The 42,187-nt window shown below is 56.7% G+C and carries 41 protein-coding genes (1 of these 41 running past the window's edge); 20 read left to right on the top strand and 21 right to left on the bottom strand.

Going from position 1 to position 42,187, the window contains the following annotated elements; genetic code table 11:
* Positions 1–158: 158 nt before the first annotated feature.
* The 3 genes from ACVWYU_RS24320 to ppnN form a co-directional block, all read right to left on the bottom strand.
* On the bottom strand, positions 159–899 hold the full coding sequence (locus ACVWYU_RS24320) for a response regulator (protein WP_090319493.1): 741 nt from the start codon (positions 897–899) through the stop codon (positions 159–161).
* 777 nt (positions 900–1,676) lie between these two features.
* Complete coding sequence (locus ACVWYU_RS24315) at positions 1,677–2,117, bottom strand: NUDIX hydrolase (protein WP_457373855.1); 441 nt, start codon at positions 2,115–2,117, stop codon at positions 1,677–1,679.
* Between the two features lie 78 nt (positions 2,118–2,195).
* Positions 2,196–3,569 carry a nucleotide 5'-monophosphate nucleosidase PpnN gene (gene ppnN / locus ACVWYU_RS24310; RefSeq protein ID WP_090319497.1) on the bottom strand — a complete coding sequence of 458 codons (1,374 nt, stop codon included), beginning with the start codon at positions 3,567–3,569 and terminating at the stop codon, positions 2,196–2,198.
* A 215-nt stretch (positions 3,570–3,784) separates the two neighbouring features.
* Here ppnN and ACVWYU_RS24305 point away from each other — a divergent pair, with 215 nt between their 5' ends.
* Together ACVWYU_RS24305 and ACVWYU_RS24300 are read left to right on the top strand one after the other, a co-directional pair.
* A complete protein-coding gene (locus tag ACVWYU_RS24305) occupies positions 3,785–4,309 on the top strand; it encodes a DUF3087 domain-containing protein (RefSeq protein ID WP_247254344.1) in 525 nt (174 codons plus the stop codon).
* 38 nt (positions 4,310–4,347) lie between these two features.
* Entirely contained in the window at positions 4,348–5,901 is a 1,554-nt protein-coding gene (locus tag ACVWYU_RS24300) for a sensor domain-containing diguanylate cyclase (RefSeq protein ID WP_457373854.1), read from the top strand.
* A 3-nt stretch (positions 5,902–5,904) separates the two neighbouring features.
* Here the strand turns inward: ACVWYU_RS24300 and ACVWYU_RS24295 are convergent, their stop codons facing one another.
* The 4 genes from ACVWYU_RS24295 to ACVWYU_RS24280 form a co-directional block, all read right to left on the bottom strand.
* Entirely contained in the window at positions 5,905–6,822 is a 918-nt protein-coding gene (locus ACVWYU_RS24295; RefSeq protein ID WP_247254346.1) for a LysR family transcriptional regulator, read from the bottom strand.
* A gap of 206 nt (positions 6,823–7,028) precedes the next feature.
* Positions 7,029–9,575 carry a hypothetical protein gene (locus ACVWYU_RS24290; protein WP_457373853.1) on the bottom strand — a complete coding sequence of 849 codons (2,547 nt, stop codon included), beginning with the start codon at positions 9,573–9,575 and terminating at the stop codon, positions 7,029–7,031.
* Between the two features lie 55 nt (positions 9,576–9,630).
* Complete coding sequence (locus tag ACVWYU_RS24285) at positions 9,631–11,235, bottom strand: condensation domain-containing protein (protein ID WP_457373852.1); 1,605 nt, start codon at positions 11,233–11,235, stop codon at positions 9,631–9,633.
* Complete coding sequence (locus tag ACVWYU_RS24280) at positions 11,232–12,734, bottom strand: amino acid adenylation domain-containing protein (protein ID WP_457373851.1); 1,503 nt, start codon at positions 12,732–12,734, stop codon at positions 11,232–11,234. The genes ACVWYU_RS24285 and ACVWYU_RS24280 overlap by 4 nt, the downstream gene beginning before the upstream one ends.
* Positions 12,735–12,946: 212 nt before the next feature.
* On the opposite strand from ACVWYU_RS24280, the gene ACVWYU_RS24275 reads away from it, so the two are divergent.
* The 8 genes from ACVWYU_RS24275 to ACVWYU_RS24240 are packed head-to-tail and all read left to right on the top strand — an operon-like array spanning position 12,947 to position 22,247.
* On the top strand, positions 12,947–14,311 hold the full coding sequence (locus ACVWYU_RS24275; RefSeq protein ID WP_457373850.1) for an MATE family efflux transporter: 1,365 nt from the start codon (positions 12,947–12,949) through the stop codon (positions 14,309–14,311).
* A complete protein-coding gene (locus ACVWYU_RS24270) occupies positions 14,308–15,489 on the top strand; it encodes a 3-dehydroquinate synthase family protein (RefSeq protein ID WP_457373849.1) in 1,182 nt (393 codons plus the stop codon). Before ACVWYU_RS24275 ends, ACVWYU_RS24270 begins: the two co-directional genes overlap by 4 nt.
* Positions 15,482–16,282 (top strand): sugar phosphate isomerase/epimerase family protein, encoded by an 801-nt coding sequence (locus ACVWYU_RS24265; protein ID WP_457373848.1) that lies wholly within the window; start codon positions 15,482–15,484, stop codon positions 16,280–16,282. Before ACVWYU_RS24270 ends, ACVWYU_RS24265 begins: the two co-directional genes overlap by 8 nt.
* A 19-nt stretch (positions 16,283–16,301) precedes the next feature.
* Positions 16,302–17,654, top strand: a complete 1,353-nt coding sequence (locus tag ACVWYU_RS24260) for an amidase family protein (protein WP_457373847.1) — start codon at positions 16,302–16,304, stop codon at positions 17,652–17,654.
* Between the two features lie 57 nt (positions 17,655–17,711).
* Complete coding sequence (locus ACVWYU_RS24255) at positions 17,712–18,458, top strand: SPASM domain-containing protein (RefSeq protein WP_457373846.1); 747 nt, start codon at positions 17,712–17,714, stop codon at positions 18,456–18,458.
* A 45-nt stretch (positions 18,459–18,503) separates the two neighbouring features.
* Positions 18,504–19,826: a DegT/DnrJ/EryC1/StrS family aminotransferase gene (locus tag ACVWYU_RS24250; RefSeq protein WP_457373845.1), complete on the top strand. Its 1,323-nt coding sequence runs from the start codon at positions 18,504–18,506 to the stop codon at positions 19,824–19,826.
* 23 nt (positions 19,827–19,849) lie between these two features.
* Positions 19,850–21,538 carry an FAD/NAD(P)-binding protein gene (locus tag ACVWYU_RS24245; protein WP_457373844.1) on the top strand — a complete coding sequence of 563 codons (1,689 nt, stop codon included), beginning with the start codon at positions 19,850–19,852 and terminating at the stop codon, positions 21,536–21,538.
* Positions 21,519–22,247: an SDR family NAD(P)-dependent oxidoreductase gene (locus ACVWYU_RS24240; protein ID WP_247254356.1), complete on the top strand. Its 729-nt coding sequence runs from the start codon at positions 21,519–21,521 to the stop codon at positions 22,245–22,247. Before ACVWYU_RS24245 ends, ACVWYU_RS24240 begins: the two co-directional genes overlap by 20 nt.
* 69 nt (positions 22,248–22,316) lie before the next feature.
* On the opposite strand, the gene ACVWYU_RS24235 is transcribed toward ACVWYU_RS24240, so the two are convergent.
* From ACVWYU_RS24235 to ACVWYU_RS24220, 4 genes are all read right to left on the bottom strand, one after another.
* Complete coding sequence (locus tag ACVWYU_RS24235; RefSeq protein WP_457373843.1) at positions 22,317–23,018, bottom strand: LuxR C-terminal-related transcriptional regulator; 702 nt, start codon at positions 23,016–23,018, stop codon at positions 22,317–22,319.
* 191 nt (positions 23,019–23,209) lie between these two features.
* The gene (locus ACVWYU_RS24230) at positions 23,210–23,575 is read right to left on the bottom strand and encodes a DUF2784 domain-containing protein (RefSeq protein WP_457373842.1); all 366 of its coding nucleotides are present in this window, start codon (positions 23,573–23,575) and stop codon (positions 23,210–23,212) included.
* A gap of 60 nt (positions 23,576–23,635) precedes the next feature.
* The gene (dapA, locus tag ACVWYU_RS24225) at positions 23,636–24,511 is read right to left on the bottom strand and encodes a 4-hydroxy-tetrahydrodipicolinate synthase (protein ID WP_390955430.1); all 876 of its coding nucleotides are present in this window, start codon (positions 24,509–24,511) and stop codon (positions 23,636–23,638) included.
* Between the two features lie 285 nt (positions 24,512–24,796).
* Positions 24,797–25,732 carry a GGDEF domain-containing protein gene (locus ACVWYU_RS24220; protein WP_457373841.1) on the bottom strand — a complete coding sequence of 312 codons (936 nt, stop codon included), beginning with the start codon at positions 25,730–25,732 and terminating at the stop codon, positions 24,797–24,799.
* A gap of 162 nt (positions 25,733–25,894) precedes the next feature.
* Between ACVWYU_RS24220 and ACVWYU_RS24215 the strand changes: the two genes are divergently transcribed.
* The 3 genes from ACVWYU_RS24215 (at position 25,895) to ACVWYU_RS24205 (ending at position 27,126) form a co-directional block, all read left to right on the top strand.
* Entirely contained in the window at positions 25,895–26,593 is a 699-nt protein-coding gene (locus tag ACVWYU_RS24215) for an AzlC family ABC transporter permease (protein ID WP_457373840.1), read from the top strand.
* Entirely contained in the window at positions 26,593–26,904 is a 312-nt protein-coding gene (locus ACVWYU_RS24210; RefSeq protein WP_162842384.1) for an AzlD domain-containing protein, read from the top strand. Before ACVWYU_RS24215 ends, ACVWYU_RS24210 begins: the two co-directional genes overlap by 1 nt.
* Positions 26,905–26,970: 66 nt before the next feature.
* Positions 26,971–27,126, top strand: a complete 156-nt coding sequence (locus tag ACVWYU_RS24205; RefSeq protein ID WP_162842367.1) for a hypothetical protein — start codon at positions 26,971–26,973, stop codon at positions 27,124–27,126.
* A gap of 209 nt (positions 27,127–27,335) precedes the next feature.
* On the opposite strand, the gene ACVWYU_RS24200 is transcribed toward ACVWYU_RS24205, so the two are convergent.
* Both ACVWYU_RS24200 and ACVWYU_RS24195 read right to left on the bottom strand, forming a co-directional pair.
* Positions 27,336–27,605, bottom strand: a complete 270-nt coding sequence (locus ACVWYU_RS24200) for a hypothetical protein (RefSeq protein WP_090319527.1) — start codon at positions 27,603–27,605, stop codon at positions 27,336–27,338.
* 270 nt (positions 27,606–27,875) lie between these two features.
* Complete coding sequence (locus tag ACVWYU_RS24195) at positions 27,876–28,556, bottom strand: SOS response-associated peptidase family protein (protein ID WP_390955433.1); 681 nt, start codon at positions 28,554–28,556, stop codon at positions 27,876–27,878.
* Positions 28,557–28,842: 286 nt separating this feature from the next.
* Here ACVWYU_RS24195 and ACVWYU_RS24190 point away from each other — a divergent pair, with 286 nt between their 5' ends.
* The gene (locus tag ACVWYU_RS24190; RefSeq protein ID WP_457373839.1) at positions 28,843–29,742 is read left to right on the top strand and encodes a polysaccharide deacetylase family protein; all 900 of its coding nucleotides are present in this window, start codon (positions 28,843–28,845) and stop codon (positions 29,740–29,742) included.
* Between the two features lie 113 nt (positions 29,743–29,855).
* Positions 29,856–30,095, top strand: a complete 240-nt coding sequence (locus tag ACVWYU_RS24185; RefSeq protein WP_090319536.1) for a DUF1652 domain-containing protein — start codon at positions 29,856–29,858, stop codon at positions 30,093–30,095.
* 59 nt (positions 30,096–30,154) lie between these two features.
* Here the strand turns inward: ACVWYU_RS24185 and ACVWYU_RS24180 are convergent, their stop codons facing one another.
* Positions 30,155–31,042, bottom strand: a complete 888-nt coding sequence (locus tag ACVWYU_RS24180) for a LysR family transcriptional regulator (RefSeq protein WP_090319539.1) — start codon at positions 31,040–31,042, stop codon at positions 30,155–30,157.
* 127 nt (positions 31,043–31,169) lie between these two features.
* On the opposite strand from ACVWYU_RS24180, the gene ACVWYU_RS24175 reads away from it, so the two are divergent.
* The 4 genes from ACVWYU_RS24175 (at position 31,170) to ACVWYU_RS24160 (ending at position 34,731) form a co-directional block, all read left to right on the top strand.
* Entirely contained in the window at positions 31,170–32,318 is a 1,149-nt protein-coding gene (locus ACVWYU_RS24175; protein ID WP_457373838.1) for a muconate cycloisomerase family protein, read from the top strand.
* Positions 32,319–32,328: 10 nt separating this feature from the next.
* Positions 32,329–32,619: a muconolactone Delta-isomerase gene (gene catC, locus ACVWYU_RS24170; protein ID WP_007978984.1), complete on the top strand. Its 291-nt coding sequence runs from the start codon at positions 32,329–32,331 to the stop codon at positions 32,617–32,619.
* A 54-nt stretch (positions 32,620–32,673) separates the two neighbouring features.
* A complete protein-coding gene (catA, locus tag ACVWYU_RS24165) occupies positions 32,674–33,603 on the top strand; it encodes a catechol 1,2-dioxygenase (RefSeq protein ID WP_090319542.1) in 930 nt (309 codons plus the stop codon).
* Positions 33,604–33,771: 168 nt separating this feature from the next.
* Positions 33,772–34,731 carry an AraC family transcriptional regulator gene (locus ACVWYU_RS24160; RefSeq protein ID WP_090319545.1) on the top strand — a complete coding sequence of 320 codons (960 nt, stop codon included), beginning with the start codon at positions 33,772–33,774 and terminating at the stop codon, positions 34,729–34,731.
* Positions 34,732–34,864: 133 nt separating this feature from the next.
* Here the strand turns inward: ACVWYU_RS24160 and ACVWYU_RS24155 are convergent, their stop codons facing one another.
* The 5 genes from ACVWYU_RS24155 to ribBA form a co-directional block, all read right to left on the bottom strand.
* Positions 34,865–36,019, bottom strand: a complete 1,155-nt coding sequence (locus ACVWYU_RS24155) for an ABC transporter ATP-binding protein (RefSeq protein ID WP_090319548.1) — start codon at positions 36,017–36,019, stop codon at positions 34,865–34,867.
* Between the two features lie 17 nt (positions 36,020–36,036).
* Positions 36,037–36,846 carry an ABC transporter permease gene (locus tag ACVWYU_RS24150; RefSeq protein ID WP_218436750.1) on the bottom strand — a complete coding sequence of 270 codons (810 nt, stop codon included), beginning with the start codon at positions 36,844–36,846 and terminating at the stop codon, positions 36,037–36,039.
* Between the two features lie 6 nt (positions 36,847–36,852).
* Complete coding sequence (locus ACVWYU_RS24145) at positions 36,853–37,785, bottom strand: ABC transporter permease (protein ID WP_247254364.1); 933 nt, start codon at positions 37,783–37,785, stop codon at positions 36,853–36,855.
* Complete coding sequence (locus ACVWYU_RS24140) at positions 37,782–38,807, bottom strand: ABC transporter substrate-binding protein (protein WP_090319557.1); 1,026 nt, start codon at positions 38,805–38,807, stop codon at positions 37,782–37,784. The genes ACVWYU_RS24145 and ACVWYU_RS24140 overlap by 4 nt, the downstream gene beginning before the upstream one ends.
* Before the next feature lie 256 nt (positions 38,808–39,063).
* Positions 39,064–40,173: a bifunctional 3,4-dihydroxy-2-butanone-4-phosphate synthase/GTP cyclohydrolase II gene (gene ribBA / locus ACVWYU_RS24135; RefSeq protein WP_090319560.1), complete on the bottom strand. Its 1,110-nt coding sequence runs from the start codon at positions 40,171–40,173 to the stop codon at positions 39,064–39,066.
* Positions 40,174–40,244: 71 nt separating this feature from the next.
* Between ribBA and ACVWYU_RS24130 the strand changes: the two genes are divergently transcribed.
* On the top strand, positions 40,245–40,541 hold the full coding sequence (locus ACVWYU_RS24130) for a DUF1330 domain-containing protein (RefSeq protein ID WP_247254365.1): 297 nt from the start codon (positions 40,245–40,247) through the stop codon (positions 40,539–40,541).
* Between the two features lie 606 nt (positions 40,542–41,147).
* Here ACVWYU_RS24130 and ACVWYU_RS24125 read toward each other — a convergent pair.
* Together ACVWYU_RS24125 and ACVWYU_RS24120 are read right to left on the bottom strand one after the other, a co-directional pair.
* On the bottom strand, positions 41,148–41,711 hold the full coding sequence (locus ACVWYU_RS24125) for an NUDIX hydrolase (RefSeq protein WP_090319567.1): 564 nt from the start codon (positions 41,709–41,711) through the stop codon (positions 41,148–41,150).
* 2 nt (positions 41,712–41,713) lie between these two features.
* On the bottom strand, positions 41,714–42,187 hold the 3' portion of the coding sequence (locus ACVWYU_RS24120) for a GntR family transcriptional regulator (RefSeq protein WP_248914195.1). It continues 279 nt past the right edge of the window; the window shows 474 of its 753 coding nt (coding positions 280–753); the start codon falls outside the window, past its right edge; the stop codon is at positions 41,714–41,716.

The raw sequence follows: 42,187 nt of genomic DNA, 5'->3' as shown, positions 1-42,187 counted from the left end.
CCCATTTTTTGGGCCGCTGCGCGCCCCAGCGGGAGCGAGCTCCCTCGCCACAGGTTACTGATTGCTCGCTCTATCTCTTAAATGAACAGCATTACACGGACAATCCGCGGGGCTTTTGCGTCAGACATCAGGATGGGTGGGGCACCCGGAAAATACCTTCAATCCTGGGCGTCGAGCATTTCCACCGGGTAGGAGAATACATAGCCTTCGCTGCGCACGGTTTTGATGTAGGTCGATTCTCGCGAGTCATCCTTCAAGCGTTGGCGCAGGCGACTCACCAGCAAGTCGATGGAGCGGTCGAACAGGTCGGCGTCGCGGCCCTGGGTCAGGTTGAGCAACTGGTCGCGGCTCAGCACCCGTTGCGGGTGATCGAGGAACACTCGCAGCAGGCGATATTCCGCGCCGCTGAGGGCCACCAGGGTGCCGTCTTCATCGAGCAGATGACGGGCCGTGGTGTCCAGGCGCCAACGACCGAAGCCGAGCATGCGGCCGCTTTCGGTGATCAGCAGGTTGGGCGGCAACATCCGGGTGCGGCGTAGCACGGCGTTGATCCGCGCCAGCAATTCGCGGGCGGCGAAGGGTTTGGTCAAGTAGTCGTCAGCGCCCATTTCCAGGCCAAGGATGCGGTCGGTTTCGTCGTCGCGCGCGGTGAGCATCAGGATCGGCGTGGCCTTGTGCTTGCCCGAGCGCAATTCACGGCACAGGACCAGGCCGTCGTCGCCGGGGAGCATGATGTCCAGTACGATCAGGTCCACCTGATTGGCTTCCAGGAAGCTGCGCATGTGCCGGCCGTCGGCGACCACGGTGGTGCGCAGGCCGTTTTTCTTCAGGTAGTTGCCGACCAGTTCGCGGATTTCCCGGTCGTCGTCGACGATCAGGATATGGTTGACGTGGTCCATTGCTTGGGTCCTCTTTTTGGTCCTTGGTGGCCTTTTAGCCGACCTGCGTTTTTTTGACTGAGTACATATCCGTTGCTGCGGTAACGGCGGCTTAGGGTTTCGCCCTTACGGCGAGGCACTTTTTTCAAACGCCGGAGTGCCGGCCCAGCAAAAAGTACCCAAAAAGGCTCGCCCCGAGCGTCCGGCCCCTCGCTAAGGCTCGGCGTTCCTTCGCTGCGGTATCCATCCGGGGACACTGCCCTCCGGTCTGCTTCGCGACGACCTACATGCAGCGTGTTCGACTGCGTCGAACGGCGCTGCGCGCCACTCCCCGGATGCACACCTCCACTCAGCCTCCCGAAGGGGCGGGTGGATCAAGATCAAGAGCTGCAGGCGAGCTAACGCTCGGCCTGATGAGTGGTGAAGAGCGGGTGTACGCCGTCGTGCTTTTCTGTGGGAGCTGGCTTGCCAGCGAAGAGGACAGGTCATTCGACATGGATGGCATCTGACACACCGCTTTCGCTGCGATGCGGCGGCCCGACAAGCCAGCGAAGAGGACAGGTCATTCGACATGGATGGCACCTGACACACCGCTTTCGCTGCGATGCGGCGGCCCGACAAGCCAGCGAAGAGGACAGCCCATTCAACATGAATGGCACCTGACACACCACCTTCGCCAGCAAGCCGGCTCAGATTTGTGTGGTGCCAAACAACCCGAATGAGCCCCGCGACCCAGTAGGAGCTTGCTTGTCGGGTCGCCGCATCGCAGCGGAGCCAATCTGCCAGTCAACCCATACCTCAAGCCTTCCTCAACATTTCGATCAAACCCTGCGGCCACACCGTCTCCGTCGTTTGTTCCAACTCGGCGATCGACCACCATTTGTGTTCAGCCATCACGCGCTTCTCTTCCGCCGTCCAGCCATCGCGCGTCAGTGGCTCGCGCTCAGCGTGCACGACAAAGTACTGCTCCACCGCCAACACCGTCTCACCGCTGGGCAACATCATCGAAAAGCGGTCCTGCCCAGCACTGGCGCCAATCGCGTCTACATGCATACCGGTTTCTTCAAACAATTCCCGAATCGCCGCGGCTTCGAAGGTTTCACCGTCCTCCAACCCGCCACCGGGTGTTGCCCAGTAGTTGCGGCCAGCGAGGGCGTCGTCCTTGTGCTGGAAACGAAACAACAAAACCTGACGGTCGGGGTTGATGACCAGCAGCCTCGCGGCATTACGTTGGCGCATGTTGATTACCTATCCTTGGAAACAACAAGCCGAAGCTATGGCTTCGGCTCGCAATGTTACTGATCTACATCGGCTTGATTACGCAACGACCTGATAGCACGGCACGTAGGCCGCGCCGCCGGGCAGTTTCATCCGGTGCTGGGCGACGAATGCCTTGAGCAGTTGATCCAGCGGTTGCATGACGGCCGCATCGCCACGGATCTGGTACGGTCCGTGTTCTTCGATCAGGCGGATGCCCTTGTCCTTGACGTTGCCGGCGACGATGCCGGAGAACGCGCGGCGCAGGTTGGCGGCCAGTTCGTGGGGCGGCAGGTCGCGGCTCAGTTTCAGGTTGGCCATGTTTTCGTGGGTCGGGTCGAACGGACGCTGGAAGCCTTCGTCGATTTTCAACAGCCAGTTGAAGTGGAACGCGTCATTGCGCTCGCGGCGGAACTGCTTGACCGCTTTGAGGCCCTGGGTCATCTGCCGCGCGACTTCGGCCGGGTCGTCGATGATGATTTCGTAGTGCTGTTTGGCGCCATCGCCCAGGGTGGCGCCGACGAACGCGTCCAGCTGTTCCAGGTACGGCGCGGCGTGTTTCGGGCCGGTGAGGATGACCGGGAAGGGCAGGCCCTTGTTGTCCGGATGCATCAGGATGCCGAGCAGGTACAGGAACTCTTCGGCGGTGCCGGCGCCGCCCGGGAAGATGATGATGCCGTGGCCGACGCGGACAAAGGCTTCCAGGCGTTTCTCGATGTCCGGCAGGATCACCAGTTCGTTGACGATCGGGTTCGGTGCTTCGGCGGCGATGATGCCCGGTTCGGTCAAGCCCAGGTAACGACCGGCATGGATACGCTGCTTGGCGTGGGCGATGGTGGCGCCTTTCATCGGGCCCTTCATCACGCCGGGGCCGCAACCGGTGCAGACGTCGAGGTTGCGCAGGCCCAGTTCGTGGCCGACTTTCTTGGTGTACTTGTATTCTTCGGTGTTGATCGAGTGACCACCCCAGCACACCACGATTTTCGGCTCGACGCCGGGGCGCAGGGTGCGGGCGTTGCGCAGCAGGTGGAAGACGTAGTCGCTGATGCCCTGGGAGGTGCTCAGGTCGATGCGTTGGCTGTCGAGTTCATTTTCGGTGTAGACGATGTCGCGCAGGGCGCTGAACAGCATTTCCCGGGTGCTGGCGATCATTTCGCCATCGACGAAGGCGTCGGCCGGGGCGTTCAGCAATTCCAGGCGTACGCCGCGGTCTTGTTGGTGAATGCGGATTTCGAAGTCCTTGTAGGCTTCGAGAATGGTCTTGGCGTTGTCGACGTGGGCGCCGGTGTTGAGGATGGCCAGGGCGCATTGGCGGAAGATGTTGTAGGTGCTGCCGGATCCGGCTTCGCTCAGTTGCTGGACTTCCCGTTGGGACAGGGTTTCCAGGCTGCCTTTCGGGCTGACCGAGGCGTTGATTACTTGTCGTTGGGTCATTCAATGATCCTTAAAACGATGTCATCCCCACAGAAACAACGAATGACATCCGAATAGTGTGTATCCATGAAAGAAGATGGCACTAATTGCACGCTCTCGCCACGTCCCCCGTTTGACGATGAAAAGATGAAAAGGAGCTCCAGCATAGCTAAATCCCGCGCAGAGGCGATAATGCCCGCAATCTTTTTACCCGCGACTGAAGGAAACCCGACGTAATGTTCGAAATCCAGCCGATGAACGCCGAAACCTATCGGCAACAAACGCGGCGCAGTACGGTGATCATCGCTCTGATTTTCCTGGCGCTGGCCATGGCACTGTCGACCCTGGCGGTGGCGGTGTTCGGTGAGCCTGGCGGGGACAATCTTCGATTCAACATTGGCGGCGTGTTTGCTGCCGTGCTGGTGATGGCGGCGCTGATGCGCCAGGTGTTCTGGACCCGGCAATGGATGGCGCCGGCGGTCTACAGCTGGCAGCTCAAACGCAGCCTGATGAGCATCACCAACGTCATGCACCATGTCACGACGGCAGTGGAGGCGGGCGATCCGACGGCGATGAAGCTGTTGCGCTTCTATCATCTTGGGTTGAGCCAGATGCACCAACTGGACGGCAACTCCAGCGATCATGGGCAATTGAACCGGGAAATGGAACAACACGAGGCGCGGATGGCAGCGCTGGGCATCGATACCGGGCAGACGCGGCTGGATCCGCTCTGGATCGAAGCCGTGAAGCAGGCGCGGTAGGCGCTGGCGCAGCCCACCAACATTCAAGGAGCGAGGGCATGGGACATCCGTCCATTCACGACCACATCGAAAAAAACCGGCCCGGCGTCGCCAGGCTCAAGGTGCGCTCGGCTGTCACGCTGATGCTTGCGGTGTGCCTGTCGATGATGGTGATCGTGATCTGGGAGACGTGGAACTCGCGTCAGTACCACTTGCACGACAAGGAAGTGGCGATGTCCAACCTTGCGCAGACCCTGGCCTCGCAAGCGCAGTCGTCGATCAAGCAGGCCGATACGCTGCTGTTTGCGTTGGTCGATCGCCTGGAAAACGAGGGCATCGCGCCTGGGCAACTGGATCGCCTGCAACGCTTGCTCAGCGCCGAGCGTAGTGAACTGAGCCAGATCCACGGCCTGTTCGTGTATGACGAAAACGGGCGCTGGATCGCCAATTCCAACGGTGCCGAACTGGGCGGTGCCAATAACTCCGACCGTGAGTATTTCATCTACCACCGCGATCATCCCGACCGGGGGCCGCACATCGGTCCGTCGATCAAAAGCCGTTCCAGCGGCGAATGGATCATGACGGTGTCGCGCCGGGTCAATCACCCGGATGGCAGTTTTGCCGGTGTGGCACTGGCCACTCTCTACCTGAACCACTTCCTGCAACTCTACGACAGCATCGACATGGGCGATAACGGGGTCATCAACCTGATCGCCGACGATGCCAGCATCATCGTGCGTCGACCGTTCAATGAGGCCGACATCGGCGCGAACCTGTCAAAGAGCCCGCTGTTCACCCAGCTGCTGCCCGCCGCGAGTTCCGGCACGGCGACGATCAGGTCCCTCATGGATGGCGTCGAACGGGTGGTGGGCTATCGTCGGGTCGAGGGTTATCCGCTGATCGTCTTCGTCGCCCTCGACAAGCAGGAAGTGCTGGCCAGCTGGCGCAAGCAGTCGATGCTCAGTGCCGGGATCGTCGCGGTGCTGCTGGGCTTTCTCGGCGTGCTCGGCTTTCGCCTGATCAAGCTGATGAAGCAGCAGGATCGGGTCCAGACCGAGCTGCTTGGCACCCAGGAAAAACTTCTGGAGCTCAATCGCAACCTTGAACTACTGGCGCTCGAGGACGCGTTGACCGGGCTGGCCAACCGCCGCCAGTTCGATCTGTTCATTCATTCGGAAATGGGACGTGCGCGGCGCAACGTCACGGACCTGGCGCTGCTGATGATCGATGTCGACCATTTCAAGGCCTTCAACGATCAATATGGCCATCTGGCCGGCGATGAGTGTCTGCGCAAAATCGCCGCCATCATCACCGATCACATCAAGCGCCCCAAGGATCTGGCGGCCCGGTTCGGTGGCGAAGAGTTTGCCGTGGTGTTGCCCGGCACCGATTACGTAGGGGCGTTCCTGGTGGCGGAAAAAATCCGCCACGCTGTGCTGGCGGCCGGCCTCCAGCACAGTGAAAGCCCCGAGGGCAGGGTGACCGTGAGCGTGGGTGTCTGCGGCCACGGCCCGGCATCGCAAGCGCAGACGGACGACTTGATCGGTGCCGCCGACAAGGCGCTGTACGTGGCCAAGGCCAGCGGGCGCAACATGAGCGTGATTGCCAACTGACGCTCAGACAAAGCGGTCGCTGCCTTGCACCAATCGGTTGGCCAGGTACGACTGCTTGAGTTTTTCCAGCCACCAGCCCAGCGCTCGACCGTCGTGATCGCCGCGCCATCCGGCATACAGGATGTTGGGCTCACGCGGATCGGCCATCTGTTTCTCAATCAGGGCGCCGCTCTTGAGTAGCGAGCCGACCCGGTGCCTGGGCAACCAACCCACGCCCAAACCGTCGCACTGCGCGAGGATTTTCGCGCGCATGGTCGGAAGCGCCAGCACGCTCTGGCCGCTGGAAACGCCGTAAGTACTGCCCTCGGTCGCGCGCGACGAGTCGGCGACGACAATCGCCCGGTGTTGCGCCACCTGGGCGCGTGATACCGGCTCCCTGGCCTTGGCCAGCGGATGTTTTGGCGACACGGCGAACACCCACTCCATTTCGCCCAACTGCATCCAGCGCAAGGACGGGATCGCCGGCGGTTCGTTGGTGGCGCCGATGATCAGGTCCGCGCGGCCTTCACGCAGGGCTTCCCAAACCCCGCGCAGCACTTCCTGGGTGATGCGCAGCGGGACGCCGGAGCCCAGGGCATCGAACTCATGGATCACCGGCATCAATGTCTCGAATTCCAGCAGTTCATCGGTGACGATCCACAAGCGGCTCTCCCAGCCGTTGGCCACTTGCTGCACCCGTTGGGTCAGTCGCGAGACGTCCTGCATCAGCCGCGCCGCTTCGTTCACCAGCAACTCGCCGGCGGGGGTGAGTTGCAGGCGATAACGACGGCGATCGAACAGCAGCGCGTCGAAGCGTTCTTCCAGTTGCCGGGCGGCGTATGACACCGTGGACGGCGCCTTGCCCAGATGAGCGGCGGCCCGCGACAGACTGCCGGTTTCGCGGATGGCTTCGAGTAATGCCATGTCTTCGGTCGACAGCATGTGCAAAGTCCTTGAGGGGTAATACGGTATCTATAGAAGAATATGCGTTTCCTGAGTTCCGTGTGCGGCAATAAAGATCGCGACCATCCCCACAAGGGCCACTACGCGATTATTGCTGCAATCCGGTTGCCTGGTTACCGGTGCCTTCCTGGTTAAACTCGGTGCTGTCGCCGGAGCCCGTAGTGCTGACAAGTACGCCGGGTGGTTTAACGTGGACTACGCCATAACTGATAGACGGAGGAAATATATATATCCGTAGTGTAGTGTTTATAAAGAAGAAAGGGATCTTCCAAGACAATAGGGTCCTGATGCGCAACCCGTTTTGCCAGCGCGGCACGTATCTCTGGGCGATTGGAGTTAGAGTTCCAAAGGCCATTTTGTTCTGCAACGCAAACCAGCGAAAAATCATTTTCGGTCGCAAGATCCTTTGCGCAGGCAATGACACAATCCAATAGCTCATCCGCCAAGTGAACAGTTGAATAGCTTTTTATTGGATTTATGCCGCGAATAAGCAGCGCATTTTCGTAGTGAATGCTTAAGGTGTACAACTGTACATTACCTATTACTTTTCCTAAACGCTCGCTGAATATATTTAAATGGAAGTGATCGGTTCGTTTGAAAAGTTCCCGATTAATGTCGGTGCAAATTCCACTCGTCGATTTTGCAAAGAATGACGCTGCATTTTTAGATAGGTAAATTCGGATCTGGTCATGGATTTGTCGCCGTTGGCAGATAATGTAGCGATAGCAGTGCAGGTGCGGAATAAAATTCAAACTGAAATTATTTAATCGTGCGCGCTCTATATGCACACAATAATCTTGCAATTCAGATAGTGTGCTTTTCAACTCGCTAATGCCCGCGGTGACCGGTCTGAATAGCGTGTAAATAGTCTCGGCGAGCGGCAAGCTCTCGTGGTTACCGAGAGTTACGCCATCAAGCATATTTAGGCTGTTTTCTGATATTGGTGAAAAAACAGGATTATTGCCAAGTATCCGCTGACTGGATTGCAGATTGCTGCTGCGTAGCGAGTTGATGAAAGGCGCCAGGTCTTTGCAACCTAAACAGATAGACATCCAGTAAGGGGTGGTAAGACCGTGCTTCACGGCATTTTCGAGCATTTTTGTTTCTGCAATTGCAGCGTTTGCGCTGGTGGGTTCCATCGCGGCCAGGGTGGTCAGCAACGTGGCAAGCTCGGTTGGCGTTTTGGCGATCACGTTGCGCAACAGTGTGCGAAGCCGCCCTAGCGTATCTTTGTCATGTATGCGCTCCAGTAACGACTCCAGGGCGTCGATCGCGGAGGGATGGATAAACACGAGTTGGCGAATATCGGTCAGGATCCGTTGATTGACAAACGTGGAAAGCAGGCGGTCTCGGCTAGTGTTGCTCTGAAATAACAGTTTGGCCGAAGGATTGCCCAGCACTGTCCACAGCAGCTGGAACAGCGCAATGGGGCAAACGGCGTTGCTCAAGTCTCCGTGGAGCTGGGCCTGGAGTGAGAGAAATCGATGCGCCATGGCCGGATCAATTCCGTAGTGATGCAGGGCAGGTTCCATGTAGCGTAGCGCTGCCCGGGATGAGCATTGGGCCGCAGCAAGGTCTTGATAGGGGTTGAACGCCCGCAAGGATTGTTCGACCAACAGCGCCTGATGTTCAGATTCCAGTTTTGAGTAGGCTTCGTAGGCTGTACCGTTATCCGTGTCCATGTCTGCCAGAACTTCGTGCGCGGGGGGCTTGAAGTGTTTAGCGGGGGTGGTTGCTTCCAGCGCTTCTTTGAGTGGGCCCAGGGTTAAACTCATGGCAGTAGCGATACTGCCCGACGTTTCTCCCGCGCCTTGCAGGCGCCGACGTATCGCAATCCGGTTACCATTTTTCGCGCTGGCAAGGGGCTGAAGTGGGGGGGACCCGTTGTAACTGCTGGAGATTCGAGGTGACGGTTGGGTATGAAGGATCAAGTCTTGCCCGCGTGCGGTTGCCTCATCCAGTTCCCAAGAAATATCAGGCGCGAGCAGTTCGATAATATGTCCAGTGATGGTGGTCAGTAAGTTCTCGTTCGCGTGGAGAACAGGTTCATGATGAGCAATCACGATATGCAGCAAGTCGGGCAGGGCACCTGTTCCCTCGACAAAAAAATAAAAACGCTGCGTGCCAAACATCAACTGTTCGGTCGTGTAAGCACTGAACAGGGGAGAGCTGAAAAAGCTGTTACCGCTCAGTGCCGTTAACTCACGTATTCGTTGCTGCTCATGGAAGTCTGTCGACGACGGCGCCTGAAGCTGGACAAAGCCGTGTTGCTCAAGGTGAAGTCTGATCAACGATATGAGCTGGCTGGCCTGATGGTGGCGATGCCTGAGGGATTGCCGATTTTTTGCATCCTTTTCCGTCAAGAGATCAATTTTTTGCGATTGAAGAATGATGGAAAATTGCTGGAGAACGACTTCGTATTTATTCGGATCTATTCGCTGGTTGGCTGGACGCTCATGGGCATCCGGCCTTGATCTTAACAGGCCGCTCACCGAGACGATGTCCCCTTGGCGAATCTCGGCCGTGGCGTTTCTGAGCGTCGAATCCAGAACAATAACCTGCAACGAAAAATATTGGCTGGCCACTCGGAGGAACGTGAGCCCCCCCAGTTGTCGGACAGCCTCGCAGCGGCCGCTGAATTTCACTGTCTTCTCTTCAAGCACAGGCAGTTCATCTAAATGCAGAAGTAACGATGTATCACTGTTTTCAGTTGTTTCAGTGAGTTGACCCATCACTATGATCGCCTCCTGTAAAGAGTGTGCCTTAACGCTGCACCACTACTGGCTATTACTTTTCGATGGCAAGCAACTCGTCCAATGCCTGCTTGAAGCTGGCCAACAGGGTTTGCACACAATCTTCAGGAATGGCGTCACGGTAGTAGGAAAGGCTACCTATCAATCCGCTTTCGGTACGTAGTGTGTTAAGTGAAACATCGGTCTTGATCCCGCTGGATGGAACCCCGATACCGTGGAGCTGTGATGTGCCTAATTGGCGCTGCCGTGAGGGATAGTTATGGTGGTTATACCAATAGGGAAATCGGGAGCCGTAAGCGACAGCGCGGGGCGAACAGTTGGCTTCAAAAATATGCGGCGGCAGCATGGCGTGGCCATAGGCATCCAACACGCAATGGTTGACCTGCTCCAGCAGCAACAGAGAAGGAGACCATTCAGAAAGCCGGGGTCGAATTACCATAGGGTGTACAAAATACCCCACCACCGGCTCCAAGGCCGCGTCGGTCCGGTTGGCTACCGGAGAGCGTACGTAGAGGTCGATCGTGCCTGTGTTTCTGGCGAGAGAAACCAAGAACGCAGTGAGGATAACGGTATAAAGACTGAAGCCCGTTCTGCTACACAATCGCGCGATTGCGGGGTATTGCGCATCCAGATTGAGCGGTAGAACGGCACAGCGATAGGTAAATTGCTGAGGCCGTTCAATAGCGCCGCGCAGTGGAAAGGGTTCGGGTAATTGTTTCAGTGTCTCTCGCCAAAAATCGCTATGTTTATCCAGCAGGTTTTCAGCCAAACGTTGATGTTGGGCATCGGTATAATCTGCGTATTGCAGGCAGTATTTGGCTTTGTCAGGCACGCCGGTGGCGAGTAATGACTGATAGTGCGCGCAAAGCTGGTCCATTAGTACCGCACCTGACCAGCCATCAAATGCAATGTGATGGGCGGTGATGATCAGCACGTCATCCGTCCCTTGGCATTCAAGGTAGGTTGCCCGTATCAACGGTGCATGTCTTAGGTCAAAAGCGGTCAATGATTCTTCAACGATCAGATCGGCCACGGTTCGGCTGATGTCGCTTTGAAGCGGCAGGTTTATCGGGTGAAAAGGCAACGGGAACTCATCGAGGGCGTGTTGTGAACGACGCCACTGATCGTGAGCGTTGAATTCGAAACTGCAACGTAACGCCGGTTGCTGTTCAAGTACGGCGCCGAAGGCTTCGCGAACCCTGGCCATTGAACATTCGCCGCGAATGTAAAAAGCCATCACCACATTTTCCAGATAGGCTGGGGTTTCGGGAGGCTTTTCAAGAATCTCGCGTTGAGCCAGTCCGGGCGTATCTTCACCTTCTCGCTGGCGCCAGGCATGGGCGTCCAGCAATAGGCTGTTTTCACTATCTTGGCGTGCGCTGCCGTTGAGCAAGTCCGTCTGCTGAGCCAGTATCGGATGGTCGAAAATATCTTTTGGCGTCAGGTCAACATTGAACAGGTTGGCAATTCTGCCAAGCAGCATCATCACTGACAGGGAAGTCGCGCCGCATTCAAAAAAATGGCTGTCGGCCGAGATCGCCTGGTGGCTGAGGATTTCTTTCCAGATAGCTTGTAATCGATCAAATGTCGAAGCGTCGCCAGTGTCTGACGGTGTGATGAGACTGGGCTTTGCATTCATATCACGCAGCGCGTTGTGATTGACCTTGCCGTTAGGCAAAAGAGGTAGATTGGCAAGCGAATACAGTTGGCTGGGGTGATGTAGGCGGGGAGTTGGGTTGAAACTGTCTGTTTGATCCTTTGCTCAAGCAGGTGAGTATCAACGTTGGCCTGCGCTACGTAACACGTACAAATCTGTTTTTCTCCGCTAGCCAGGGTGTCGAGATAGACAGTGGCGTAATGCACTCCTGGTGTTTGTTGGACGATTTGCTCAATGGCCAATAGCTCGACCCTGTGCCCATTGACCTTGTGCTGACTGTCGCGCCGACCCAGGAAGTAGAGCTCTCCCGAGGCGGAAACAATCCCTATGTCGCCGGTTTTATAAATGCGTACTGGTTTTCCATCAACGTTGAGCGTTGAAAAACGCAGGACGTTATCGCCTGGAGTATTTACATACCCTATCGCTACACCGGGTCCAGCGATCGCAATTTCCCCCTCTTGCTCCCCCGTGATGGGGCCACCCTGTTCATCCAGCAGATAAACCTGCATGCCGCGAATGGGGTTACCAATGGGTGGAGGCAAATCTTTGCCGTCAGCCTGGTTCACGCGCCAAAAAGTTGCGTCGATAGTCGTCTCGGTAGGCCCATAGAGATTGACCAGCTGACTTTGAGTCTTCGAAAAGAACTGATCGACAAGCGCCCAGGTTAATGACTCACCGCCGCAAAATATCAAGCGACAGGGAATATGCTCGAATTGCTTTAAATGCAATAATTCAAGTAACAGTGTGGGAACAAATTGCGCAATCGATATGCGCTCTTGTTGCAGTGTTAATAATATGCCAAACGGATGTTTAGCATAAACGGCAGGGAGCATGACCGTACAGGCACCAGCCGCCAGCCCAGTCCACAGCTCCCATACGGATGCGTCAAATGCGACCGAGGTTCGTTGCAATATGATGTCAGCTTCGGTAACGCCAAATTCATCTATAAACCATTGGGTGTGATTCAATAGTCCACCGTGGCTTATTAGTACGCCCTTAGATTCACCTGTCGAGCCAGACGTATAAATGCAGTAAGCCGGTGTATCCTTATTAGGCAGATTCGCACTTTTCCGTTGAAAGCTAGCATTGATAACATCTTGCGGGTTTACGATCCGCTCAGAAAATCGCTGAGGAAAAGATATAGGGGCGTCGCAAAAAATATGCTCAACCCTGGCGTTATTCAGTACGCTCTGGATTCTTTCCTTTGGGTATTCGATGTCTATTGGAAGATAGGCACTGCCATGCTTCATGATTCCCAGGCAAACGGCCACCAGTTGGACTGTTCTCTCCATGGCAACAGCGATAATGCCATGGCTTGCGGCACCCTTTTGTTCCAGGTGCGCAGCCACTCGATCCGCTTGTTCATTCAGTTGTCGATAGGTTAACTGCTGTGCCCCACATTTAACGGCGACACGATCAGGGGAAGCGCTTACGTGGTATGAGATCATGTCTATAATACTGTCGTAAGTACGGTGATTCATATCCGGCTTTCCCTCGGTAGATAGATGTTCAATGACTCACCAGTTATCCTGCCGGCTACGCAATTGACGCGCAACTACCAGTTTTGGTAGTTGCGCTTCCCTATACATTTATTATTCTGCTGTCCATTCGCACTGCAGCAAGGCACTTTTGCGTAGTAGAGTGATAGCCTATGTTTGCTGATTACATAAGGGTCGCAAAGAGCGTTTCGCACATGTCAATTCCCATTGGGGTGGGAATCGTTATTCAATCCTTATATCTGCTTATTGATTTATTTTTTGTCAGTCGGTTGGGCGCTGATGCAATAGCTGGGGTTAGCTCAGCAGCCACCGCTGCATTGCTGACCGGCATGCTTGGCCAACTACTGGGGATAGGTGCAGTGTCCTTGATAGGGCAGGCATTGGGGGCAGGGAAGTATGCACGGGCGCGTACGATTTTTATTCATGCAGGGCTGATGGCTATCGCCTGCAGTGTATGTGTTGTCGTTGCGGGTTATATGGGCGGCGGGCGCGTCATGTCAGGATTTGCCTCGGGTGAGGTCGCACAAGGGATGGGTGAATCGTATTTATATGGCTATATACCGGGATTGGCGCTGCAAATTGTTATCACCGTGGCAACGTTCGGGCTGCGTGCAGCTGGCGAGCCCTATGGGCCATTGGTTGCTCAATGCATTTGCGTTCCAATAAACCTGGTTTTGGCGCCTTTACTAATCTTCGGTGTACCGGGTATCACCGGGCTTGGCACGTTAGGCGCCGGAATGGCTACAACCCTGGCAACCTCGGTTGCAGCGGCGATCATTCTATATAGAGCTGTTGATCGTTACCGACATATTGCACAGGCGCGAATAACGTTTCGCTGGCAAAGCGTTATCGCACGACGAGTCATCTCAGTTGGCCTGCCAGCAGGATTGGAAACACTTGTGATTTTTGTGTACACCTGCTTGATGTATTGGGCAGCTGCAAAACTGGGCGCGCAAGTGCAGGCGGCAGTCGGAATTGGGTTAATGTTAATTCAGGCGCTTTTTATCCCATCCCTTTCGGTTGTTTATGGATGTGTTCCAGTAGCTGCGTTCTATTTCGGTGCCAACGAAGTTGGTAAAGTCAAAGAGGTATATGCTGTTTCGCTGGTGCTGGTCATAAGTATTACGCTGTGCTTAACGGTAGGGTGTTTTTTGTGGGGGAACGCCATGGTGTCCTTTTTTTCAAACGACAGCCATGTAAAACGTATGGCTGCCTATTTTCTGGTGTGCATTTCGTTGAATTTTGTGACATCAGGCCTGACACATATCAATGGCTCGATATTACAGGCGTCCGGTCGAACGATCTGGTCACTGCTGGCTATTTGTACTCGCCTGGCAGTATTTATCATCCCCCTGTTATTTTTGGTCAGTGTGAACAAAGTCACCCTTCAATGGTTATGCGTGCTCTCGAACGTCGCTTTTCTATCTCAGGCGATAGTCAGTGGTTATGCGGTGAGTCTTGTCATAAAGCGATTTATGCAGATTGAACCAAAGTCTGTAGCCGCTGCTTCGATGGAATTTGATTCGTTGTTAATGAACAAGGAGGGGCGTGGGTCATGAGCAACTTGATGAGTTTTTCAAACAGGTGGCATTCAGCATCTGAGCTAAAGCAGGGCGACAATTGTTACGCAGTCAGTACCACGCTATCAAGAGAGTACAAGATTCTTCTTTCTGGCAATATTTTTTCAGAAGATTCTGACTTGCTGGAGACTGTCGTTGACACCGACTCTGCCATGGTTATTTACACCCCGACCGTAAATACGCTCTATGGAGAAGCCATTCGCAGGAAATTCTCCCAGTTGAAAGGGGGCGAGCGTGTCAGTTTTTTTGAGCTTGCAGTAACCGAGAAAAATAAAGAAATTGAGATGTCGCTGGAAGTGTGTCGCCTGGCGAAGGAAATCAATTTTCCACGAAATGGCCAGATAATTTCCGTCGGTGGCGGCGTATGCTTGGATGTTGTCGGGTTTGCAGCATCGATATACAGGCGCGGTGTAAAGTGCATAAAGGTTCCGACTACATTCATTGGCATGATTGATGCTGCGGTCGGCATAAAAAACGGAATTAACTATGAGGGTAAAAAAAGTGTCTTGGGGTCATTTTACCCGGCGGAGTATACCTTTGTTTGCCCTGGTTTTTTAAATACGCTCGCCGTAGAGCATTTAAAAGCCGGTTTTGCGGAAGCGATAAAAATAGCGATTATCAAGGATGCGACACTTTTCGGGAAGTTGGTCAATGTCTCGACTCATATGAATGAGGAAAAGCTCCAAAGCGCAATAGGCTGGGAGGTTGTTGACCGTTCTGTAGTCGGCATGTTGACGGAATTGTCTGAGAACTTGTATGAGCTTGATAGTTATCAGCGATACGTCGATTTTGGTCATACCTTTAGCCCTCATATTGAATCGGCGACTAACTATAAAGTGAGTCATGGTGAAGCCGTGGCTATCGACATTGCCTTGTCTGCAGTCATCAGCGCCCAGCGCAATCTGCTGGCGTGGGATACCTGCCAAGTCATTATTGATACGCTGAAAAGTGCAGGCTTGAGTGTGACCGTCCCCGCAGAAGTCGAGACAGTGGCCCTGTATGAATCCTTGGCGGCGATTGTTGCGCATCGTGCCGGAGCGCTGAACCTGGTTATCCCTGTAACAATTGGCACAGTTGCTTATATTGAACACTGGTGTGAGCTTTCTTGCGGGCAGTTGCAGCAGGCGGTTACTTACCTGGAATCCCACGATGACTAATGTAGGTTGTGCGGCCTGGAGCTTGCCCGAATCCGGCCTGCCTGGCACGTTGCCTGATGGAATGATGATGCACGTGGGCATCCAGACGCTGTCCCAGCTGCGTATGTTGAGGGCGTGTCGTGTCGGCAATGAGCAACAGCTGCGTCAATGCCTGGGGTGTAGCGATAGTCGTCACAAAATCAGTGCCATAGGATTGAACCTGGTTGAGGATTTTGGTCTGAATAGTTATGCCGGGGAAAAATTTAGAACTGAATTTTTCGAATTTTGCCTACACGTTTTTCATGTGGCAGAGTTTTTGAATGTACCCGCCGTGTATATCCCGAGCTTCAATAAAAATGAAATAGTGGGGGCTGATGACCTTGCCGAAACGGCAATGTTCTTCAAAAAGTTATGCCAAACGGCGCAACGCCATCCAGTCTTGATTGCCAGCGAAAACAGTTTATCGGCGAAAGAACAGTTAGCGCTGGTGGATCAGGTTGGCGAAGCAAATTTCAGGGTGCTTCTGGATATTTTTAATCCAGTCCGCTGGGGGCATTCAGTTGAAGAAATTATTTCTTCAGTTCATCCCCATTTGCTCTCCCAGGTCCATGTCAAGGACGGTGTGTTGCCTGGTTATGATAATGCGCTCCTAGGGCAGGGCCAAGGAAATGTTGCTGCCATTATTGAGCTAATAGAGCAACTGGGGTTTTGTGAAGCCTACATCCTTGAAAATGATTATTCCAAACTTTCCATGGATGGAATGAACGCCGATATCGCTTTTCTGCGCTCATGTGTTTCCGGTACGCAAGGGTAAATATCAGAGGGGGTAGCAGATGCTCAACAAGAAAAAACTGCGCCAGACGTTGGAGCAATCGGCGTCAATCAGAATGAACTCGTCGCACTCGCTTTATAAAGAGATTGACTGGGTGGACAACTATCACGTCTTTGTCAATCGACTATCTGTTGCGCCGGAAAGTGACTTTCCAGACCATACGGCGTTCAAGCGTTGGGGCGGAATACTTTCCGGCATAAGTTATATTGTCAAGGATAGCATTGACGTGACCGGGTTTCCGACAACTAACGGCACTCTAGCCCTGAACAATAATTATCCATCAGTTGATCATTCATTGGTTGCGCGCTTGAGATCCCTGGGTGCCATTTGTATCGGCAAAGCTAATCTGGATGAGATGAGTTATGGCTGGTCATCCGATAACCCCTATTTCGGGCAGGTGATTAATCCTGTGTACCCTAATCACTCACCGGGTGGAAGCAGCGGCGGATGCGCAGCAGGTGTAGCGGGTGGTGCTGCTTATTTCGCCGTCGGCGAAGATACAGTGGGTTCTTTACGTATCCCGGCGGCGTTCTGTGGCGTTTCTGCTTATCGGGCTCCTCGCCCGGGGTTTGCCACAGATGGAGTTTGTCCACTGACGTCCTCCGGTTACGATCAGTTAGGGTTGATCGCCAGTACCCTTGACGATATTTCGTTGCTGGACAGTCTCATTCATGAGTACGAAGAGTTACCCGCGGTAGAGCCTATCGATTTGCATATTGCCGTTGCAGCAAATTTTTCTCTGGCAGCATTGACTCCGAGTATTGAAGTGAGCATGCACGAGGCAATATTTAAACTTTCCGCCGCAGGTGCTCACATTGTCATGCAAGAGGTGCCGGCCTCATTTGGGTTGGCAGCCTATGCATTAGCAACGATCGTCAACCATGAATTTTTAGAAGCGTTTAATAATTATCTCGGTTCTCGATCACAGGGTCCGGCGACACTGGATGAATTACTAGAAAATAGTGATACCTCGGCAGCCAATAAAATCAAGGCCCTTGCTTTTCCACCAGGCAGGCCAAGCCTACGCGCGTATGAACGCGCTCAGACAGTCGCGGGGGAAATAAAGCAAGACGTTTTCGATTATTTCAATAGAAGTAAATGCCAGGTGCTGATACATCCCACTGCCGGAGTAACAGCACCAGCGATAAATAATGGAAATGAATTTTCAACTGATCATCTGGCGCTGGCCCGCCATGTTTCGGTCTCCAGTTGTGCTCAAACAATTGCAATGAATTTCTCCGTGACGGGCCCTGACGCATTACCGGTCGGTATTGAAATGTTGTGCTCCCCGACAATTGATCATAAGCATGCATTGGCAATCTGCCGCACTATCGAGACCATCGTCAAGGGATGAAGCACCGCCAGGGATAATGGTGAGCCCTGTCATTTGAAAATTACGAAGCGAGGTTTTATGAGACTTTTGAACGTTGAAATAGAAATCAATTCGCGGTGTAATCGAAAATGCAGTTATTGCCCTGTGTCAATTATGCCTTTCCCTCAGGTGCCCCGATTAATTCAGGAAAACGTGCTGTCGTCGTTTATTTTTCGATTGGAGGAAATAGGCTTCGATGGGAGAATCTCCTTTCATTTTTATAATGAACCGTTAATACATAAAGGTTTGGAGGATATCGTCAGGCGTATTTTACAGGCGGTGCCGAAATGCCGCCCTGTACTGTTTACCAACGGGGATCTTCTTACTCAGCAGCGGTATGAGTCGCTGGTCGATGCCGGCATGCAAATGATTGTTATCACTTCCCACAGCGGAAAATCTCACCCGCCCAGGCCAAGACAAGTTGTCCAGTTCTCAGACGATCTGGTGCTGACCAACCGTGGCGGAAAAATGGCGGAGTTGCCCAAGGCCACGGAGCTGGATATCTCTCAAAGGTGTTTTGCGCCTACGGAAATGTTGATCGTCACGATCACTGGAGATGTTGTCCTGTGTTATGAGGATGCTTATCGAAGCCATGTCATGGGCAATATATGTAATCAGTCCATTGCCGAGATCTGGAACAGCGATGACTACTCGCGTATTCGAGGAGAGCTGGAAATTGGCAATCGCAAAGGTGCTTGCGAGATGTGTACCCACTGTACCAATCGTGCCCATACCGCACTTGGAAAGTCCGATCGCTCTGAACCTTTTTGGGATCTCATTTCTTAAGCCATTTCTTTTAACCGGGCTATAAGCCGTCATCAGGAAAGGGTCATGAATATTCATATTACCGATACAACAACTTTAATTGGCTCCAACACGCCTGTGACAACGAACGCTTGGCCGAAGTGGCCTTCCCACGACAGCGGTACTTTGAAAGTCATGACTGAGGTGCTGGAGTCGACACGGTGGACGATAAGTGGAGCTTATAGCGGCCAAGAGACCTATGAGCGACGATTTGCCAGGGCTTTTGCCGAGTACTGCGGCACTCGGTATTGCACGCCTGTCACTAGTGGAACCTCTGCGCTGACGATTTCGCTGCTGGCATTGGGCGTAGGAGCGGGTGACGAAGTATTGGTCCCCGGCCTGACCTGGGTGGCCTGCGCTTCCGCAACCTGCAGCGTGGGCGCAGTCCCGGTGCTGGTTGATATTGATCCCGAGTCCATGGCGATGTCACCGCAAGCGGCCGAAGCACGGATAAACGCGAAAACAAAGGCGATCTTGCTTGTACATGCCTACTGCCGAACGGCGGACATCGATTCGTTCCTGGACATTAGCGAGCGTTACAAAATCCCGCTGATTGAGGATTGCTCGCAGGCACACGGGGCAATGTGGCGTGGCCGCAAGGTAGGGGCTTTTGGTGCCCTGGGATGCTTCAGCATGCAACAAGCCAAGGTGCTGACCTCAGGAGAAGGGGGAGCCGTTGTGACATCGGATCCGGTACTGGCGGAGAAGCTTGAGCAACTGAGGGCTGACGGCCGGCTGTTTTCGGGGGCGCCTGAAGAGAGACGTTTGGAGCTGGTAGAGCGAGGAACGGTGCAAGGACAGAATTTTTGCCTGACGGAATTTCAATCCGCCATTTTGCTCGACCGGCTACGGCACCTGGATCGGCAGAATGCGCAGCGTGAAGAGTGCGCAGAGACCTTGCAGGCTCTGTTCGAAGGTGAGGAAGACTTCGTCACCTTCTTGCGACGTGATCCACGTAATACACGGTGTACCTATTACAACCTGGTAATGAAAATAGGACTCGAAAAGTACTTTCCTGGATGCACGATAGACGCCTTGGCCCTGGCCATGACCGAAGAGTTGAATGTTCAAGTCAGCCCGCTTTATCAGCCGATGAATAAGTTCACGCTGTACAACCCACTCTCGAGCCCGAGAATAAAGAACTTTAGTAATAAGGATGATTTCGAGCCGACGCGTTATCAACTACCCCAAGCCGAATCAGCAAGGCGTCATCATATCTCGCTGCCAAACTGGGTTTTGCTTGGAGGCGCCGGCGCGGCGCAAAAAATTGCCCAAGCCTTGAGAAAGCTGGTTGCTCAGCCGCATAAGGTTTTCTCTGCTCGCCAGGCACCGACATCCGACGCGTTTTAACGTCATTCATAAGGTCACATGCCATGAAAGTCGTGAGTATCACCATTATCGGACTCGGTCCTCGAGGTCTTTGCGTGCTGGAGCGTCTTTTGTCGCTGGCCGCGCAACAGCCGGAGCTCCAGGTACAGATTGTTGTCGTTAATAAAGGCATGCCGGGGCAAGGCGTTCATGGGCAGTCCCTCTCCGACAGGTTTCTTCTGAATACAGTGGCAGGCTTATTGACCCTGATCCCTGGGGAGGCGTTTCAGCCATCATTGCTCAAAGGCACGTTTGCCGACTTCCTGCCCTGGCTGAATCAACAAGGTATCGCGGCGAGTGCCGGCGCTTACATGCCCAGACGCCTGTTTGGAGCTTATTGCCATGAACTGTATCAGCGCTTGCTGGAACGTTGTCCGTTGAATTGCCAAGTGGAATATATCGATGACGAGGCTATCGATATACAACAGGCCGGGCAGAAAGAAGTTACTTGTTTGCTTACGCAGCGCAAGATTGTCAGTGACCATGTAGTGGTTGCTGTCGGTCATATGCTTCCAGTGGCCAACAGCCAAGAATTGATCGCTGATATCTACACCGCTGAACTCAGTAGCCGGAATATCCCTGCAGGCAGCACTGTCGGGATACAAGGTTTTGGTTTGACGGCCATGGATGCTATCGCTGAATTGACCCGGGGCAGGGGAGGTATTTTTGCCGATGGCGTCTATAAGCCGTCAGGTAACGAGCCCAATATCATCCTTTTCTCTCGTAGCGGATTGCCCTCACGGGCACGCCCTGTCGATGATGGTTGCGCTGACTTTGCTCCGACGCTTCACTTCAATGAGCAAGCAGCTTTGGCGTTGCGCAAGCAGCGGGGGCAGGCAGCGATCAACTTCATGACGGAAATTTATCCGCTGCTCGCCCTGGATGTTGCACAAGCCATGCTGGACCGGGAGGTGCCGACGCAGGCCGCCATGGCGTTGATGAACGGCTTGCTTTGGCCTGAGATGTCGCAAAAAAACAGCCAGGAATACAGTGCCGCGGTCGTTGAGTTCGTAAAACAAGACTTGTATGAGGCTCATCTGGGGCTATCAGGAAGCGCCGTGAAGCGTGCAGTTGAAGTCTTGATGAACGCACGGGATGCCATCAGGACCGTTGTGAATTACGGGGGGCTGACGCCATCCTCCCATAGTTGGTTCTACAACCACTTTGCTTCTGCAATTAATCGCAATGCAATAGGCCCGCAGCATGAACGCCAGCAAGAGCTGTTAATGTTGATCGACGCGGGGATTGTTTTAACGCCGCTCGGTCCCGCTCCCGAATTGCAATGGGCGCCAAAGAAACACTGCTGGCATGTGCAGTCAACCGTATTTGAAACCCCGGTATCCATTGATCTCGACCGACTTCTGCAAGGCTATACCTCTCAGCCGACGCTGACGAAAAACACATCTGGGTTGCTGGGCGCACTGGTTGAAGGCGGGCGTATTCATGCACGTCACACTGATTGGCTCGCGACACCAGGAGTTGCCGTGAATGCTGAATCAAAAGCCGTATCGTCGTATGGCGTGGCTCAAGAGCATTTGTTCATTACAGGGGTCATGAGCGAAGGGAGCACCTACTACAACTGGTACGTCCCTACGATAGATGGCAAGTCCACACCTTTCGTTGAAGCGCAGAGAATCGCTTCTGCTGTATTAGGGTATGACAAGGAGGCGCCCGATGAAGGTGCTGGAGAGTAAAACTGCATGGGTGACGGGCGCCAGCTATGGCATTGGTCGGGCAATTGCTGACGCGCTCAGGGAGGCAGGATATGCAGTTGTTACCTTGCAGCGAGGTGGCGGTGATGTTGCCTGCGATCTTTATCAAACAAAAAAGATAGAACAGGTTTGGCAAGCGGCTGAAAGAATCAAAGGCGTACCCGATCTGCTCATTTTAAATGCGGGGGCCTGTGTTGATGATGAGTTCGTCCACACTCGGTTACCCGGGCTGCAGGCGATCTTTGCGCTGAATGTATTCAGTCCTATCTTATTGGCACGACTGGCAATACGCCGTTGGCAGGAGGAACAAAGGGAAGGACATATCATTTTCATCGGCTCACAGGCGGCTTTGCCAGGTGCAAAGCACACAGGCAACAGCCTTTACACTGCCGCCAAAGGCGCATTGCACGCCATTATTGGGCCCTTGGCTTGGGAGTGTGGCCAGACGATCAGGATCAACTGCATTGCTCCTGGTGATGTCATGACACCCGGGGAAGAAAAGAGCCTGCAAACAAGATCGACCAAAACGGGCACTGATGTGACGGAGTTGATCGCCCTGGCCGCAAAAAACACTGCACTCAAGCGCTGGGTAAAGCCTGAAGAGGTTGCACAGGCCGTGTTTTTTCTTGAGCAATGCACCGCAATGACTGGAACGATATTGAACCTGAGTGCCGGAGCAACCATTCATTGATAGTCTGACAATTCGGTCCTTATTTGTTGTTTTTTTTTTTGCTGTGCTATTTGACCGGTGTCTTATGTTCTATAGGTAGCCTTTAACTATTGCATGGGCAATGGCTTGTACTCGGTTAGTCGTATTTAACTTTTTTTGTATTTTCTTGTGGTGAAAGTTTATTGCGTCTTGCGATAGGCCGAGAATTATTGCGATTTCTTCTGATGTTTTTCCGTCAGCGCCCCAGAGCAGTATTTCTTTCTCTCTGGGCGATAAAAATATTGTCTGTGAAGTGGTGTTGTTTAAATTAAATAGTTTTCTGTAAGCTTCTTCTGTAATGGTTTTCATTAGTGTGCGTGATATTTTTAGCTCATGACGGTCGATTTCATGATGTGTTCTTGCTAAGAAAAAATGTTCTACTACTCCTTCGGGTTTTTGAGTGGATTGAGTTATGAAGAAAATCGAATCATTTATTTTTATTGTGTGTAAGTTTTCATGGTTTTGTGCTTGATTGAAAGTTGTTAACTGTTCTGGCGTGATTTTAAGATGTCCTGTGCTTCTATGAGGGCTTTTCCTGGTAAGGAAGCTTGACACGTCAAGTGGGTAGTTTCCGTAAGTCTGCACTCTAGGGTTTGTAAAAGGGGTCGGATACTGGATGTGATAGGAGAAATAGTCAAACTTCATTTCTTTAATTATTTTAAAACATGTCGCCCATAAGTTTTCGACTGTTTCGCTCTGCGATATGGCCGCGTGAATATGATTTTTTAGGGAGAGTAGATCGGTACGATTCATGATGCCCCCTTTGCAGTTTAAATTTTCCGTAATAGGGGGGGGACTATTGACGATTGTAGATGAGTTGTTAAGTCGGATTGTTCCTGCGTTTCCAACTCCTTTTCCATTTATCGAGTGAGTTAGTTCCTACAGATTACTCGCCCGATTCAACTCTTAGCTCTGGCAAAGGAGCTGCCGCAGACTGCGATCTTTCAGAGGCACTTCCACTTTCTGATCACTCGAAGATAAACCAGTACGTTGAGTACCAGTACCACAGCGGCCAGCCACAGTTGAACAGCCGGAGTCAGCCCGTCCGGGTAAATGACCGGCCACACATAATGTTCGATGAAACTCGCGGCATAGCCGCTTTGCCCGGCCCCCTGGTGCATGCGGTTTTCCCAGTCGGTCAGCGGGCAGGGCAGGTGGAAGAACTCCACCGCCGTACCCCACAGCGCGGCTGGCGGATGCCACCAGATCAGGTGGCGCCATTTGAGCACCAGCAACCCGCCGAACAACACAAACACGATGAACAGCAAGTGAAACAGCATCAGCCCGTCGGCGGCGATTCGGTACAGCATGTCGGTGCCCCTGAAGGCTGAACGAATCGCTCCATGCTACTCGGGCCGTTGGCGGGGGTTCTATCGATTGTCGCGCTCCAATGCGCTGAGCACGCCTTTCAAGCGTTCGGTCATCGATTCGCTGCTGCGTTGCATCGGTGCACGCAGTTCATCACCGATCAAGCCTTGCAGGGCCAAGGCGGTTTTCACCGGGGCCGGGTTGGGCTCCAGGAACAGGCTGTTGATCAGCGGCAGCAAACGGAAAAATGTGGCGCGGCCATCCGCCAGCCTGTTGTCGCGGATCTGCTGGTACAACTGCACGAACAGTTCCGGATGAACGTGCGCCGACGCGGCAATCGCGCCTTTGGCTCCCAGGCACAGGGCGTTGAAGATCTGGTTATCTTCACCGCACAGCACATCGACCTGGCCGCTGTTGAGCAAGGCGAGGGTGTTCGAGAAGTTACCGCCGCAGTCCTTGATCGCGACGATGCGTTCGTGGGCGACGATGTTGAGCAGGGTCGCCTGCTCGAAGGCCACGCCGGTACGGTAAGGAATGTCGTAGAGAATCAGCGGCACGCTGGAAGCATCGGCCACGGTCTGGAAAAACGCTTCGAGGCCGGCCTGGGACGGGCGGATGTAATACGGCGGCGGCACCAGCAAACCTGCCACCGGACGCTTCAGGATCTCGCGCTGGAACTGCAGCAACTCGCTCAGGTTGTTGCCGGCCAGGCCCATGACGATGCGATCGGCCGGCACCAGCTCGAGTACGGCATCGAGTACCGCCAGTTGCTCCTGTTTGCTCATGGCCGCCGGTTCGCCGGTGGTGCCACAGACAACCAGGCCGTCGACGCCCTTTTCCAGCAGGTGGCTGACCAGCCGGCGCAAGCCGACGAAATCGATGGCACCGTTGTGGAACGGCGTGACCAGTGGAACCCAGATACCTTGAAACGATGACATACGCTGACTCCTGAAGGTTTGACCGATTTCGTCACCGTCAGAAGCGTAGAAGGAAGCAAGCAAGGGGAGGGTGGTCCGTCGCGCTCAATGTCCTGTCAGCTCATCTGACGGGACAGCGCGCCCCGGTCACATGAGCGACTGTTTCTTCGATTTGAGGGCGTGCGCAACGCAACCTTGCGCCTTGGCATTCAAGCCAATGACGTCAATGTTGAGGTTGAAGGTTGCGGACATGTTTGCTTACACCCTGAATGAGGTGCCCAGTTTTAAAAGGCGGCGCCGGGTTTGTCAATCTCGAAAATCTGCGAACGCCGCGCGCATGCGCCCGTTGCGCTTGGCCTGATAGAGCAATTTGTCGACCTGTTCGACGAACGCCAGTGCCGTGGTGTGCGGCGTGGCGTGGGTGGTACCGACCCCCAGGCTCAGGCTGAGCAAGGGCGATACCGCGGAAAATTCGTGGGGAATCTGCTGCTGGCGAATCAGGTGCAGGCACTTGTTGGCCACCAATCGGGCAGATTCGGCATCGGTTTCCGGCAGCAGCCAGACGAACTCTTCGCCGCCGATCCGGGCGATGAAATCCCGTGGTCGATTCGCCGCCAGCGACAGCGTGCGCGCCACACGGCGCAGGCATTCGTCACCCTTGATGTGGCCGTAATGGTCGTTGTACTGCTTGAAATAATCGATATCCAGCACGATCACCGACAGCGGCGCGCCGCTGCGCTGGGCGCTGGTCCATTCCCGTTCCAGCACGGTGTCGAACATGCGCCGGTTGGCAATGCCCGTCAGGCCGTCCTGGAAGGAATATTCCTCGAGCTGTTTCTGCAGGCGAATCAGGTGCTCTTCGGTTTTCTTGCGCTCGCTGATGTCGAACATGAAGCCGACCAGCGCTTCGACCTCGCCGTCCTTGCGCACCACGTGCACCACATCGCGAATCCACACGTATTCACCGTTGCGGGTCAGTGCCCGGTAATCCGCCTCGTGATCGACGCCGGCACGGGATTGCGAGACGCAGAACTCCACCACGTAGTCGCGATCGTCCGGGTGCATGCGTTCGACCCAGTCGTTGACCCCGACCCAACTGTCCTGCGCCCAACCCAGCAGGCTCTCGATCTGCGGTCCGATGTAGCTGAAGGTCATGGTCTTCCAGTCGATTCGCCACGGGATCGCCTTGGTCGACTCAAGCAGGGTTTTATAGACGTCGCTGTCGGTTTCGACTGAATGCATGAACGGCCGCACCTTGAGGGGAAAAAATGCAGCGCCATCATGTTGCTACTATTGAGCCGGCGCAAGCAGGCAGCCGATGAATGGCAATGTGCGCAAGATCGTTCAAGCCAACGGCGGCCAGTGCTGGCACAGTTTGTCGTCTTTCACTGATTGTCGAGCGTTATGTCCAACTCACTCATGCCGCGCGGTGCGTTTCTTCGCGGCGCTGCGGCGATCATGCCGTTGTCCCTGGCCACCGCACCCTGGGGGTTGCTGGCCGGTTCCATGGCCATCGAAGCCAATCTCACCCCCCTGCAAGGCCAGGGCCTGTCGAGCATCGTGTTTGCCGGCGCCGCGCAACTGGTGGCCATCGGCATGCTCAAGGGCGGTGCCGGGATCTTTTCGATTCTGCTCACCACCTTGTTACTGACCTCCCAGCATCTGCTCTACGGGATGAGCCTGCGTTCGGTGATTTCGCCGCTGCCGGGGCGCTGGCGGGCAGGATTGGGCTTTCTGCTCACCGACGAGTTGTTCGCCCTGACCAGTCAGTACGACAAGCAACAATTCAACCGCTGGTACGCCCTGGGGGTCGGCTTGACGTTCTACGTCGCCTGGAACCTCTTCACCCTGCTGGGCATCGTGCTCGGCAGCAGCATTCCGGGCCTGGAGCACCTGGGGCTGGATTTCTCCATCGCTGCCACCTTCATCGCCCTGATCACCCCGGTGGTGCGCAATGTGCCGACCGTGGTGTGCGTCGCGGTGTCGCTGTTCTGTTCGGTGCTGTTCAGCTATTGGCAATGGGGCTCGGCGCTGGTGTTGTCGGGGTTGGCGGGCATGAGCGCCGGTTTTATCTGCAATAAATTCCAGGGTGAACGCACATGATGGTCTGGGCAGTGATTATCGGGATGGGCGTGTTGGTGTTTCTCAACCGCTACGTGTTTCTGGAACCGCGGCTGCCAGTGCGCTTGAGCAGCAATGCCCGACAGTTCCTGGGCTTTGCCGTGCCGGGCATGTTGACCGCCATCTGCGGGCCGATTGTGTTCATGCCGGAAAAGCAGCTGAATCTGCATTGGGACAACCCGTACCTGATCAGTTCGCTGGTGGCCGTCGGCCTGGTGCTCTACACCCGCAATACCTTGCTCAGCATGCTGTTGAGTATGGGCTTCTTCTTTCTGCTGCGAGGGTGGCTGTGAGCCGGGCACCGGAAATTGTTCTACGCTTAAAGTTGATGACCGATCCCTTCAGGAAGAGAGGTGAACATGGCAACTGACCCAAAGCGTCCGGACCTGGACGACGACACGGATGAACCGACGGAAGAAGAGCTCGAGCAGCAGAAGCACGCTGAGCAGACATGGAAACATGACGACAGCCGGGAACTGTCGGAGCGCGACATGGAGCGTCCATTGAAGCCCTGACCGGGCTGCGTACAAATAAGCCCCCACTGTAGGAGCGAGCCTGCTCCGGGCGGCGTTCCGACGCGGCCCCAAGGACGCCGCGTTTAGCCAGTGAACACGCGCAATTGTTAACGACCATCGCGAGCAGGCTCGCTCCTACAAGTGGAGCACGTTCATTCAACTGAACCCCATTGCCATTGAACGGGGCTTTTCAATTCTTCAGGTGTGGATCAGGCGTCGTCCAACAGAAACTCGGGATGAGCGGCCCGATACCCCAGGGTTTTGTCGAGCCAGGCGTTCAACTCATTGACCATCACCGGCGGTTTGCCCGGATATCTTTCGAGGGTTGAACTCAGTAAGTGATTGATATTGTGGACTGTTCGCAGGTTCCGGGTCTTTATGTATTGCCCGATAAAACAGTCGAGTTGGTAGTGTTCTGTCGGCGAAAGATAAATGCACGCCAGACCCACGACTTGATTCATTGCAAAATCGTCGCGCAATTTAGTTCTCTGCAAGGCTTGTTTTCAGGGATTTCCTTAGTTGTTGACTCTTTGGTCAACTGGGTGGTGCAACTGGAAATGCGGCGCGCATGCTATCGGTAGTTTTTATAAATGTATGCACGATCAATGCATTGTCGGACAAGCGGTTAATTCACCAAACTCATGGATATATAAGTGTTAATTGATTGAAACAGTCGGCATGACGAAGTTGGTGATGTCTTGTATAAACAATTGTTGGTTATGCCAATGTTCCTGTCGTTATTGACATATTCAAGTTATTTCATCAATCAATGTGGCCGCCTGGTTTCTGACGTTGCCAACCGCTTTGGCGACCTTGTGCCATTGGAACGCGTCACTGCCTTCACCCTGCAAAAGTACCATCTGTTCGGCACGATCCTTCGGGGTGGCCGGGTCCAGCCATTCCCGCGCCAGCTCGGCTGACAGCACGACGGGGCGGCGGTCGTGTATGTCCAGCAAACCGCCAGCGCTGTCGGCGGTGATGATGACAAACCCGTCATCGTCTCGCGGCGCGGCGCCACCAAGGGGGAACTGCCCGATCGCCGCACAGTAGATCGGCCCCCGGTCGCGTCGTCGGATCAGCCAGGGTTGGCGGGTGCCGTCTCCGGCGTCGACCCATTCGAACCAGTTATCGATGGGGCAGATCGCCCGGTGCGGCCAGATCGCCCGGAAAAACGGGCCATGGGCGACTTTCTCGACCCGCGCATTGATCGGTGCCGCACGATCCTTTGCCCAGTGCGGGCGCCAGCCCCATCGCTGCCGATCGGCGTGCAGGCCGTCGCTTTCCAGATGCAGCAGCGCAAGCTGCGTGGTCGGCGCGGCGTTGTAGCGCGCCAAGGGTTCATCGCCAACGTGATTGATCAGTGCGTCGGGAATGCTCAGCACGGCAACGAAATCGTGAATGCCTCGATACTGCGACAGTCTTCCGCACATTGAATGAACCCTCCGTTGGGAGTTTTCAGCATAGATGCTCGAATCATTTCAGAGCACCCAACTCCGTAGGCGTCCGGCTTGCCGCGAAGCTGTGGACCAGGCAAGGCGGCGACCGTTTCAGTATTCCTTATCCATTAATCCCGGATGCCGGGCAGCGCCGGAACCAAACTCTGTGTACCCTGATCCAACCTCGGCCCACAGCGACCTGCGGGCTGGCGAAGGATGAACGGGCGAAGGACTTTGCCGTTTGACGTGGTGACCGAAACGGTCTGGCCCAAGGCAAAACATGAAACAGTTGGTCAAGGTTTTATCGGCGATCGCCATGGCAGCCAGTCTGCTGGGTTGTATCGCCGCCCCTATCGAAATGACACCGCAGACTGAACAACGTCTACGCACCCAACCCCCGATCCGCTTTCTGCTGACCTTCGATGACGGTCCCAGCGCGTCGAGTTTCTGGAACCCGACTGAAACCGTGCTCGATAGCCTGGCGCGCAATGGGTTGCAGCCGGACATCAAGGCCGTGTTCTTTGTGCAGACCCGCGCCTCACGGGCCGGCGCCAGTGACATCGGGCGCGCGGTCATGCACCACGAGCGCGATGCCGGGCACATTCTGGGCTTTCACACCGCCACGCCTTCGCACACCAACCATCGCTCCCTCGACCCGCAAGAGCTGGAGCAGGCTCTGACCAATGGCAGCGCCGACATCGCCGCGATCACCGGCGCGCCCCCGACGCTGCTGCGCCCGCCATTCTGGAACTACGACAAGCGCACCTTCGCCGCGTATCAGCAGCACGGCATGCATGTGTTGCTCACCGATTTGAGTGCCAACGACGGCAAGATCTGGGGCTTTAACGCCAGCCCCCGCCGGCGCGCCCACTTTCTGCGCTCGATGTCCGAAGTACGCGAGCGCATCGCCCGGGGCGAGCTGCCGGTGGTGGATGGGGTGATTCCGGTGGTGGTGACGTTCCACGATCTCAATCGCTATACCGCGCGGCACACCCGCGAGTACCTGCAAATCCTGCTCGACAGCGCCCAGGCGACAGGGGTGAGAACCGCCGAACAGCCGTTCTACGACGATACGGCCGCGCTGCAGCGGGCGGCGATGGCGCGTACCGTGCGCGACAGTTCGCAGCCGGTTGAGTTGCCTGGATTCTGGAACTGGATCTGGGGCGGAAATTCCGATTGAAAAAATGATCGAAACTGCGAGGCAGCTAACACTTTTTGCTGGCGCAGGATCGGTAAACAGCATCTATCCTGAGTGGGATCCAATCCGATCAATTGCCGTGCGAGGCAGCGGCCATGGTTCCCATTTCAGTTCTTTGCAACATAGTCGAGTCCGGTTTTGTGCCGTTGGCCTGCGAATGCACGGAGAACGGCGGGTTGCTCCGTATCGAGATCTACGAACCGGTGAGCGGGCGAGTGGAGCTGTTATTGAGCGGTGTCTCGACCGAAGACTTGACCAGTGTGCGTGCCATTTCCGAATTCATTGGCGAGTTGCGCACCGAGATGAAAGCCGGGCGCCGGGCGTTTGCCGGTTAACGCCGATCGCGGCTCATGAGGACCTGTGGAAAGGGAGCAAGCTTCCTCTCCACAGGTCCTCATGAGCCCTGCGGCAGCAGCTCATCAATCATCCGCAAACAATGGTTCAACCCCGGTGACACGTCGCCGACCCGCCGGCTGAGAATGATTGGCGAGGTCGCGTTGTCTTCCAGCAACGGGGTGAAACCAATGTCGTCGCGGTGCAGCAGTTGCACCGAGGCCGGCACCAGCGTGACGCCGATTCCAGCCCCCACCAGTCCGATCGCCGTTTGCAGTTCGTTGGTCCATTGCGCGACATGGATACTCACGCCATAGGATTCGAAGAGTGCAATCACGTGGTCGGCGTAACTCGGCCGGGGGTTGCCGGGGTACAGCACGAAGGCTTCTTTGGCCAGGTCGCGCAGGCTGATGGGACCGGCGAGCAAGGGATGGCCGGCGGGCAGGGCGGCGACCAGGCGATCTTCGGTGAGGACGGTCTGGATGATCGCCGGATCATCGATACGGATACGCCCGAAGCCAATGTCGATACGCCCGGCCTTCAGCGCCTGAACCTGCTGCAGGGTGGTCATCTCCGACAGCCCCAGCTCCAGCTCCAGCGGTTCGCCGCTGCGCAGGCGGCGAATCAGTTCCGGCAACACGCCGTAGAGCGTCGACGGCGCAAAACCGATGCCCAGCCAGGTCTTTTCCCCCAGGCCGATACGCCGCGTGTTGTCGCAGACCTTGTTGAGTTGTTCGAGCAGGGCCGTGGAGTGTTCATGGAAAAAACGCCCGGCGTCGGTCAGTTTCAGCGGTCGCCCGCGTTCGAGCAGGATCACGCCGAGTTCATCTTCCAGTTGCTGGATCTGCCGGCTCAAGGGCGGTTGGGCGATGTGCAGCAACTCGGCGGCGCGGGTGAAATTGAGGGTTTGAGCCAAGACCTGAAAGTAACGCAGGTGACGCAGTTCCATGGAGCCTCCAGTCGGCCATCAGTTGCATACCTTTAAGGTATCAAGTCAGACCAATTCTATATTGGCTTCCTGAAAAAAGCCGTACCAGAATCGATTCCAGAACTTCAAGAACCTGACGGGTATCGAAATGCTTGCAACAGCCATTGAATCGATCGAGACGATCATCGTCGATCTGCCGACCATCCGCCCGCACAAGCTGGCGATGCACACCATGCAGAACCAGACCCTGGTGATCATTCGCGTGCGTTGCGCCGATGGCATCGAAGGCATTGGCGAATCGACCACCATCGGTGGCCTGGCTTACGGCAACGAAAGCCCCGACAGCATCAAGACCAACATCGACACGCACTTTGCGCCGCTGTTGATCGGCCAGGACAGCGGCAACGTCAATGCCGCGATGTTGCGCCTGGAACGCAGTATCCGTGGCAACACCTTCGCCAAATCCGGGATCGAAACCGCGTTGCTCGACGCCCAGGGCAAGCGCTTGGGCCTGCCGGTCAGCGAGTTGCTCGGCGGTCGCGTGCGTGACGCTCTGCCGGTGGCCTGGACCCTGGCCAGTGGCGACACCGAGAAAGACATCGCCGAAGCGGAAAAAATGCTCGACCTGCGCCGCCACCGCATCTTCAAACTGAAAATCGGTGCCGGTGAAGTCAACCGCGACCTGGCACACGTGATCGCGATCAAGAAAGCCTTGGGTGACCGCGCCAGCGTGCGGGTCGACGTCAATCAGGCCTGGGACGAAGCGGTTGCGCTGCGTGCTTGCCGGATTCTCGGCACCAATGGCATTGACCTGATCGAACAGCCGATTTCGCGCAATAACCGCGCCGGCATGGTGCGCCTGAACGCCATGAGTCCGGCGCCGATCATGGCGGACGAATCCATCGAGTGCGTGGAAGACGCGTTCAACCTGGCCCGTGAAGGCTCGGCTTCGGTGTTCGCCCTGAAGATCGCCAAGAACGGTGGCCCGCGTGCGGTGCTGCGTACCGCCTCCATCGCCGAGGCGGCGGGTATCGGCCTGTACGGCGGCACCATGCTCGAAGGCGGCCTCGGCACGATGGCGTCGGCCCATGCCTTTATCACCTTGAACAAGCTGGCATGGGACACCGAACTGTTCGGCCCGCTGCTGTTGACCGAAGACATCCTCAGCGAACCGCTGGTGTATCGCGATTTCGAGCTGCACGTACCGAAAACCCCGGGGCTGGGCCTGAGCCTGGATGAAGAACGCCTGGCGTTTTTCCGCCGCGACAAAACATCCACTGCCATTCATCAAGCCTGAGGAGAGCATTATGCTGTTCCACGTAAAAATGACCGTGAACCTGCCGGTCGATATGAATCCGGAAGCAGCCGCCAGACTGAAAGCTGACGAGAAAGCCCTGGCCCAACGCCTGCAAGAACAAGGCAAGTGGCGTCATCTGTGGCGCATCGCCGGGCATTACGCGAACTACAGCGTGTTCGATGTCGACAGCGTTCAGGAACTGCACGACCTGCTCATGCAATTGCCATTGTTCCCGTACATGGCCATCGAGATCGACGCGATGTGCCGTCATCCTTCTTCCATCCGTGACGATGACCGCTGAACGGCGCCTGTTCAGCTCGCAACGCCCATAATTACAAGATGAGGACCCACCCAAATGAACGTCAAGATTTCCCATACTGCTGAAGTCCAGAAGTTTCTCGAAGAGGCCAGCGGCCTGCACAACGATGCCGGCAGCCCGCGCGTCAAAGCCCTGATGTACCGCATCCTGCGTGATTCGGTGAACATCATCGAAGACCTCGCCGTGACCCCGGAAGAGTTCTGGAAAGCCGTCAACTACCTGAACGTCCTGGGCGCGCGCCAAGAGGCCGGGCTGGTGGTGGCCGGGCTCGGCCTGGAGCATTACCTCGACCTGCTGATGGATGCCGAAGACGAACAGGCCGGCAAATCCGGCGGCACGCCGCGCACCATCGAAGGTCCGCTGTACGTGGCCGGTGCGCCACTGTCCCAGGGCGAAGCACGCCTCGATGATGGCGTGGATCCGGGTGTGACCCTGTTCATGCAAGGTCGCGTGTTCAACACCGCTGGCGAACCGCTGGCCGGCGCCGTGGTGGATGTGTGGCACGCCAACACTGGCGGCACCTACTCGTACTTCGACACCGCGCAATCGGAATTCAACCTGCGTCGTCGCATCGTCACCGATGCCGAAGGCCGTTACCGTTTCCGCAGCATCGTGCCGTCGGGCTACGGTTGCCCACCGGACGGTCCGACCCAGCAACTGCTCGATCAACTGGGCCGTCACGGCCAGCGCCCGGCGCACATCCACTTCTTCATTTCCGCGCCGGACCATCGTCACCTGACCACGCAGATCAACCTCGATGGCGATCAATACCTGCACGACGATTTCGCCTACGCCACCCGTGACGAGTTGATCGCCAAGATCACCTTCAGCGATGACCAGGCGCGTGCAGCGGCCCACGGTGTCAGCGGTCGGTTCGCGGAAATCGAGTTCGACTTCACCCTGCAGTCGTCGGCCCAGCCTGAAGAGCAGCAGCGCCACGAGCGGGTTCGCGCACTGGAGGACTGATCGAAAAACCCTGTAGGAGCGAGACTGCTCGCGATGGTCGTTAACGATAACGCGTGTTTACTGGCTAAACACGGTGTTCTCGAGTCCATCGCGAGCAGGCTCGCTCCTACACGTGTTTCGGTTCTAGAATGAAACGATGCAACCCATAACAACAATCAGAGTGACCCGATGATGCAAGCGCAACTATTGAGTCAGCGCAGCAGAGTGTTCGACCATGCCGACCCCCATGCGGTGTCTGGCTACGTCAATCAGCACGTCGGTAACCACTGTATTCTCATGCCCCGCGCAGGCCAGCCGCTGGCCAGTCTCGACCATCGCAAATTCGCCAGCCTCGATCTGTGTCGCATCAGCTACGGCGGCAGCGTGCGGGTAACCTCGGGCGCGCTGGAGGATATCTATCACCTGCAAGTGTTGCTGCGCGGCAACTGCCTGTGGCGCGGGCACGGCCAGGAACATTATTTCGCCCCCGGCGAATTGCTGCTGATCAACCCCGACGATCCGGTCGATCTGACGTACTCGGCCGATTGCGAAAAATTCATTCTGAAAGTCCCCACCCGTTTGTTCGAGTCGGTCTGCGATGAGCAGCGCTGGCGTTATCCGGGGCAGGGCGTGCGCTTTGTGGAGAACCGCTATCAGCTCAATGAGCTGGAAGGTTTCGTCAACTTGCTGGCGATGATTTGCCAGGAGGCCGAGGCCACCGAGCAGATTCCCAGGGTGCAGGAGCATTACACGCAGATCATCGTCAGCAAGATGCTCAGCCTGATGAAGACCAATGTCAGTCGCGAGTGCCTCGGTTCGCCGACGGCCACCTTTGACGTGATCGCCGATTACATCGCACAGAACCTCAAGCGAGACATCGACAGCGAAGAACTGGCACGCCAGGCCAGCATGAGCCTGCGTTCCTTGTATGGCCTGTTTGAGCGCAACGCCGGGGTCACACCGAAAAACTACATCCGCCAAAAGCGCCTGGAACGCATCAACGCCTGCCTGAGCGACCCGACCTGCAATGTGCGCAACGTCACCGAAGTGGCCATGGATTACGGTTTCCTGCACCTGGGGCGGTTCTCCGACAGCTACCGCAAGCAGTTCGGCGAGCTACCTTCCGACACCCTCAAGCGCAGGCTCTGAGCCACCCCCATCCTTCAGGGGCTGGCTTGCCAGCCAAGGCCGAAGCAAAAGCAAAAAGGGCCAGCGCAACCCGACGTTGCGCTGGCCCGAGGGTGACACCTGACTACGGTCCACTGGCATGGACCGCAACGAATCAATGGGCTCCGGCAGCCTTGTTCAGATCGCTTTCAGCCCATTCGGTATAGACGCAGGCATCCGCCGTCGCCCAGCGCACACGCACCGGATCTCCCGCCTTCATGGGCATGCCGGCCGCCGACAACGCCTTGACGGTCATTGATGTGCCGCCCGAGGTCACCACGCTGCAGGTCTGGCTTTCGCCCAGGAACAGCACTTCCACGACCTTGGCCGAGACTTCATTCCAGCCTGCCGCCAGGGGCTCCTTGGCCGCTTGCTCAACGCTCAAGGCCAGCGCCTTTTCCGGACGCACCATCAGCAGCACATCCTGATGGGTTTGCAGCCCGGCGGTCAGGCGGATCGACAGCGACTGACCTTCAAACGAGGCCGCCGCATTGCCCTGGGCCTTGAGCTTGAGGAAGTTCGAGTTGCCGAGGAACGAGGCGACGAAGGCATTCGGCGGGTTCTGGTACAGGTCATAGCCGCTGCCCAGGCCAACGATCTTGCCGTGGCTGAAGATCGCGATGCGCTGGGACAAACGCATGGCTTCTTCCTGATCGTGGGTCACGTAGACGATGGTGATGCCCAGGCGCCGATGCAGCTGACGCAGTTCATCCTGCAAGTCTTCACGCAGTTTTTTGTCCAGGGCGCCGAGGGGTTCGTCCATCAACAGGATGCGTGGCTCGTAGACCAGCGCCCGGGCGATGGCGACCCGTTGTTGCTGGCCGCCGGAGAGTTGCGAAGGGCGGCGATGGGCAAATTGCTCCAGCTGCACCAGCTTGAGCATGGCATCGACCCGGCGTTCACGTTCGGCCGCGGCCAGTTTGCGAATCGTCAGCGGGAAGGCGATGTTGTCGCGCACCGACAGATGCGGGAACAGCGAGTAGCGCTGGAACACCATGCCGATGTCGCGCTTGTGCGGCGGTACATTGACCAGCGACTGGCCGTTGACCAGGATCTCGCCGCTGCTCGGGGTTTCGAAGCCGGCGAGCATCGACAGGGTGGTGCTTTTGCCGGAGCCGCTGGAGCCGAGGAAGGTCAGGAACTCACCGTCCTTGATGTCCAGCGAGATGTTGTCCACGGCGGCGAAGTCGCCGTAGTACTTGTTCAGGTTGCGCAGGCTGACCAGCGGCTGGTCGTTTTGTTGCGCGCTATCTTTGATCACTGCACTCATGTCGTACTCCTGCGCGCTCAGGCGCTGATTTCGTTGCGCCGGCGCAGTGCGGCGGCGATCACCATGACCAATACCGAGAGGCCGATCAGCAGCGTCGAAGCGACGGCGATCACGGGCGTCAGGTCCTGGCGCAGGGTGGTCCACATTTTCACGGGAAGGGTCTGCAGGGTCGGGCTGGCCATCATCACGCTCAGCACCACTTCATCCCACGAGACGAGGAAGGCGAAGAGGGCGCCGGCCACCATGCCCGGACGAATCGCCGGGAAGGTCACCTTGAACACCGCTTGCAGGCGCGAGGCACCGCAGATCACCGCGGCATCCTCGATCGACTGGTCGAACAGCTTCAGCGAGTTGATGATCGAGATGATGGTGAACGGCAACGCGACAATCACATGGCTGACCACGAACGCGAACATCGTCCCGGTGTAGCCCAGCTTCAGGAACAGCGCGTACACCGCCACCGCGATGATCACCAATGGCACGATCATCGGCAGGGTGAACAGGCCGTAGAGCATTTCCCGGCCTGGGAAGCGGCCGCGCACCAGGGCGAACGCCGTCGGCAGGCCCAGGGCCACCGCAAAGAACGTGGTCAGCACCGCGACCTTGAGGCTGGCCATGGCCGCGTTCATCCAGTCAGCGTTGGAGAAGAACTGGACGTACCATTTCAGCGTCCAGCCCGGTGGCGGGAACACCAGCCATTGCGACGATCCGAACGACAGCAGCACGATGAACACGATCGGCAGCAACAGAAACAGACCGATCAGCCCGGTGGTGGTGTACAGGCCGAAGCGCATCCGGCGGCTCATGGCATTGGGAGTCAGGAGCATGACGGCTTACCTCGCGTTACTGGCGCCAACCGGGGATTCCGGCTGAAGCTTCAGGTAGAAGTAGAACAGCACCAGCGTAATGACGATCAGCAACGCGGCGCCGGCGCTGGCCAGGCCCCAGTTGAGGAACGACTGCACCTGCTGAATGATGAACTCGGGCAGCATCATGTTCTGCGCACCGCCCAGCAGTGCCGGGGTGACGTAGTAACCCAGGGACATCACGAACACCATCAAGCCGCCGGAGAACAGCCCCGGCCGGCACAGCGGCAGGAACACCCGGAAGAAGTTGGTCCACGGACTGGCACCGCAGATCGAACCGGCCTGCAGGATCATCGGGTCGATGGCCTGCATGGTCGCCTGCAGCGGCAGCACGATGAACGGGATCATGATGTAGCTCATGCCGATCACCACGCCGGTCAGGTTGTGCACCATCTCCAGCGGCTGATCGATGATGCCCATGGCCATCAGTGCCTTGTTGATCACCCCGGAGGCTTGCAGCAGCACCAGCCAGGAGTAGGTACGGGCGAGGAGGCTGGTCCACATCGACAACAGCACGATGTTGAGAATCCAGCGGCCCCAACCGCGCGGCACCAGGGTGATCGCCCAGGCCAGCGGGAAGCCCAGCAACAGGCTGAACAGCGTGACCAGGCCGGCCACCGAGAAGGTGTTGAGCAACACCCGGGCGTACGCCGAGTTGGCGAACAACTGTTCGTAATTGCCCAGGCCCGGCACCGGTTCAAGCACGCCGCGCAACAGCAGGCCAATCAACGGCGCGAGGAAGAACAGGCCGAGGAACAACAGCGCGGGGATCAGGTTGCTCGCACCACGCCAGCGCTGCGCCAGGGTCGGGGTTTGCGTCATCGCAGCGGCCTTGCCGGCAGCGCCGGAGGCGCTCCCGACGGGCGTGGATGGACGGGACGCGGTTACCGTCATTTTCATTTGACCAGCCATTCGTTCCACCGTGTCGCGATGGCCGGACCGTTCTTGGCCCAGTACGCGAAATCAAGAGTGATCTGATCCTTAACGTAGGCCGTCGGCAGGTTAGGGGCGAGCACCGAGTCCAGGCGCGCCACGCTGTCGACGTTGACCGGGGCGTAGGCGGTCAGGTTGGAGAAGTCGGCCTGGCCCTTGGCACTGCTGGCGTTGGCCAGGAACTTCATCGCCGCGTCCTTGTTTTTCGAACCTTTTGGAATGACCAGGATGTCGGCCATGACCAGGTTCTGTTTCCAGCTTACGCCAACCGGGGCGCCGTCTTCCTGCAGGGCGTGGATCCGGCCGTTCCAGAACTGACCCATGCTCGCTTCGCCAGAGGCCAGCAACTGTTGCGACTGCGCGCCACCGCCCCACCAGACGATGTCTTTCTTAATGGTGTCGAGTTTCTTGAAGGCGCGATCCAGGTCCAGCGGGTAGAGCTTGTCGGCAGGCACGCCGTCGGCCAGCAGCGCCAGTTCCAGCACGCCAGGGCTTGGCCATTTGTAGAGGGCGCGTTTGCCGGGGTAAGTCTTGGTGTCGAACAGCGCGGACCAGTCCTGAGGCTTGGCGGCACCGAGCTTGCCTTCGTTGTAGCCGAGGACGAAGGAGAAGAAGAACGAACCGACACCGTGATCGGAGACGAACCGCGGGTCGATCTTGGTGCGATCGATGACTTTGAAATCGAGGGGTTCGAGCAAGCCTTCGGAGGCGGCGCGCAAGGCGAAGTCAGCTTCGACATCGACCACGTCCCATTGCACGTTGCCGCTTTCGACCATGGCTTTGAGCTTGCCGTAGTCGGTCGGGCCATCCTGGACCACGGTGATGCCGGTGGCCTTGCTGAACGGGTCGGCCCAGGCCTGCTTCTGCGCGTCCTGGGTGCTACCGCCCCAGCTGACGAAGTTGACGCTTTCAGCCGCCATCAACGCCTGGCTGGTGACGCTCAGCAGTCCCGCAAAAATCGCTGCGGTTACACGTTTGTTCAACACCATTTTCACGCCCTCATTGTTGTGTTTATGAGCGGGGCTTTTGAGTGCCCGCCAGTCGGGAGCAGTAGGCCCTTCGAGTCAGTTCTGACTGTCCGGTCTATGGAATATCATATTATGGTATTCCAAACTTTGTGCAAGCACTTTGCCTTACCGGCTATCTGCCGAATCGGATTTTTCTGGAAAACTTCGGTGCCTCTGATCACCACCATCCCTTGTGGTAGCGAGCAAGCTCGCTGCCACAGGGGCAATTCCGCTCGGGTCACTGGGTGAAGGGAATACTCTCCACCACTTCCAGGTCGTACCCGGTCAAACCGGCGTATTTCAGCGGTGGCCCCAGGTGCCGCAGCTTGCCCACGCCAAGGTTTTGCAGGATCTGCGCACCGGTACCCACTTCCGAATAGATCCGCGACTGCGAACGGCTGAACTGCCGTGGCGTTTGGGTCAATTGCGGTACGCGTTCGAGCAACGCTTGCGAGGATTCGTGATTGGCCAGCACCACGACCACGCCACGTCCTTCTTCAGCCACTCGCTGTAACGCCGCCCATAACGTCCAGTTGGACGGCCCGCTGTATTCGGCACCGACCAGATCGCGCAACGGGTCGATCACGTGCACGCGCACCAGCGTCGCTTCATCGCGGCGCAAGTCGCCCATCACCATGGCCATGTGGACACCGCCTTCGATGCGGTCCTCAAAGGTGATCAGACGGAAGGTGCCATGCACCGTAGGCAGCTCGCGCTCGCCGATGCGTACCACCGTGTGCTCGGTACTTAAACGATAGTGGATCAGATCGGCGATGGTGCCGATCTTGATCCCGTGTTTGCGCGCGAACACTTCCAGATCCGGGCGACGGGCCATGGTGCCGTCGTCATTCATGACTTCGACGATCACCGAGGCCGGGGTGAAGCCGGCCAGGCGCGCCAGGTCGCAACCGGCCTCGGTATGCCCGGCGCGGGTCAGGACGCCGCCTTCGCGGGCGCGCAGGGGGAAAATATGACCGGGCTGCACGATATCGGCGGCGCTCGCGCCGTGGGCCACGGCCGCAGCGACGGTACGCGCCCTGTCGGCGGCGGAGATGCCGGTGGTCACACCGACGGCGGCTTCGATCGACACGGTGAACGCCGTGCTGAACACGCTGCCATTGCTCGGCACCATCTGTTCCAGGCCAAGGCGCTGGCAGTGCTCGTCGGTCAAGGTCAGGCAGATCAGCCCGCGCGCCTCCCGCGCCATGAAGCTGATGGCTTCGGCGCTGCAACGGTCGGCGGCGAGCAACAGGTCGCCTTCGTTTTCCCGGTCCTCGTCGTCAACCAGGAGCACCATCTTGCCTTGGCGGTAGTCTTCGATGATTTCTTCGATGCTGTTGAAGGCCATGTCTGGATTCTCGGTGTTTGATGGAGATGCGTTGTGGTATACCATAATACAAAACAACCGGAGAGGTCACTATGAAGGCGTACTGGATTGCTCACGTGGATATCACCGACCCCGATCAATACAGCCACTACACCCAGCGCGCACCCAAGGCGTTTGCCGAATACGGCGGGCGGATATTGGCGCGCGGCGGGCGCAGCGAGGCGATGGAAGGGCGGCAAACACCGCAACGCAGTGTGGTGATCGAGTTTGATTCCTATGACCAGGCGGTGGCCTGTTATCGGTCGGATCTCTATCAAGAGGCCAAGGGGCACCGCGAGGGGGCGGCTCGGGCCGAGGTGATCATTGTCGAGGGGGTGGCGCCGGTTTGATGGGGGGATGGGTACCCTTCAGGTTTTCCTGGATCTACTGTAGGAACTGGCTTGTCGGGGCGCCGCATCGCAGCGATGGCGGCCTGACAGCCGACCTGCGTTTTGTTGATTGAGTACATATCCGTTGCTGCGGTAACGGCGGCTTAGGGTTTCGCCCTTACGGCGAGGCACTTTTTTCAAACGCCGGAGTGCCGGCCCAGCAAAAAGTACCCAAAAAGGCTCGCCCCGGCGTCCGGCCCCTCGCTGAGGCTCGGGGTTCCTTCGCTGCGGTATCCATCCGGGGACACTGCCCTCCGGTTGGCTTCGCTTCAACCTACATGCAGCGTGTTCGACTGCGTCGAACGGCGCTGCGCGCCACTCCCCGGATGCACACCTCCACTCAGCCTCCCGAAGGGGCGGGTGGATCAAGATCAAGAGCTGCAGGCGAGCTAACGCTCGGCCTGATGAGTGGTGAGGAGCGGGGTGGCGCGCGTTGCTGTGCTTTTCTGTAGGAGCGAGCCTGCTCGCGATGAACCGGAGAACGCCGCGGGGTGTCAGACTCCCCGCATCATCGTTGACGACCATCGTCGGAACGCCGCCCGGAGCAGGCTCGCTCCTACGGGGGCGTTAGCGAATGAAGTGAATCTTGCCGGTATCGTCGTTGCCGATGTAGATGCCGTAGACCCCAGCCTGCCGCTCTTCGATGTAGCGTTCGAGAATCTGCCGGATCGCCGGGTAATAGATGCTGTCCCAGGGAATGTCCTCGGGCGCGAAGAATTTATAGTCGAGGGTTTCCGGCCCGTACTGGCCGGTGATTTCCAGGGCGATGGCGCGGAAGATGATGTACACCTCGCTGATCTTCGGCACGCTGAAGATCGAGTACGGCGAAAGGATTTCCGCGCGTACGCCGCTTTCTTCCCAGACCTCGCGCAATGCCGCCTGCTCGGTGGTTTCGCCGGCTTCCATGAAGCCCGCCGGTAGCGTCCAGGTGCCCGGACGCGGCGGGATGGCGCGCTGGCACAGCAAGTACTTGCCGTCCTGCTCGATGATGCAGCCGGCAATGATTTTCGGATTGACGTAGTGGATATAGCCGCAGCCGCGGCACATCAGGCGCTCGTGCGTATCGCCCGGCGGCAGCTGTTGACCCAGGTCAGGACTGCCACACTTCGGACAAAAGCTCGGGCTGAACATGATCAACGACCTATGCGGGGTTCTTTGAGGGCGATGGGCTGGGTGATCTCGGGGATTGCCCCGGTCTCTTCCTGCTTGCGCTTGAGGTAGTCGAGGGCCACGGTGGCGGCGGCGCGGACGTGGTCGACGCAGGCCTGGTGAGCGGCCAGCGGATCACCGCTCTTGATCGCCTCGACCATGCGTTCCATTTCCTGGTTACTGGCGCCACGACGGTTTTCCTGGGACACCGAGGTCGCGCGCAAGTAACTGATGCGCGCCTGCAACTGGCGCAACTGGGTGGCCGCGACATGGTTGCCGGAGCCTTCGAGCAACACGTCATAGAAGCCCTGTACGGAGTCGATGACCTGTTGCAGTTCACCTTCCTTCAAGGCCTGGCGGTTTTCTTCCAGGGCTTTTTCCAGGGCCTTGATGTCCTTGGCCTTGGCGCGCAGGGTGAACAGCTGGACGATCAGGCCTTCGAGCACGCAACGCAGCTC

The organism is Pseudomonas sp. TE12234 (assembly GCF_054061835.1).
Note: the sequence above shows the minus strand (reverse complement) of the source record. Positions and strands in the feature narration are given on the sequence as shown.

Excerpts from the sequence above, each read along its gene's own strand:
- ACVWYU_RS24320 (WP_090319493.1), bottom strand. The coding sequence starts at position 899 with ATGGACCACGTCAACCATATCCTGATCGTCGACGACGACCGGGAAATC.
- ACVWYU_RS24315 (WP_457373855.1), bottom strand. The coding sequence starts at position 2,117 with ATGCGCCAACGTAATGCCGCGAGGCTGCTGGTCATCAACCCCGACCGT.
- ppnN (WP_090319497.1), bottom strand. The coding sequence starts at position 3,569 with ATGACCCAACGACAAGTAATCAACGCCTCGGTCAGCCCGAAAGGCAGC.
- ACVWYU_RS24305 (WP_247254344.1), top strand. The coding sequence starts at position 3,785 with ATGTTCGAAATCCAGCCGATGAACGCCGAAACCTATCGGCAACAAACG.
- ACVWYU_RS24300 (WP_457373854.1), top strand. The coding sequence starts at position 4,348 with ATGGGACATCCGTCCATTCACGACCACATCGAAAAAAACCGGCCCGGC.
- ACVWYU_RS24295 (WP_247254346.1), bottom strand. The coding sequence starts at position 6,822 with ATGCTGTCGACCGAAGACATGGCATTACTCGAAGCCATCCGCGAAACC.
- ACVWYU_RS24290 (WP_457373853.1), bottom strand. The coding sequence starts at position 9,575 with ATGGGTCAACTCACTGAAACAACTGAAAACAGTGATACATCGTTACTT.
- ACVWYU_RS24285 (WP_457373852.1), bottom strand. The coding sequence starts at position 11,235 with ATGAATGCAAAGCCCAGTCTCATCACACCGTCAGACACTGGCGACGCT.
- ACVWYU_RS24280 (WP_457373851.1), bottom strand. The coding sequence starts at position 12,734 with ATGAATCACCGTACTTACGACAGTATTATAGACATGATCTCATACCAC.
- ACVWYU_RS24275 (WP_457373850.1), top strand. The coding sequence starts at position 12,947 with ATGTCAATTCCCATTGGGGTGGGAATCGTTATTCAATCCTTATATCTG.
- ACVWYU_RS24270 (WP_457373849.1), top strand. The coding sequence starts at position 14,308 with ATGAGCAACTTGATGAGTTTTTCAAACAGGTGGCATTCAGCATCTGAG.
- ACVWYU_RS24265 (WP_457373848.1), top strand. The coding sequence starts at position 15,482 with ATGACTAATGTAGGTTGTGCGGCCTGGAGCTTGCCCGAATCCGGCCTG.
- ACVWYU_RS24260 (WP_457373847.1), top strand. The coding sequence starts at position 16,302 with ATGCTCAACAAGAAAAAACTGCGCCAGACGTTGGAGCAATCGGCGTCA.
- ACVWYU_RS24255 (WP_457373846.1), top strand. The coding sequence starts at position 17,712 with ATGAGACTTTTGAACGTTGAAATAGAAATCAATTCGCGGTGTAATCGA.
- ACVWYU_RS24250 (WP_457373845.1), top strand. The coding sequence starts at position 18,504 with ATGAATATTCATATTACCGATACAACAACTTTAATTGGCTCCAACACG.
- ACVWYU_RS24245 (WP_457373844.1), top strand. The coding sequence starts at position 19,850 with ATGAAAGTCGTGAGTATCACCATTATCGGACTCGGTCCTCGAGGTCTT.
- ACVWYU_RS24240 (WP_247254356.1), top strand. The coding sequence starts at position 21,519 with ATGAAGGTGCTGGAGAGTAAAACTGCATGGGTGACGGGCGCCAGCTAT.
- ACVWYU_RS24235 (WP_457373843.1), bottom strand. The coding sequence starts at position 23,018 with ATGAATCGTACCGATCTACTCTCCCTAAAAAATCATATTCACGCGGCC.
- ACVWYU_RS24230 (WP_457373842.1), bottom strand. The coding sequence starts at position 23,575 with ATGCTGTACCGAATCGCCGCCGACGGGCTGATGCTGTTTCACTTGCTG.
- dapA (WP_390955430.1), bottom strand. The coding sequence starts at position 24,511 with ATGTCATCGTTTCAAGGTATCTGGGTTCCACTGGTCACGCCGTTCCAC.
- ACVWYU_RS24220 (WP_457373841.1), bottom strand. The coding sequence starts at position 25,732 with ATGCATTCAGTCGAAACCGACAGCGACGTCTATAAAACCCTGCTTGAG.
- ACVWYU_RS24215 (WP_457373840.1), top strand. The coding sequence starts at position 25,895 with ATGTCCAACTCACTCATGCCGCGCGGTGCGTTTCTTCGCGGCGCTGCG.
- ACVWYU_RS24210 (WP_162842384.1), top strand. The coding sequence starts at position 26,593 with ATGGTCTGGGCAGTGATTATCGGGATGGGCGTGTTGGTGTTTCTCAAC.
- ACVWYU_RS24205 (WP_162842367.1), top strand. The coding sequence starts at position 26,971 with ATGGCAACTGACCCAAAGCGTCCGGACCTGGACGACGACACGGATGAA.
- ACVWYU_RS24195 (WP_390955433.1), bottom strand. The coding sequence starts at position 28,556 with ATGTGCGGAAGACTGTCGCAGTATCGAGGCATTCACGATTTCGTTGCC.
- ACVWYU_RS24190 (WP_457373839.1), top strand. The coding sequence starts at position 28,843 with ATGAAACAGTTGGTCAAGGTTTTATCGGCGATCGCCATGGCAGCCAGT.
- ACVWYU_RS24185 (WP_090319536.1), top strand. The coding sequence starts at position 29,856 with ATGGTTCCCATTTCAGTTCTTTGCAACATAGTCGAGTCCGGTTTTGTG.
- ACVWYU_RS24180 (WP_090319539.1), bottom strand. The coding sequence starts at position 31,042 with ATGGAACTGCGTCACCTGCGTTACTTTCAGGTCTTGGCTCAAACCCTC.
- ACVWYU_RS24175 (WP_457373838.1), top strand. The coding sequence starts at position 31,170 with ATGCTTGCAACAGCCATTGAATCGATCGAGACGATCATCGTCGATCTG.
- catC (WP_007978984.1), top strand. The coding sequence starts at position 32,329 with ATGCTGTTCCACGTAAAAATGACCGTGAACCTGCCGGTCGATATGAAT.
- catA (WP_090319542.1), top strand. The coding sequence starts at position 32,674 with ATGAACGTCAAGATTTCCCATACTGCTGAAGTCCAGAAGTTTCTCGAA.
- ACVWYU_RS24160 (WP_090319545.1), top strand. The coding sequence starts at position 33,772 with ATGATGCAAGCGCAACTATTGAGTCAGCGCAGCAGAGTGTTCGACCAT.
- ACVWYU_RS24155 (WP_090319548.1), bottom strand. The coding sequence starts at position 36,019 with ATGAGTGCAGTGATCAAAGATAGCGCGCAACAAAACGACCAGCCGCTG.
- ACVWYU_RS24150 (WP_218436750.1), bottom strand. The coding sequence starts at position 36,846 with ATGCTCCTGACTCCCAATGCCATGAGCCGCCGGATGCGCTTCGGCCTG.
- ACVWYU_RS24145 (WP_247254364.1), bottom strand. The coding sequence starts at position 37,785 with ATGAAAATGACGGTAACCGCGTCCCGTCCATCCACGCCCGTCGGGAGC.
- ACVWYU_RS24140 (WP_090319557.1), bottom strand. The coding sequence starts at position 38,807 with ATGGTGTTGAACAAACGTGTAACCGCAGCGATTTTTGCGGGACTGCTG.
- ribBA (WP_090319560.1), bottom strand. The coding sequence starts at position 40,173 with ATGGCCTTCAACAGCATCGAAGAAATCATCGAAGACTACCGCCAAGGC.
- ACVWYU_RS24130 (WP_247254365.1), top strand. The coding sequence starts at position 40,245 with ATGAAGGCGTACTGGATTGCTCACGTGGATATCACCGACCCCGATCAA.
- ACVWYU_RS24125 (WP_090319567.1), bottom strand. The coding sequence starts at position 41,711 with ATGTTCAGCCCGAGCTTTTGTCCGAAGTGTGGCAGTCCTGACCTGGGT.